This window comes from Phenylobacterium ferrooxidans (assembly GCF_042714595.1).
Taxonomy (GTDB): Bacteria; Pseudomonadota; Alphaproteobacteria; order Caulobacterales; family Caulobacteraceae; genus Phenylobacterium; species Phenylobacterium ferrooxidans.
The window spans coordinates 1-51,236 of record NZ_JAOTJD010000036.1 but is presented as its reverse complement, the minus strand read 5'-3'; the positions used below and the strand labels follow the sequence as shown (position 1 = coordinate 51,236).

The window sequence follows — 51,236 nt, the reverse complement described above, 5'->3', positions numbered from 1 at the left end:
CTGCGCCGCGGCCCTGGCGGTGCTGGACGCCATCGCCGAGGAGGGCCTGCTGGCCCGGGCCGAGGCGTTGGGAGACCGCACCCGCGCGCGGCTGGAGGCCTTCGAGGCGCGCAACGACCTGCGGCCCATCGCCGGGATCCGTGGGCCGGGCGCCATGATCGCCTTCGACCTGGTGACCTCCCGCGGCGGCCGCGAGCCCGATGGCGCGGCGGCCAAGCTGGTGACCGCCAGGGCCCTGGAGGAGGGGCTCATCCTGCTGTCCTGCGGAATCCACGGCGAGACCATCCGCCTGCTCTATCCGTTGACCATATCCGACGCCCTGCTGGACGAGGGCCTGGATCGACTTGAAGATGCTCTGAGGATTGTTTGATGACGACCGACACCAAGCCTGAACGGGACCGCCTGACCCTGACGCGACCGGACCTGTTGCGGGAAGCGGCCTATATTGGCGGGACCTGGGTGACGGCGGCGGAGACCATCGCCGTGACCAACCCGGCCACCGGCCGGCCGATCGCCGCCATCCCCAATCTTGGCCGCGCGGAGACCGAGCAGGCGGTGGCCGCCGCGGCGGACGCCCAGCCGGGCTGGGCCGCCAAGTCGGCCAAGGCTCGGGCCCAGGTGCTGCGCCGCTGGTTTGACCTGATGCTGGCCCACCAGGAGGACCTGGCCCGGCTGATGACCGCCGAGCAGGGCAAGCCGCTCTCGGAGTCGCGCGGCGAGATCGCCTATGCGGCGGCCTTCCTCGAGTGGTTCGGGGAGGAGGCCAAGCGCGCCTATGGCGAGGTGACCCCCGGCCACCAGGCCGACCGGCGCATCCTGACCTTGAAGCAGCCCGTGGGGGTGGTCGGCGCGGTGACCCCCTGGAACTTCCCCGCCGCCATGATCACCCGCAAGGTGGGCCCGGCGCTCGCCGCCGGGTGCACGGTGGTGCTCAAGCCCTCCGAGCTGACCCCGTTGTCCGCCCTGGCGCTCGCCGTGCTGGGGGCGGAGGCGGGCGTGCCCGACGGTGTGTTCAACATCGTCACCGGCCATGCCGGTCCCATCGGCGAGGTGCTGACCACCGATCCCCGCATCGCCAAGTTCACCTTCACCGGCTCCACCGCCGTGGGCAAGATGCTGGGCGCGCGGTGCATGGACACCGTCAAGCGGGTGTCTCTGGAGCTGGGGGGCAACGCCCCCTTCATCGTCTTCGACGACGCCGACCTCGACTCCGCCGTCGAGGGAGCGATGGCGTCCAAGTTCCGCAACACCGGCCAGACCTGCGTCTGCGCCAACCGCTTCTATGTCCAGGCCGGGATCGCCGAGGCCTTCGCCCAGCGCCTGGCCGCCAAGGTGGCCGCGATGCGGGTCGGCGACGGCCTGGAGGGCGAGACCGACCAGGGGCCGCTGATCGACGCCAAGGCCCTGGCCAAGGTCGAGAAGCACGTGGCCGACGCCGTCCAGGGAGGGGCCATCGTGCTCACCGGCGGCAAGCCTCTGGGCGAGGGGAATTTCTACGCGCCCACCGTCCTGAGTCACGTCTCGCCCTCGGCCCTGCTGACCCAGGAGGAGACCTTCGGCCCCGTGGCCGGCATCGTCGTCTTCGAGACCGAAGCCGAGGCGATCGCCCTGGCCAACGCCACCCGGGCGGGCCTGGCGTCCTATGTCTATACCCGCGACCTCAGCCGCTCCTGGCGGGTCAGCGAGGCGCTGGAATACGGCATGGTGGGGCTTAACACCGGCCTGATCTCCACCGAGATCGCCCCCTTCGGCGGGGTGAAGGAGTCGGGCCTGGGCCGCGAGGGCTCCCGCCACGGCCTGGACGAGTACCTATCCCTCAAGGCGGTCTGCCTGGCGGTGGATTGAGCAGATCGAGCCGGCCCGATACGCACGGCCACTGGACGAACAAGGTCCATGGTCGCGTGCGCCGTTGAGGGCGGCGGCTCGGGAGCAGCGAGGGCGGTTGGCGGGATCTGGCGTCGCTCGTGGAGAACCCGTGACCACCCCAACGTCAGTTCCGGACGTACGCGAAAAGGGATAAGGGCACTGGCCGGAAGAGCCGCGTTTTGGGCACCACCTCACATAGCGAGCCCGAGGCTCGGGCCCGTCAGCGTGCTGTCTGCTTCCGTCCATAGCCTTCCACATGCGTCGGCGTCAGCGCGCTCCTGCGAGCGATGGCGCTCGCCCGAGTGTGGGCGACCCAGCTGGAGAGCGGTGAGGTGAGTTCGGTGAAAGAACTCGCCCGCCAAAATGGCCTTTGTCACAACTATACGGCCCGACTTCTGCCCCTGGCTTATCTCGCGCCTGATCTCACCGAAGCGGTCTTGCAGGGCGCGCAACCTCGGTCCGTCTCGCTGGCTGGCCTGACCGCGCAGCCTCTTCCGTGGGACTGGTCCGAGCAGCGTCGGCGCTTCGCCGCGATCGGCTGACCCTTACAACAATTCTTAGTTGCGATCGCGACCGTCGGTGTTCACCGGCGGTCGCCGTCGTTTGGCCACCCCCTGTTCTTTCCCCTGTTCTCAGGGGCGGAAGGCGAAAGTCACACTTCTGGAATGGCTCCAGAGAGCGGCAGGCGAAATGGGCATATGAGGGCGGGTTGGTGGCTCTCGGAGAGCCAGGCGCGCGGGCCATTATCCGCCTAACCGACGGACTACTCGGGACGAATTGGGCGCGGGAAAATCCCCCGCGTCAGCGAGGGAAGAATTGGTCGGAGTGGCAGGATTCGAACCTGCGACCCCCGCGTCCCGAACGCGGTGCTCTACCAGACTGAGCCACACTCCGACTTGAGGAGGGCGCTTATAGAGGAGCGCTTTCCGCGCCGCAAGCGACCCTGAAGCCGTTGCATCCCAGGAAGGCTTGCGCTATCTCCACGCCCTCGCGCAGGCCTCGGCCCAGCGGCGTTCCTGCTGGGGAATGGTGTAATGGTAACACAGCGGTTTTTGGTACCGTCGTTCTAGGTTCGAGTCCTAGTTCCCCAGCCAATCTGTCCCGACATCGTGAAGGTCGCGCCACCAGCGCCAAAATTGTCGGCGCTCCGACGTTGCGGGGCGGAACCGAGCGCGCGCGGACCGGTTAGAGAGGCTCCTCCAACCTGTCACCCCAACGGCCATGCCCCATCGTCTCAGCCTTCGACTTTGGCTCGCCGCCGTTGCATCCGCCACCTGCGTCGGCGCCGCCAGTGGCGCGGCCCTGCGCCCCGGCCCGGACGAAACCACCGAGCCCCCGACACCCCAGCTCCTGAACCCCGGCCAGACCAACGTCATCGCCTTCGATCCGCGGGTCGCGGCCTCCCGGTCCTGAGGCCAGGGCGGTTGGATCAGGCGGCGCGCTCCACCCGGTCGGCCAGGATGCGGTCCACCGCCAGGGTGACGGTCTCGTAGCACTCGCAGGCGCGCGCCGTCAGGGCCTCGCGGTCCAGGATGCGGATCTTGCCGCGGCTGTAGCGGATGATCCTCTCGGCCTGCAGAGAGGCCGCCAGGGTCGTCACCGTGGTCCGCTGGACCCCCAGCATGATCGCCAGGTGCTCCTGGGTCAGCGGCACGACGGCGTCGCCCCCCAGCCAGTCCTGGGTCATCAGCAGCCAGCGCGCCAACCGCAGCGGCGTCGCATGCAGGGCGTTGCAGGCATTGGTCTGGGCGGTCTGGACGATGGTCGCCTGGGCGTGGCGGATGATGGCGTCGGTCAGCATCGGACTGGCGGCCGCCGCCCGGCGCAGGGTCTCGGTGCGGATTTTCCAGGCCTCGCCGCCCACCTGCACGATCACCCGCTCGAAGGCGTAGGGCGAGCCCAGGGCATGCAGCAGGCCAAACCCGCTCTCGCGCCCGATGGTGCGGCTCTCCACCTGGTCGCCGTTCGCCATCACCGCGATCACCGAGATGATCGAGTCGGTGGGCAGCAGCACCATCTCCACCGTGCGGCCCACCTCGGCCAGGGTGTCGTCACGCTTCAGGGTGACCCGTTCCAGGTCGGGTTCGATCAAGGCGCGGGCCTTGGCGGGCAGGGTGTCGAGGAAATGGTTGGTCTTTTGCATCCCATGGTAATGCTCAGGGCGCGAGAAGGCGCCATCCCGATCGTGCGCGGGGCGGCCCCAGCCACACCGGCCCGACCAACCTTATCGCCGTCGGTCCGCGGTCGCCGTCCCCCGGTCCTGAGGCCAGGAACGCCCATCCCGGTCTGTCCCTGGTCCCTGCCGCCGCCCCTGGCGCTTAGCTTGGAGGCCGGCCGCGGACGACGGGGCGTCAAATTGCAGCGCCTGGACCTTCTGGAAGGTGAAGCCTCGAAAAGAGATCAATATTTAATCTATGGAATCTACGGCATCGTACTTATCGCGCATAGCGAGAGTGTGGAGAGTCCGGGCGTGTTCAGTAATTTCAAGATCGGTACGCGCCTTACTTCTGGCTATGTCATTCTGCTTATTTTAATGATCGCCATGGCCGGTGTCAGTATAAACCGGGTCAAAACGATCAACAACCAATTGGCGACGATCAACGACGTCAATAGTGTCAAGCAACGCTACGCCATCAACTTCCGCGGCAGCGTCCACGACCGCGCGATTCGCCTGCGGGACGTCGTCCTGGTCTCCGATCCGGCCGAGTTGACGACAATCCTGGGCGACATCGACCGACTGGGCGCCAGCTATGCGGCCTCGGCCGGCCCCCTCGACGCGATCCTGACGTCAGGTGAGCAGGTCACCCCCGACGAGGTCGAGATTCTGGCCGCCATCAAGGCGACCGAGGCCCGGACCCTGCCCCTGATCGCCCAGGTGGCGGACCTGCGCCAGGCGGGCGACGAGGCCGGCGCCAAGGCTCTGCTGATGAGCGAGGCCCGACCGGCCTTCATCCAGTGGCTGAAGGAGATCAACCAGTTCATCGACCTTGAGGAAGCCAAGAACAAGGCTGTGGCCGGCGACGCGCGCGCCATCGCCCAGGGCTTCCAGGTCCTGACCCTGCTGCTCTGCGCCGGCGCCTTGGGGATCGGCGCCTTCATCACCGCCTGGGCCCTGGTGGCCATCCGGCCGCTGCGGAGTCTGACGGGGGTGATGGGCGCCCTGGCCCAGGACGACTACGCCGTGGAGGTCGACTTCGCCGAGCGCGGCGACGAGATCGGCGCCATGGCGCGCGCGGTCCAGGTCTTCAAGGACAGGGGCCTCCAGGCCAGGGACCTTGAGGCCGAGGCCGACCGCATGCGCACCGCCGCCGACACCGAGCGCGGGCGCACCGAAGCCGAGCGGCGGGCGGTGGAGATCGAGCAGCGCGCCGTGGTGGAGGCCTTGGCCGCCAGCCTCGGCCGCCTGGCGCAAGGCGACCTGACCACCCGGATCGAGGCCGATTTCCAGGGCCAGTATCTGCAGATCAAGACCGACTTCAACGCCGCGGTCGACAGCCTGAGGGAGGCGATCGGCGCCATCACCAATTCGGTCCGCGGGCTAAACGGCGGTTCCGATGAGATCTCGGCCGCCTCCGACGACCTCTCGCGCCGCACCGAGCAGCAGGCCGCCAGTCTGGAGGAGACCGCCGCGGCCCTGGACGAGGTGACCGTCACCATCAAGCGCAGCGCCGAAGGCGCCAAGCAGGCGGCCTCGGCGGCCAGCGAGGCCAAGGGGCAGGCCGAGCGTTCCGGCCTGGTCATGGGCGAGGCGGTCCAGGCCATGGGCGAGATCGCCGCCAGTTCCGGCAAGATCAGCAGCATCGTCGGGGTCATTGATGAGATCGCCTTCCAGACCAACCTGCTGGCCCTGAACGCGGGGGTCGAGGCCGCCCGCGCCGGTGAGGCCGGCCGTGGCTTTGCGGTCGTCGCCTCGGAGGTCCGCGCCCTGGCCCAGAGGTCGGCGAGCGCCGCCAAGGAAATCAAGGAGCTGATCGCCGCCAGCCGGCTGCAAGTGGATCGGGGCGTCAAGGTGGTGGGAGACACCGGCGAGGCGCTCGGCGGCATCGTCACCAAGTTCGCCGAGATCGACCTGCTGATCTCGGAGATCTCCAAGTCGTCCCAGGAGCAGGCGGTGGGCCTCAACCAGGTCAACGCCGCCGTCAACCAGATGGACCAGGTGACCCAGCAGAACGCCGCCATGGTGGAACAGACCACCGCGGCCGCCGCCAGCCTGAAGTCCGAGGCCGCCGACCTTGGCAAGCTGGTGGGCCGTTTCCAGATCGGCGCGGCCGCTCCCGTCGCGGGCCGACCCGAGCTGGCCCAGGCTCATCGACATCCTGCGGCGCGCAATCCGGTGGCCGCGCTCCGCTCAAGGCTGCAGCGGCTGTCCTGAGCCGGCCTGAACCCTTTCGACGCCAGAGCCCCGTGAGGCGGGGGCCTCGGCGCTACAGTCCCGCCCGGAACACCCAGTGGGGCCAGACCTGCTCGGAGTGCAGGCGGCGCGCCATGACCAGCTCCTCCACCGCCTCGGTGGCGCCGATGCAGGAGGGCGCGTCGGCGTCGTCATAGGCGACATAGCCGCCCTTGGTCATGAACGGCCAGACGGCGTCCTGAGCGTACTTCACGCCGGAATAGATATCGCAGTCGATGTGGGCCAGGCCGAAGCTGGGCTTCTTCCTGGCGATGCCGGGGAAGGTGTCCTCAAACAACCCCTTCACCACCACCAGGTTCTTCAGCTTCAGCTTGTCGCGCCGCTTGGACAGCGCCTCGAAGGAGGCCTCGGCGAAGTCGCCGGCCCCGTGCAGGTCCCGGGCGGCGTCGGTCACCGGCATGCCGGCATAGGTGTCGCAGGCATAGATCTTGGCCTTGGGGGCGACCGCCTTCAGCACGTGGGCCATGAACAGCGCGTTGCCGCCCCGGTACGAGCCGAACTCGATGACGTCCTTGCCCTCCAGCGTCTCGAAGAAGTTGGTGAGGATCAGGAACAGGTTCATCCGCTTGGCCTCGACCATCAGCGACCAGCCGCCGCTGGCCTCGGCCGCGGCCTGGTACAGCGGATCGGCGGCCACCTTCTGCGCCAGGTCGGTGTGCATCAGGCCCCAGCCCCGCTGATAGCCGTCCCGGGCCGAACGGCCGCCCGTGGCCACGCTATGCGCGCGGGTCTAGGATCGAGACGTGCAGGCTCTCAGATCCCATGCCGATTGATCCCCCCGCGGCGCGCGCCACGCCGGCCAGCCTCGTCCTGCGCCATGCCGCCGCCGTGGCCGGGGTGGCCGCCGCCGGCGTGGCGGGCCATCTGGCCGCCGGCCGCGTCAACAGCGCCGACATCGCCATGCTGTTCCTGCTCAGCGTCCTGCTGAGCGCCCTGGCCCTCGGCTTCGGCCCGGCCCTGCTGGCCGCCTGCGCCGCGGCGCTGAGCTACAACTTCTTCTTCCTCAGTCCCCGGCTGACCCTGGCCATCGAGCGCCCCGCCGACCTGCTCACCTTCCTGGTCTTCTTCGCCGTGGCCCTGTCCACCGGATGGCTGGCCGGCCGGGCCCGGGATCAGGCCCGCTGGGCCGCGCGGCGGGCCGGACACCTGGAGGCGCTGTTCGAGGCCAGCCGGCGGCTGTCGGCGGCCGCCACTCCGGCGGAGGCCGCGCGGGTGCTGGCCGACCAGGCCGCCGCCCTCGCGGGCCGGGCGGCCATCGTCCTGCTGCCGGAGGTCGGGTCCATGCGCCTGGCAGCCGGGCCCGAGGGGCTTTCCGACCTGTCGGAGGCGACCCTCGCCGCCGCCCGCCAGGTGTGGGACTCCGGTCTCGACGCCGAGGATGGAAGCTGGGCCATGCGGCCGCTGCAGGGGGTGGGCGGCCAGGTGGGGGTGATTGGCCTGCGCGGCCCACGCCTGCCCGCCGACGAGGAGGGCCTGCTCACCGCCGTGCTGCGCCAGGGGGCCGTGGCCCTGGAGCGCGCCAGCCTCGCCGCCGCCGCCGCCGAGCTGGACGGCCTGCGCCGCGCCGACCACCTGCGCTCGGCCCTGCTGAACTCCATCAGCCATGACTTCCGCACCCCCCTGGCCACCGTGCTGGGGTCCTCCACCACCCTGCTGGACTTCGAGGCCGAGCTGAAGCCCGCCGTCCGCCGCGACCTGCTGGAGAGCATCGCCCAGGCGGCGCGGCGGCTGAACCGCTATGTCGGCGACCTGTTGGACATGAGCCGGCTGGAGGGCGGCGCCCTGACCCCGCGCCGCGAGCTCACCGATGTCCGGGCGGTCCTGGCCTCGGCGGTGGACTGGCTGGAGGGCCGCCTGGACGGCCGCCCCATCCGCCGCGACTTCGCCGAGCGCCTCTCCCGCGTCAACGCCGATCCCACCCTGCTGGAACAGGCGGTGCTCAACATCATCGAGAACGCCGCGGCCTACAGCCCGCCGGGAGCCCCCATCGAGCTGGCGGTCCACGAGGACCTTGGCCATGTGCTGATCGCCATCGAGGACGCCGGTCCGGGCATCCCGCCTGAGGCCCTGGAGCAGGTGTTCGACCGCTTCCGCCGGCTGAACCAACCCACCGACCGGGGCCAGGGGCTGGGGCTCGGCCTGTCCATCGCCAAGGGCTTCGTGGAGGCCATGGGCGGGCGGATCGCGGCCTCCAGCCCGGTGGCCGACGGCCACGGGACCCGCATCCTGATCGCCTTGCCAAAGCCGCACCCGACCCCCAAGGACCTGATGTGAGCCTGCGCCCCCGCATCCTGGTCATCGACGACGAGCCGCAGATCCACCGGTTCCTGACGCCGGCCCTGGAGGCGGCCGGCTTCGAGCCGATCCGCGCCGACACCGCCGCCGACGGCCTGCGCGAGCTGGCCCGCCGCGCGCCGGACGCCGTGATCCTCGACCTCGGCCTGCCCGACATGGACGGCAAGGCGGCCCTGGCGCAGGCGCGCGCCTTCTATGCCGGGCCCATCCTGATCCTCTCGGCCCGTGACCGGGAGACCGAGAAGATCGATGCCCTGGACCTGGGCGCCGACGACTATGTGGAAAAGCCCTTCGGGGTAGGGGAGCTGCTGGCCCGGCTGCGGGTCGCCCTGCGCCGCGGCGCGCCCACGGACGCCGCCCCGCGCAGCGTCACGGCCGGAGCCCTGGAGATCGACCTGGCCATGCACGCGGTGCGTCGAGACGGGGCGGCGGTGCGGCTGTCGCCCAAGGAGTTCCAGCTGCTGGCCCAGCTGGTGGAGGGCGCGGGCAGGGTGGTCACCCACCGCCAGCTGCTCACCGCCGTCTGGGGCCCGGCCCATGTCCACGACACCCAGTACCTGCGGGTCTTCATCGGCCAACTACGCCACAAGCTCGAACCCGACCCCGCCCAGCCCCGCCACATCGTGACGGAGCCAGGCGTCGGCTACCGGTTCGTGACCGGCCCCTAGACGGTGACCTGGGCCCCCATCTCCACCACCCGGCCTGGTGGAATCTGGTAGAAGTCGGTGGGGTTGGCGGCGTTGCGCAGCAGGTAGATGAACAGCCTGTCCCGCCACAGCGCCATTCCCGGTTCCCGGCCCGGCAGCACCGAGCGGCGTCCCAGGAAGAACGAGGTGGCCATGATGTCGAACCTCAGCCCCTGGCGGCGGCCGGCGGCCAGGGCGGCGGGCACATTGGGCTGCTCCATGAAGCCGTAGGTCACGGTCACCCGGCTGAAGTCGGGCCCCAGGCTCTCCACCGCTGCGCGGGCGTCCTCGGCCACCCGCGGCCGGTCGCTGGTGGCCACGGTCAGGATCACGTTCTTCTCGTGCAGCACCTTGTTGTGCTTGAGGTTGTGCATCAGGGCCACGGGGGCCAGGTCCCCCTGGGAGGTCAGGAAGATGGCCGTGCCCGGCGCCCGGTGCGGCGGCCGCGCCCTCAGGCTCTCGATCAGGTCGGCCAGGGGCAGGGAGTCGCGCTGGGTCTTGTCCCCCAGGATCGCCACCCCCTTCATCCAGGTCAGCATGACCAGCACGATCAGCCCGCCGATGGCGATGGGGAACCAGCCGCCCTGGGCGATCCGCATCACGTTGGAGCCCAGGAACACCAGGTCGATGGCCAGCAGCGGGATCACCAGGGCCAGCACCGCGGCCAGGGGCCACTTCCACTGCCGCCGCGCCACCACGAACAGCAGCAGCACGGTCACCACCATGGTCGCCGTCACCGCGATGCCATAGGCGGTCGCCAGGTTGGAGGAGGAGCGGAACATCACCAGCAGCCACAGCACCCCCACCAGCAGGAAGGCGTTCACCGCCGGCACATAGATCTGGCCGGCGATGGTCTCGCTGGTCCGCTTGATGTCGATGCGCGGCAGCAGGCCCAGCTGCACCGCCTGCTGGGTCACCGAGAAGGCGCCGGTGATCACCGCCTGGCTGGCGATCACCGTGGCCGCCGTCGTCAGCAGCATGACCGGCCAGTAGGCCGCCTGCGGGATCATCAGGAAGAACGGATTGGCCGCCGCCTGGGGATCGGCCAGCACCAGGGCGCCCTGGCCCAGATAGTTCAGCATCAGGCAGGGGAAGGCCACCATCAGCCAGCCCGCCCGGATCGGCGCCCGGCCAAAGTGGCCCATGTCGGCGTAGAGCGCCTCGGCGCCGGTCACCACCAGGAACACGCTGCCCAGGATGGCCAAGCCCAGCAGGCCGTTGCTCACCAGCAGCTTGACCGCATAGACCGGGTTGAAGGCCGCCAGGATCGCCGGCTCCTGGACGATGTGGATCAGGCCCAGCCAGGCCAGCACCAGGAACCAGACCAGGGTGATCGGCCCGAAGAACCGCCCCACCGCCGCCGTGCCGCGCGACTGCACCAGGAACAGTCCGGCCAGGATCGCGGCGGCGGCCGGCAGCACATAGGGCTCGAACAGCTTGCCGATCCCCGGCGCCAGGGCCAGGCCCTCGGTGGCCGACAGCACCGAGATGGCCGGGGTGATCAGGCCGTCGCCATAGAACAGCGCCGCCCCGCAGATCCCCAGGATCAACACCAGCCGCGATCGCCGCCCCAGGGCGTGCTGGGCCAGCGCCATCAGGGCCAGGGTCCCGCCCTCGCCGCGGTTGTCGGCCCGCATCACCACCAGGGTGTACTTCACCGTCACGATCAGCAGCAGCGCCCAGAACACCAGGGACACCACCCCGAACACCGCCAGGTCGCCCGAGCCGCCCTTGGCGTGGGCCAGGGCCTCCTTCATGGCGTAGAGCGGGCTGGTGCCGATATCGCCGAACACCACCCCGATGGACCCGAGCGTCAGGGCCCAGAACCTGCGCCGCGCCACCTTGGGGTCGTCCTGCGCCGACCCGTCCTCAACCTGTACCGCCGCCATCTCGAACCTGCTGCTGACCCGTCCACATGGACAGGCCGGTGCTAGCCCGGCGCGGCGTTGCGGTTCGATGCGGGATCGCGGGCGCCTGCGTAAGGGCCGCGTAAAGATCGGGCCGGGGCGCGGTCCCGGGCGCCCGGCCTGGAACCCCTCGCCCCCGTCGCGCGCTCAGGACCTGCAGAAACCTGGAGGCTCCATGACCGAAGACAACACCTACGGCGTCAGCGAAATCGTCGGCACGTCCAAGACGTCCATCGACGACGCCATCCGCACCGCCGTCACCAAGGCGGCGGAAAACCGCCGCCACATCCGCTGGTTCGAGGTCACCCAGGTGCGCGGGCACGTGGAGGAGGGCCAGGTGGCCCACTTCCAGGTCAGCCTGAAGCTTGGCTACGCCCTCGAGGAGTGACCTCCCGCGTCAGCCCGCCGTCGTGGCGGGCTCACGCGCCGAGAGCGCTTGCGCGCGCCGGTATTCCAGCGCCGCCTCCGCCACCGCCGGCTCGACGTCGCGGGGCATCATCACCCCGGCCGCGACGGCGGCCCCCGCCGCCTGCCGGAACCGGGCCAGGTAACCCGCCTCGTCGCCATAGAGCGCGTCCAGGGTCGCGGCGTCGAAGGGCCGGTTCGATCCCCGCAGGCGGCCTGAGAAGTCGTCGCTCACCGGCGCAGAACTGTTCATCGCCACCGGCGCATCGGCCTGGGGCAGGCGCACGCCCCCCGTGGCGATGCCGTGGCGATCACGCACCACCTTGCCGTCGGCGTCGAAGTCGATCAGCGGCTGAGACGGCGGGGCTGCGCCCCCGTTCACCCAGCGGTTCATGTGATGCAGGGCCGCGTCATAGAAGGGCTGCAGGTAGATGCGGTTCATGTCCTCCGACGGCGCCGCCGGCGCCACGCCGAAGTCGCGCTGGTACTTCTCGTTGCGGGTCAACTGGGCCTGATAGGACACATGGGTCAGGGCCGCGGCCTCCCAGGTGCGGAACCGCTCGGTGTCGGGCTGGCGCACCTTCAGGCAGGCGATCGCCTCCAGCTCGGTGTTGACGATCATCGCCGGGACATCGAGATCCTCGCGGATCAGGTTCTGGGCGCGGGCCAGGGGACGCGCGGCGCCCGGCGCGCCTGGCGACACCCGCACCGGCGGATCGCTGCCCTCGATGGCCGTGCCGCCGCCGAAATAGATCTGCAGCATATAGCCGTCAAAGGCGTGGCCGCCCTGCTCGGGCGCCAGCGGATGGACCGCGTTGATATAGGTCGACAGCCGCCCCGCCGACTGCGAGGCGCCCAGGCCGATCACCTTCTTCACCGCCAGCCCGCCCATGGGATCGACGGCCCCGTTGCGGCCCGGCCCCACGGCCCGGGCGACCTGGGAAAAGATGTCATAGGAGGCGTCGTCGGTGGGAATGCTCAGGCTGCCGTAGCGCTCGGCGTCCCAGGCCGCCAGCCCCTGGGGGTTGGCCTCGAACCCGTGCACGCCGACGGCCTGCACCGTGGCGCAGACATAGGCGTAGCCTTCCTCCAGCACCTCGGGGCCCTCCCCGAAGAACAGCTCATAGCCGGCGGTGACATTGTTCCAGCACACCACCACCGTGCCGTTGAACTTGGCCGGGTCGGCGGGCCGATAGACCAGGAAACGGGTCTTGAAGGGAACCTTGCCCTTGGGCTCCACGGTCCACTTGCCGTCGCGCCCCAGTTCGGCGCCCGCGACGGGCCCGTAGGTGGTCGCCTGACCCTCCAGGAAGTACTCCGCCTCGACGAAGCCCTTGGCCGCCAGGTCGATGAGCGGCCGGTTGAACGCCCAGCCGTGCTGTCCGCCCGTGATGGGTCCCTGGATCATGTCTCACTCCTCACCGTGCAGTCTGTCGCTGCTGAGCGGTGATCCTAGCGGCTTGGCGCGGTCCCTGGAAAGCCGCTCGCGGCGGCGCGGGCCGGCTAGACCCGTATTATCCGATCAGGTTGATTCAACCTGATCGGGAAAGAGTCTCGCTGTCGCAGGTGAGAGCGACCCATCTCGGAAGGTGAGGTCGGTTGGGTCTAGGTGGCGTGCATCAAGGCATGAAGAACATCGGCGGAAACCTTGCCGATCACCCCCTGAGGGTTTTCGTAGATGGCGCTGTTCGCCCCATGTTCGAAACACTCCACGGCCAAGATCCAGCAGCGCCCTTTGGTCGCCGCTACGATCATCGGGTGGGTGACTGAAAACACATACTCGGCGACGCGCTCGCAACTCGTTCCCGGAACGATGCGGACCTCCGCCAAGCCCAGGTCTCTCAGCCTCAGGAATTCGGACCGCGCCGGGTCGTCCTCGGCGACGAGGACTGTGTGATCGAAAGTCTGATGCAGCCAGTCTCGGATAGGCCCAAAACCACCCTTTCCGAAATCGATAACCCAACCCCGATGGTCGAGCTGCTCTGCAGCGAAAGTGAATTTGAACCCAAGCGAATAGCCATGGATCAGGTTGCAATGGCTATCCGCGGCCCATTGCCTCAAGGCGCAACTCAAGCCGCGCTCAGCGCCATAGGTCTTGGTCGAAAGGTGCGCCATCTTTGGTCTCCAGCCGCAATTCGGTGACAGTGCACTCAAATCGTCTTCGGCTTGCGCCCGCGTTTGCCGGGCGCGAGCGACCGCCCTGACAGCGCTTCAAGCGTCTCCAGGAACGCCGCGTCCCCGACCGGGCGCCCGATGGTCTCGGCGCGCCGCAGGCTGAGTGAGGCGGCCTCGTCCTCACCCTGCGCGATCATCGCCGCGAAGTCGGGATAGCGCGACAACACCGGCTGCGTCCGCGTCAGGCCATCGTCGTGTCCAAGGTAGGCATGCAGGCTCGACCAACGCCAATCCTCCGCCCGCTTCACCAGCCGCGCGCGAACCGGGTTCAGCGCCACGTACCGCAAGGCCGCGCCCAGATGGGCCTCGTCCATGGCCACACAGCCGAACCGCCCCCGCCAGAAATGGCCGCTGCGCTTTTCCCGCGCATGGATGGTCCCGGCATAGCGCCGGTGCACGGGCGCCAGGCAGCGGCGTAGGCCGTCCGGGTCGGAGGGGACCAGGATCAGGTGCACGTGGTTGGGCATGAGCACCCATCCCCAAACCTCCACCCCGGCCTTGGCGGCGTTCTCGGCCAGCAGGTCGTGATAGAGCTGGTAGTCAGCCTCACCGAAGAAGGTCTGCCCCCCGCCGTTGCCGCGCTGGGTGACGTGGTGGGGAACCCCTTCGAAGACCGTACGAGCCATGCGCGCCATGACCAGGACGGTGGCATGGCGGGCGTTCAGGCGTCAATTCGTGCACTGTCACCGTAATACCCACCGCAATACCACTTCCTATCGTGCGACCTAAACTTGAAGTTGCGCCATTCAGGGAAGCTTGAGTAAAACTCGACGCCAGCTCGACTGTGGGGAAGAGTCATGAAGTGCCTGCTTCTGATCGCGGCGCTCACCTGTCTGGCGGGAGCTGCTCATGCCAAGGGTGAGCAGTTCCACAATCCGACAGCCCAGTTTGCACTCACCAAGCCGGAAGGGTGGGTCTATCTGAGCGCTGACCAGAACAGCGCCAACCTCAAGGCGGTCGAGTCGGGCGATGCCGAACTGCGCGATGCCGTGGCCAAGTACGCGACGGTGCCCATGGTCATTCTCGCCAAGCATCCTGAACCTTTCCCGGACCTCAATCCCACCTTCAAGGTCAATCTGCGTCTCTTGGGGCCATGGGCCGGCCAGACGCCGACGGCCGTCTTGGACGAAATTCTGCCCACCCTGCGGAAGATCGCCGCCGACGTGACCGTGGTGCAGCCGCCCACGCTGGTAAAGGTCGACGGTCTCGACGCCGGCTATCTGCGCGTCAACTACACGCTCCGTGCCGCCGGTGCTGAATTCCCCACCACCTCCGAAATCTGGATTGTACCGCGTGGCGAGGTCTTCTTCCTGATCGGCGCGGGCTCCCGGCAGGACGAAGCGACCGGCTCTCGCGCCGAAATCGCGGAAATCCTGCAGAGCATCCGTTTCGGCCCCTGACCCAGGGGACCACTTCCTACTCCGGGCGGTAGTCAATTACGGTGACGGTGCACTTAATCGGCCCCCCGCCGCCGTCCCCCTGAACGGGCGCGTCACACCGTCAGCCGCCGCGCACCTAGGCGTTGATCGCCCCCAGCAGCTCGGCCGAGCCCAGCTGCGATCCCGCCGCGTCGCCGGTCAGGGCGTACTCCGGCGGCACGACCTCCGGGCCCTCGCCGGGGGGCAGGGGCGGGGTGTAGTAGCCGAGGGCATAGGAGCCCATGGCGTAGCCGATCAGCTGCTGCAGTTCGGGCTCCAGGGTGCGCGCGATCTCCGGCGGGCAGGAGAGGTACTGGTTCTCCTCCTGGCGCAGCCAGCCGAGGGCATAGGTGATGTTCAGGCCCCAGCGGTCGGTCTCGCCGGTATTGGCCCCGCCGCCGTGGAACACCGTGCCCGTATAGACCAGCACCGAGCCGGCCTTCATGGTCGCCTGGCAGATCTCCTCCGGCGTCGCCTTGCGATTGTCTGGCCAATCGATGGAGCCGGGAACCACCTGGGTCGCCCCGTTCTCGGCGGTGAAGTCGGTCAGCGCCCAGATGGTGTTCAACTGCGGCTCGACCCCCTTCAGGTACTGGCCCCAGGCCCAGCGGTCGCGGTGGATCGGCTGCGCCGGCTGGCCGGGCATGATGCGGATCAGCTGGCCCAGGTGCAGCTGGTAGCGGGTGCAGTTGGGCAGCAGCACCCGGTCGCAGATAGCCCGGATGCGGGGATCGAGGATGGCTGTGCGGCACCCCGCAGAGCGGGCCGCCAGGGCCCCGGTCCGCGTGGTCTTGAACCCGGTGAAGGCGTCCTGTCCCGGCTGGGTCGCCTCCACATAGGGGCGTAGCTCTTCGGCCATGGCGAGGGCCGTCTGCGGGCTGATCACCCCCTCCAGGATCAAGGCTCCGTCCCGGTCCAGGACCGCCATGACCGCCTCGATGGGCGCATCGGCGGGCAGGCGTTGCAGGTCGGCCATGTCGCGGTCTCCGGGGGGGCTCCCCCGCAGCTTAGCCCCGGCGCGAGCGAACTCAATGGGCCCTCCGCCGCCACTCGCCCCCGACAGCGCCAGCACCCCGGCCAGATTAGAGCGACCGGCTGACGACCATGGCGTTCCCCCGCGAACCTCAGGCGCGCCAAGCATCGCGCTCCGCGCCGGCGAAATCCAGGCGGTCTGCGTCCTGGCGGTCGCCGGGCGCGGCGACCGATCGCGAACTGACCAACGCGCCCTAGGCGGCGCCGGCGAGGATCTGGGGCAGGGCGGCCTGCAGGGTCGAGTAGTGGGACAGGCCGGGGAACCGCCGCAGGGTGGCGGGTCGGACCGCGACGATGGCCTGGGCCATGGCGGGCGGGGTCCAGGTGTCGGCGTCGCCCTGCCACAGGGTGATGGGCGCGCGGAGGCCGGCCAGCCTTTGCGCGGGCTGGGCGACATAGCCGAGGATCTCGCGCTGGTAGGCCCGGGCGCCGCGCGCCAGGCTGTGGGCGATCATGCCGCGCACCGTGGTCTGGAACGCCGGGTCGCGGGCCAGCTGCGCGTCCGCCCCGGCCGCCCCGGCGAAGATCTGCGCAAACAGCAGGCCCGGCGCGACCCGCGACAGGCCTCCCTGGACCGAGGTCAGGGCGGAAAACAGCCGCGGCTGGTTGCGCGCCAGGGCGAACACCGCGCCTCCGGCCATGTCGGGCAGGAAGTCTCCGCAATCCAGCGGCGCGGCGGCCGAGACCAGGTCCAGGCTGAGGTCGCGGCCGCGACCCAGCGCCTCCAGCCTCAGGCCGACCTCCACCGCCACATAGCTCCCCAGCGAGAAGCCCACCAGGCGGATCTGGCCCTCGGGGCGGCGCTGCAGGACGTCGGCCGTCAGATGGTCGAGATAGGCGCTCAGCGACAGGTCGGGGCGATCGGTCGCCCGGTCGGGCGCATGGACCCGTTCCTGATGCTCGCGCCGATCTGGGAAGACCAGGTCCAGCTCGGCCGGCGATCCGGGCTGGCCGTGGAAGTAGACGACTGTCACGTCGGGGGCTCCGCCGCCGCGAGGGCTGGCCTTGAATCACGGGAACATGGTCAGGCGGTCTTCGCCCAACCCCACCCCACCTTCAACCGCAGAAACGCAATGCCCACCGCCGGCGCCCTCGGGGATCTGGGGCCAGGCGAGGGCGTGCAACTGAAGATTGCGCGCCTTTCTCCCACACGTTAACTTTCCCGCCTCTGGGGAGGGATGAAGATGGCCAAGCTCATCTACAACAACGCCGGAAAGATCCGGGACAAGCCGCTGCAGCCCAAGCTGGAGCAACTGCTGAAGGAGGCCGCCGCGGCGGTGGGCGTCGACGCAGTGTCGGTGACCTCGGGGGGGCAGGACCGCAAGGGCGCGCCGAACGCGCGGCGCACCGGCTCCACCCGCCATGACGACGGGGCGGCCGCCGACATCCAGCTGCTGGACGGCGGCGAGGTGCTGGACTTCGACGCGCAACGCAAGCGGTTCGAGGCCTTCGTCACCGCCGCCGCCAGCCTGGGCGCCACCGGCCTCGGCGCCGGCGTGGACTATATGGGGACCAAGACCATCCATGTGGGCTTCGGCTCCCGGCTGGTGTGGGGGGCCGGCGGCCGGGCCGTCAACGCCCCGGCCTGGCTGCGGGCCGCGGCCGCCAAGGGCTGGGGCCAGCCGCCGCCGGTCGCCGCCCCCCTGGCCCGGGCCGGGGTCGGGCGCGCCGTCGTGATCGCCCGCAACGGGGTCAAGCTGCGGGGCGGGCCGGGTCTGGGCTTCGACCACAGCACCGTGCTCAAGAGCGGAACGGAATTGACCATCCGGGGCTTCGACGGGCCAACCGAGGAATGGGCCCTGGTGGACCTGGACGACGATGGCCAGCTGGACGGGTTCGTGTTCGCCGCCTTCCTGTCGCCGCTGGCGGCCGAGGAGGCCTGACCCTCACCCCACCTTCGAGCGCACGATCCCCATGCCGGCCATGTCGTGGCCCGCATGGGGATCGGCGGGACCCTGACGGTCACTTGTCGGCGAATGTTGGCCGCCGTGCGCGGCGTGTCGGCCGTGGCTGTCCTGGGCGGGGGTTTGCCAGGCCAGCGCCGGGAGGGCGGCGGCGGGGAGGGCGGCCTTCATGGGGGAGGGGTGTCTTAACGGGTGCTGCGTTCCAGCAGGGTGATGAGTTCATTGGCCTTTTGGCGCTGCTCAGCGGCGTCGCCGCTGACGATGGCGCCCTCGATGCAATGGCCGAGGTGGTCGCGCAGCATCTCGGTCTCGACCTTGGCCAGGGCGGCGCGGGCCGCCTGCAGCTGGGTGAGGATGTCGATGCAATAACGGTCTTCGTCGACCATCCGCGCGATGCCGCGCACCTGGCCCTCGATCCGGCTCAACCGGCCCTGCAGCTTGGCTTTGTTCTCGCGCTTCATGCCGCCCGTATATACCCCCAGGGGGTAATTGCAATATGCCCCTGGGGGGTATAACTGCAGAGCACCCTTGTCCTCCATCCGTGGCGACCGACATGTCCGAGCAAGCCCCCCTGATCGATCCCGTCTGCGGCATGACGGTGAAGACCGACACCCACCGCCACGTCCACGACGGGGTGGAATTCGGCTTCTGCTCGGCCGGCTGCAAGACCAAGTTCGCCGCCGATCCGGGCAAGTACCTGGGCGAGCGGGAGCCCGAGCCGCCGCCCCCGCCGGGCACGATCTACACCTGCCCCATGCACCCGGAGATCCGCCAGGAGGGGCCGGGGTCCTGCCCGATCTGCGGCATGGCCCTGGAGCCCGACCTGGTCAGCCTGGACCACGGCCCCAACCCGGAGCTGGTGGACTTCACCCGCCGCTTCTGGGTCGGCGCGGCCCTGACCGCCCCGATCTTCATCCTCGAGATGGGGGGACACCTGATGGGCCTGGCCACCCCCTGGCCCATGGCCTGGAACGGCTGGATCCAGCTGCTGCTGGCGACCCCGGTGGTGCTCTGGGCCGGCTGGCCCTTCTTCCAGCGGGGCGCCGCCAGCCTGCGGTCGGGCCACCTCAACATGTTCACCCTGATCGCGCTCGGGGCCGGGACCGCCTGGCTCTACTCGACCTTCGCCACCCTGTTCCCGGGCCTCATTCCCAATGATTTCAAGGGCTCGATGGGGGAGCCGCCGCTCTATTTCGAGGCCGCCGCGGTCATCGTCGTCCTCGTCCTGCTGGGCCAGCTGCTGGAGCTGCGGGCCCGCGAGCAGACCTCGGACGCCATCAAGGCCCTGCTCACCCTGGCCCCCAAGACCGCGCGGCGCCTGCGCCCGGACGGGACCGACGAGGACGTGGCGGTCGACCAGATCGCGGTCGGCGACCGCCTCCGGGTGCGCCCCGGCGAGAAGGTCCCGGTGGACGGCGAGGTGCTGGAGGGCTCGGGCGCGGTGGACGAGGCCCTGGTCACCGGCGAGTCCCTGCCGGTGGACAAGGCGCCTGGCGACCGCCTGGTGGCCGGGGCCATCAATAAGACCGGCGCCTTCATCCTGCGGGCCGACAAGGTGGGCGCCGACACCCTGCTGTCGCAGATCGTGCAGATGGTCGCCCAGGCCCAGCGCAGCCGCGCCCCGATCCAGCGCCTGGCCGACCAGGTCTCGGCCTGGTTCGTGCCGGCCGTCATCGCCGCGGCCCTGGCCGCCTTCGCCGCCTGGTGGCTGCTGGGACCTGATCCCCGGCTCGCCCACGCCCTGGTGGCGGCGGTCTCGGTGCTGATCATCGCCTGCCCCTGCGCGCTCGGCCTGGCCACCCCGATGTCGATCATGGTGGGCGTCGGACGCGGGGCCCAGGGGGGCGTGCTGATCAAGAACGCCGAGGCCCTGGAGCGGCTGGAGAAGGTCGACACCCTGGTGGTGGACAAGACCGGCACCCTCACCGAGGGGCGCCCCGCCGTGACCGAGATCCATGTCGCGCAAGGCTTTGCGGAGGCCGACCTGCTGCGCCTGGCCGCCAGCCTGGAGCGGGGCAGCGAGCATCCCCTGGCCGAGGCCGTGGTCCGCGCGGCCGTCGACCGCGGCCTTTCCCTGGGCGAGGCGCAGGACTTCAACTCCCCCGTCGGCAAGGGTGTCACCGGCTCGGTGGAAGGCCGCAGCCTGGCCATCGGCAGCGACCGCTTCCTGGCCGAGTCGGGGATCGACACCGCTCCGCTGAGCGCAGCCGCCCAGGCCCTGCGGGGAACCGGCGCGACGGGGATCTTCGTGGCCGTGGACGGCGCCCTGGCCGGCCTGATCGGCATCTCCGACCCCATCAAGCCCAACGCCGCCGAGGTGGTGGCCCAGCTGCGCGAGCAGGGCGTGCGGGTGGTCATGCTCACCGGGGACAACCGGGTGACGGCTCAGGCGGTGGCGGACCGGCTGGGGATCTCCGAGGTCGAGGCCGAGGTCCTGCCCGGCCAGAAGGCCGAGGTGGTTCACCGCCTGCGGGCCGAAGGCCGGGTGGTGGCCATGGCCGGCGACGGGGTCAATGACGCCCCGGCGCTCGCCGCCGCCGACGTCGGCGTGGCCATGGGCGCGGGATCGGACGTGGCCATCGAGAGCGCCGGCATCACCCTGCTGCGCGGCGACCTCTCGGCCCTGCTGCGAGCGCGGCGGCTTTCGCGCGCGGTGATGAGCAACATCCGCCAGAACCTGGTGCTGGCCTTTGTCTACAACGCCCTGGGCGTGCCGATCGCGGCCGGGGTGCTCTATCCGGCGTTCGGTCTGCTGCTGACCCCGGCGATCGCCGCGGCGGCCATGTCGCTGTCCTCGGTGAGCGTGATCTCCAACGCCCTGCGCCTGAGGCTGACCAGGCTTTAGTGCCCGGTCAGGGCCAGGCCCTCGGCGGCCGGCGGACTGGTATCGCCGCCGTTGAGGGGCTTCTGCATCCAGACGGTGTCCACCCAGCGCCCGTGCTTGAAGCCGACGCTGCGACAGACCCCGGCAGGCTCGAAGCCGAGCGAGGTGTGCAGGCCGATGGACCCGGCGTTGCCGCTGTCGCCGATCACCGCCATCACCTGCCGCAGGCCCAGGGCCTCGCAAGCCGCCAGCACCTCCGTCAGCACGGCCTTGCCCACCCCACGGCCGTGAGCGTCGGGGGCGACATAGACGCTATCCTCCACCGTGAACCGGTAGGCCGCGCGCGGCCGGAACAGCCCGGCATAGGCGAAGCCCAGCACCCGGCCGCCTTCCTCCGCCACCACGTGCGGCAGGCCCCGCTCGACGATGGCCAGACGGCGCTGAGCCATCTCCTCGGGGCTTGGCGGGACCTCCTCGAAGGTGCCGAAGCCGTGCAGCACGTCGTGCCCGTAGATGGCCGCCAGGGCCTCCGCATCGGCCGCAGTCGATGGCCTGACGATCATTCCCAACCCCTGTCCACGGCCCAGATGGCGAAGGCGTAGTCGAGCGCGATCTCCTTGAGGAAGTCGAACCGTCCCGAGGCGCCGCCGTGGCCCGCGTCCATGTTGATCTTGAGCAGGATGGGGGCGTCGGAGGTCGAGACCTGACGCAGCCTGGCGACCCATTTCTGGGGCTCCCAGTAGGTGACGCGGGGATCCGACAGGCCGCCCGTCGCCAGCACCGGCGGATAGGGCCGGGGGGCCACCTGGTCGTAGGGGCTGTAGGCGGCGATGGTGTCGTAGGCCGCCTCGTCCTCCAGCGGGTTGCCCCACTCGGGCCACTCCGGCGGCGTCAGGGGCAGGGTGGTGTCGCTCATGGTGTTCAGCACGTCGACGAAGGGCACGGCGGCGATCACCCCGGCCCACAGGTCGGGCCGCAGGTTGGCGATGGCCCCCATCAGCATGCCGCCCGCCGAGCCGCCATAGGCCACCATCTTCCCGGCCTTGCCGTATCCCTCAGCAGACAGGTGCTCGGCGCAGGCGATGAAGTCGGTGAAGCTGTTGGGCTTCTTCTCCTTGCGCCCGTCCAGGAACCAGCCCCAGCCCTTGTCGGACCCGCCGCGCACATGGGCCGTGGCCCAGATCCAGCCGCGATCCACCAGGCTCAGATTGCGGATCGAGAAGCTGGGTTCCATGGCGTGGCCATAGGCGCCGTAGCCGTAGAGCAGCAGGGGCGCCGAGCCGTCGAGGGGCGTGTCTTGCAGCATCAGGACGGTGATCGGAACCTGGACGCCATCCGCCGCCGTGGCCGTCAGGCGGCGCGCGACGTACTTGGCCGGATCGTGGCCGGAGGGGATCTCCTGGGTCTTGCGCAGGGTCCGCTCGCGGCTGGCCATGTCGTAGTCGAACCACTGCCGGGGCGTGGTCGGGGACTGGTAGATGAAGCGGGTGACGGTGGTGTCGTACTCGTAGCCGCCGCTCAGCGAGAGCGCGCAGGCCTCCTCGTCGAAGACAATCTCATGCTCGCCGCCGCCGCGCGTCATGACCACGATGCGATCGTTGGCGTTCACCCGCTCCAGCCGCACCAGGTGGCCGGCATAGGCCGCGAAGCCGGTGACGTAGTGGCCCGGCTGGTGGGGGACGAAGTCGGTCCAGGTGGACTTTGCGGGGATCTCGGCGGTGCTGGTGACCAGCTTGAAGTCCACCGCCCCGTCGTCGTTGGTGCGGATCACCCAGCGGTCGGTCCAGTGGTCAAGTTCATACTTCACCCCCACCCGGCGCGGCTCGGCCACGAAGGGTGGGCGGGTCGGATCGCTGGCCGGGATCAGCCAGATTTCGGTGGTCTCCTGGTTGCCCACATGGACCACGACATGGCTGTCGTCCGAGGTGGTCCCGACCCCCAGGAACATGCCGTCGTCGGCCTCCTCATAGACCAGGACGTCCTCGCCGCCGCGGGCCGGACGGCGATAGACCTTGGAGGGCCGGGCGTTCTCGTCGCGCCAGATCCAGAACAGCCACTGGCTGTCGGGGGAGAAGGTGAAGTCGCCATAGGCGCTCTCGATCTCGAAGGCCAAGGTCTCGCCGGTGGCTAGGTCCTTGATGCGGATCGTGTAGTACTCCGACCCCTGCTCGTCGGCCGCCCAGGCGTAGAGGCGGTGGTCGGGGCTGTGGTGGGCCGCGCCGACCTGGAAGAAGGCCTTGCCCTTCGAGAGCGCCTCCTCGTCCAGCAGCACGACTTCGCCGTCGCTGCGGCCGCGCGGACGGCGGCCATGGACCGGATGCTCGGCCCCGATCTCGTAGCGGACATAGTAGTCCCAGGCGCCGTCCGAGGCAGGGACCGACGAATCATCCTCCTTGATCCGCCCCTTCATCTCGGCGAAGAGCGCCTCCTGCAGCGCCTTGGTTGGGTCGTCTAGCAGGGCCTTGGTATAGGCGTTCTCGGCGTCCAGGTGATCGCGGATGTCGGCCCGCAGGACCTTGGGGTCGCGCAGGACCTCTTTCCAGTTTTCGTCCTTCATCCAGGCGTAGTCGTCGACTCGCGTACGGCCGAGCTGGGTGATGGACTTCGGCTCGCGCCGGGCGACGGGGGGAGTGGGACGGGTCATCCCCGTTAGATGGCCCAGGCGCGGGACGCTCTCAAGGCGTAACCCTTGGGCCACGCGGCAACATGGCGCAGCGCCTAAACCTCAGATCGGCCTTTGCCTTAACGACGTTCTTAAGGAAGTATGCCGCCAGTTGGTTCCGCGAGTTGCAGGAATTTTTCGGGGACGTCGATGGTCTATGACCTATCCGTGGAACTGATCCACGCGACGGTGCAGTTGGAGCAGCCCCTCGGGGACGGCACCCGCACGGTCGGCACCGGCTTCCTGATCCAGTCGCTGAGCCCCGATGGCCAGCCCCGCACCGTTCTCGTCACCGCCAACCACGTCCTGGCCAAGATGCCCGGGGCCGAGGCCCGTATCGGCTACCGGATCGAGAATCCCGACGGCTCCTGGACCTATTCGCCCCAGACCCTGAAGATCCGCGACGCCGCGGGCCGTGAACTCTGGACCCACCATCCCTCCCGCGACGTCGCCGCGATCTCGATCACCGCGCCGGAGCAGTTCGCCAAGGCTGCGATTCCGCTGAGCTGGCTGGCCGACGATCAGACCTTCGCCTCGCTGAAGGTGGGCGCGGGCGACGAGATGATGGCGCTCGGCTTCCCGCGCGGCCTGGCGGCCAACCGGGCCGGCTTCCCGATTCTGCGGGCCGGCCGCGTGGCCTCCTATCCCATCGCGCCGGCCAAGGTCTTCCCGACCTTCCTGCTCGACTTCAGCGTCTTCCCGGGCAACTCCGGCGGCCCGGTGTTCATGGCCGACAATTCGCGCCGCCGTTCGGGCGCGACCGAGGCCCAGCCCGCCCAGTTCATCGCGGGCCTGCTGACCCAGCAGGTCGAACTGAACAATGAGCGCCTGGAGATCGGGATCGTGACCCAGGCCAAGTACATCCGCGAGACCATCGGTCTGGTGGAGAATCCCTATGCCCCGGTGACCACGGCTTCCAACGAGGTCTTCACGGGCGCCAAGGCGGCCTCGGCCGAAGAGGCTGTCTCGCCCGACTGGTAGCGGGCGGAACCTCCCCGCCCGAAGGCAGGGAGGGCCGTTGCAGCTCTTACGCCCCGTACAGCAGGGACAGGGTCTCGGCGATGCAGGCGGGCTTTTCCTCGCCTTCGATCTCGATGGTGCATTCCATGCGGATCTGGACGCCGCCGGCCTTGGCGTCGACGCCGATCAGCTTCTGGCGCAGGCGCACGCGCTTGCCGACCCGGACCATGTTCACGAAGCGCACCTTGTCGGAGCCGTAGTTGATCCCGCGGGTGACGCCCTTCACCGGCATCAGTCCACCGCCCAGGAAGGGCAGCAGCGACAGGGTCAGGTAGCCGTGGGCGATGGGGCCGCCCATTTCGCGGTTGGCCCGCTCCACGTCGACGTGGATCCACTGGTGGTCACCCGTGGCCTCGGCGAACTGGTTCACGCGCTCCTGGGTGATCTCCAGCCAGTCGGACACGCCGGTCTCCTGGCCCACCAGGCCGGGCAGATCCTTGAATTCCACGGGGTTCATATTTCTCGTCCTTGTCTTTGAAACAGGTGTTCGACCTCTAGAGGGTGACAGCCGCCAGTGGAAGCCACATCAGGCGACCGCCTCGGCCAGGAAGGTCGCATAGACCCCGTCATGGGTGCGGCTGAGCAGCCGGAAGCCGGCGTCGTCGATCATCCGGGCCAGGATCCAGCCGAAGGTCGAGTGCTCCTCCCGCACATGGCAGGCGACCTCCTCGCGGCTGTAGCCGGTCTCTCGCGTCATCCAGCCGATCCAGCTCTCCACCGTGCGCGGGATGGCGTCGGGGGTGCAGTTGAAGGCCACGTCGCGGATGTAGATCCGCCCGCCGTGCTTCAGGGCGTCGCGCATACGGGTCAGGGCCACGGACTTCCACATGTCGGGCAGGTGGTGCAGGGCGTTCTTGGTGATGATCAGGTCCAGGTCACCCGAGGCCGGGAAGGTCAGGAAGCCGCCGAGCTCGAAGGTGATGTTGGTCACGCCCATCTCGCGGGCCCGGGTCCGGGCGGCATTGAGCATGGTGTCGGAGACGTCGATGGCCCGGACCGAGCGGGCCATGCCGCCGGCCGCGCAGGCCAGGATGCCGGTGCCACAGCCGATGTCGGCCAGCGCGGTCTCACGGGTCACCCCCAGCCCGGAGAGCAGGGCGCGGTCGGCGGCCAGGTCGCCGCCCTGGCGGGCGTCATAGGTCGCGACCTGGACGTCGTCCTCGAAATCGAGGCCGACCTGCTTGAGGTCGTCGTACCACCAGTCGGGTTGAGTCATGTCTGTCTCCATCTTGGAACGCGGATGGAGAGGGGCTGACCGATCCATCCGCAGGCTTGCGGGGGATCGGTGAGCGAAGAGGTCTGTCTAGACTCGCGCGCGCCCAATCCCCGGAGAGGGATTGGCTACGTTCTGGGCGAGGCGGGTCCGGAGGCTCATGCTGCAGCCAGACTACACCTTATGCCGGGGCGGTCTAGATGATCTTGGAGCCTTCCTTGCCCCAGTAGGCGTCGCGGATCAGGCGCTTGTAGAGCTTGCCGGTGGGGTGGCGCGGCAGTTCCTGCATGAAGTCGAGGATGCGCGGCGACTTCACATGGGACAGGTTGGCGCGGCAGAAGGCCATCAGTTCGTCCTTCAGGGCGTCGCCGGCCTCGTCCCAGTTCATCGGTTGGATCACCGCGGCCACCTGTTCGCCCATCTCCTCGTGCGGCGCGCCCACCACGGCGGCGTCGGCCACCTTGGGGTGGGTGATCAGCAGGTTCTCGAGCTCCTGCGGATAGATGTTCACCCCGCCGGAGATGATCATGAAGCTCTTGCGGTCGGTGAGGTAGAGGAAGCCCTCCTCGTCCAGCCAGCCCACATCGCCCAGCGTCGTCCAGCCGAGCTTGTTGGTGTTCTCGGCGATCTTGTCGGGCGCGTTGTGATAGGTCAGCGGCGCGCCGCCGGCGAAATAGACCGTGCCCTCGCTGCGGGGCGGCAACTCCTCGCCCTCCTCGCCGACGATCTTGGCTTCGCCCAGGATCGCGCGGCCGACGGTGCCCTTGTGGGTCAGCCAGTCGTGCGGGCCGACATAGCAGAAGCCGTTGCCCTCTGACCCGGCGTAGTACTCGTGGATCACCGGGCCCCACCAGGCCAGCATCTGTTCCTTCACGGGGATGGGGCAGGGGGCGGCGGCGTGCACCGCCGAGCGCATGGAGGACACGTCGTACCGGGTGCGCACCTCTTCCGGCAGCTTCAGCATGCGCACGAAGTGGGTGGGGACGAACTGGCCGACGTCGACCTTGTACTTCTCGATCAGGGCCAGCATCGCCTCAGGATCGAACTTCTCCATCACGATCACCGTGCCGCCCAGCTGATGAACGGCCATGCACCAGCGCAGCGGGGCCGCGTGATAGAGCGGGGCGGGCGAGATGTAGACGCTGTCAGGCTTGAACCCGAACAGGCCGGCCGCGAGATTCGCCACGCCGCCCGCCTCGTCGATCGGTCCGCCGGTAAGGGGCGGCTTGATGCCCTTGGGGCGTCCGGTGGTGCCTGATGAGTAGAGCATGTCGCGGCCGGCGGTCTCGTCATCCACCGGCGTGGTCGGCATCTTGTCCCGCGCGGCCTCGAAGCTCTCGTAGGGCGCCCGCGCATCCCCCACCATGTAGAGCCGCACGCCCGGCAGCAGGGCCGGCAGTTCGTCGATCACCGGCCCAATCCCCGCCGAGGTCACCAGCAGCTTCGCGGCGCAGTCCTTCATGATGTAGTCGATCTCGCCCGCGGTCAGCTTGGACGAGATGCAGGCGTAGTAGAGCCCTGAACGCTGGGCGGCCCAGGCGATCTCGAAGAAGCGCGGGCTGTTGTCCATCAGGATGGCGATGACGTCGCCGGTCACCAGGCCAAGGGACCGGAAAAGCTGCGCGCCCTGGTTGGAGCGGTCGTCCAGCTGCCTGTAGGTCACCGTCTCCCCGGTTCCCGCCATGATGTAGGCGGCGCGGTCGGGATGGGTCTTGGCGTGGGTGGCCGGATGCATGGCGGGTCCTGAAAACTGGGGGCCGGACGCCTTTGCGGCGCTCCGGACCTCCTCCCAAACTATCGTTCTTGATCCGACGATGCGGTGCTTGACGGACCGTCCGTCAAGCGGTGCGAACTGAAGAAAATCAGGGAGGAAGAGACGATGGCCACGCAGACTTTCGAGACGCTCGCCTATGCCGTCGATGACGGGGTCGCGACCATCACGCTGAACCGGCCCGACAAGCTGAACGCCTTCAACACCCAGATGATGAAGGACATGATCGCGGCTTTCGACGTCACCGACGCCGACGATGCGGTGAAGGCGGTGATCGTCACCGGCGCCGGCCGCGGTTTCTGCGCCGGAGCCGATCTCTCCGGGGGCGCCCAGACCTTCGACTACGACGCGCGCGGCGGCGAGGACAAGGAAGCCCGCACCCGCGACGGCGTGCAGCGCGACGGTGGCGGCCTGCTGACCCTGCGCATCTATGAGAGCCTGAAGCCGGTGATCGCCGCGGTGAACGGCCCGGCGGTGGGGGTCGGGGTCACCATGCAGCTGCCGATGGATATCCGCCTGGCGTCCACCGAGGCGCGGTTCGGCCTGGTCTTCGCCCGGCGCGGCCTCAACCCGGAGGCGGCCTCCTCATGGTTCCTGCCCAAGGTGGTGGGCATCCAGACGGCCCTGGAGTGGTGCTATACCGGACGCATCTTCTCGGCCCAGGAGGCCCTGGACAAGGGCCTGGTCCGCTCGCTGCATGCGCCGGAGGACCTGTTGCCGGCCGCGCGCGCCCTGGCCCGCGAGATCGCCGACAACACCGCGCCGGTGTCCATCGCCATCACCCGCCAGCTCCTGTGGCGAATGGCGGGCGCCAACCACCCCATGGAGGCCCACCGCGCCGACAGCCGCGGCATCCAGACCCGCGGCGCCATGGCCGACGCTCGCGAAGGTGTGATGTCCTTCCTGGAGAAGCGGCCGCCGGCCTTCACCGACAAGGTCTCCACCGATCTTCCCGACATCTGGGAGCAGTGGAGCGCGCCCACGTTCAAGTGACGTGAAAACGTCCGGTTAAGGCCGCTATGGTGTGATCAGCACAGATCACCATGAACCCAGCCGCGACCCCTCCTGAAACCGGACAGCCGCCCATCTTCCGGGCGCGCGCCGCCCTACTCAAGCGGATGGCCGACGTCGTCTGCCTGCCATCGTCGCGGGTGAACGCCTTCGAGCGCGCCATGACCGCCGACCTGCTGGTGGACATGCTGCGGGAGGCCGAGCCGGAGGACCGGCTGAAGGTGGCCCGCCGCCTGGCGAACCTGTCGGAAATTCCCGCCAGTCTGGTGCGCCTGCTGCTGCGCGATCACGTGGAGATCGCCGAGGCTCTGCTCACCCACTGCGCCTCGTTGTCGGACTCCGACCTGCTGGACTGCGCCCGCTCGGCGGGACTGGAGCACCGCCGCCTGATCGCCATGCGGCGCGGGGTCAGCGAGGTGGTCTGCGAGGTGCTGATCGAGTTCGGTGAGGCCCTGGTCATCGAGTGCCTGCTGAAGAACGACCTCGCCAAGCTTTCCAACCCCTGCGTGGAGGCCATCGTGGCCTCCACGCGCGGCGACGCGCGGACCGCCCCGACCCTGCTGCGTCGCCCCGAGTTGCGGCCGGCGCACGCCTATGTGCTGTTCTGGTGGGCCGACGCTGACGCCAGGCGCACCATCCTCCAGCGGTTCGCGGTCTCCCGCGAAGTGCTGCAGGAAGCCACCGGCGACATCTTCCCAATGGCGGCCGCCGAGAACTGGCAAGATCCGCTGGCGAGAAAAGCTCTGCAGTTTATCGAGCGCCGGCAACGCAACCGGGCGGCGATTGAAAAATCGCCGTTCGACAGTCTCGAGGCGGCGGTTGCTGCGGCGCAAGGTGGAATGACCCGCGAGACGGCGGAGGAAATCTCCTACCTGTCAGGCCTGAAACCCATGACCGGCGCGAAGATCTTCACCGATCCGGGCGGAGAACCGCTGGCGATCCTGTGCAAGGCCACGGGCCTGCCCAAGCAGGCTGTGCGGGCCTTGTGGCGGGGCCTTCGGCGCCCCGAAACCGCGGCTGACGGGAGCCCCGATCCGAACCTGGATCGGGTGCTGACCACCTACGACATGATTGCGGTTGATCGTGCGCAAACCGTTCTGCGTTACTGGAATTGGTCCCTCTCCTCGGCCCTGACTCCGGCATTGCTCAAGGCGATTCGCGACGGCGACGAGGACGGGGCCGACGAATACTCAATTCCACAGCGCGCGGCCATGCTGGCGCTGTCCAAGGAATTCGGCCGCTAGGCTCGGCAGGAGCAAAAGTCTGGTCTAATGTTGCTCAGGACCAGCTGCTGATCAACGCTGGCTCTGCGGACTGTCGTGTTCGAGATTATCGCGCCTTCGCTACTGCGGTGCGGCGCCACCTTTCGGCGAGAAGCCGATGTTCGTCTTTGCAGCGAACGCGTTCGCCCAAGTTCATCCCGGTTCGCGCCACTTGTGCTTGGCTTGAGTCCCCTATAATGACCCCGTAACTGATGTCGTGAATCAGTCATCCCCCCCACTTGGGTAGTTTCCCAATACGGAATCGAGAATTATGGACGAGAAGTCGGAAGTCATTGAGATGACGGCGGATATTGTCTCCGCATACGTCGGCAACAATTCGGTCGCGGCCTCGGATTTGCCCGCGCTTATCCAGAGCATCCACCGCGCGCTTTCTGGTATTTCACAGGGTTCTGACGTTCAGGAAGCTGCGCCGAAGGAACCGGCGGTTCCCGTCCGCCGCTCAATCACGCCGGACCATCTGGTGTGCCTGGAGGATGGCCGCAAGTTCAAGTCTCTGAAGCGCCACCTGCGTACGAAATACAATATGAGCCCCGAGGAATACCGGGCCAAGTGGGGCCTGCCGAAGGATTACCCGATGGTCGCGCCGAACTACGCCAAGGCGCGCTCGGACCTCGCCAAGCAGATGGGCCTGGGCCAAGGCGGCCGTCAGGCCCCCCGCAAGCGCAAGTAAGACCTCTCGCTTCCTTCGCGATGAGAGACGGAACGCCCGCCCACACGGCGGGCGTTTTGCTGTCCGGAGCATGCCAAGCCTGGATCTGCCGCCTGCGGCAAATTCGGATTTCTTGGCCTGCGCCACGATTTCGCCTTGCCGCAGATTCGCGGCTCAGGCGATAAGTGATTCGTCGTGATTCCAAGGGGTTGTTAAGGAATCTGAATATGGCGGCACAGATCGGATCATCAGCAGCGGCCGCCCGCGCCCATGAGGAGCTCTATGCCTACTGGGCGGGACTCCGGAGTGGGCCCAGGTTGCCGGGCCGGGGGGACATCAAGCCCGAGGACTTCAAGCGCCTCCTGCCGACGGTCAGCCTGATCGACGTGCGTCGCGATCCCTTGGACTTCCGCCTGCGCCTGGCCGGCACCGGCCTCTACAGCGTCTATGGCCGGGAGATCACCGGGCGCGGCCTCGACGACGTCTACAACAGCGCCGCCGCCGACTACTGGCGGGTCGAATTGGGCAAGATCGTTGAAGAGCGGCGGCCAGCGGTGGGGGTCCACAGCCTTTCCTGGCGGGGCGCCTCGCACATGTCGATCCTCTGGTTACGCCTGCCGCTGGCGACCAACGGCGTCGATGTCGACATGATCCTGGGCTACGACGCGGTGGTCGGCATCCAGGGCCAGACCAGCTCCAGCAGCGGCATCCGCGCGGCTTAAGCCGCCAGCGCCTCGGCGTCGCGCCGGATACGACCCACCATCGAGGCCAAGCCATTCGATCTCTGCGCCGACAGGTGGCCGCTCAGGCCGAGCTGGTCGAAGGCTGACTTGGCGTCGAAATCGCGAATCGCGGCGGCCGCCTTTTCCGAATAGAGCCGCAGCACCACGGCGATCAGGCCCCGCACGATATGGGCGTCGGAATCACCCCGGAAGGTCACCGTGCCGTCGGCGTGAGGCTCGGTCACCAGCCAGACCTGGCTGGCGCAGCCCCGCACCTTGTTGGCCTCGCTGCGTTCGCTGTCGGTCAGCGGCGCAAGGTCTTTCCCCAGGTCGATCACGTAGCGGTAGCGTTCCTCCCAATCCTCCAGGAGGTCGAACTCCGAGACCAGGTCGGCGAGATCGTCTTCGATGGTACGCATGCTGTCGGCGACTTAAGGGGCCGCACGCCCGCGCGCAACCGCGGCCTCAGCCGGCGGGCAGGCGAACATTGGCCAGCAGGCCACCCTCGGGGCCGGGGATCAGCTTCAGCCGACCACCCATGGCCTGGCACAGCAGGTTGACGATGGGCAGGCCCAGGCCCGCCCCCTCGCTGCGGCGGGTCAAGGCGCTGTCGCCCTGCTCGAAGGGGCGCAGCAGGCGGGCGATATCGGCCGGGTCGATGCCGGGGCCCTGGTCGAGGACGCGGATGTCGATCTCGTCGCCGTCTCGCGTGGCGGTGATCTCGATGGCCGAGCCCTCCGGCGAGAACACCACGGCGTTGTGGATCAGGTTGGTGAGCAGGGTGCGCAGGCCGCGCGGATCGGCCTTCACCGACGGCAGGGATCCCTCCTCGCGCACGATGACCACCGTTTTGCGGTTGGCGATCTCCTCGCGCAGGCCGTCCAGGGCGTCATCCATGGCGTGGTCCAGGGCCTCGACCCGCAGGTCCAGGTCCATGGCCCGGCCTTCAAGGCGCGCGATTTCCAGAATCTGGTTCACCAGGTTCAGCAGGCGCTGGCCGCTGGCGCGGATGATGCCGGCATATTCCTTGTACTGCGGCGCGCCGAGCGGGCCATAGAGCTCCTGGGAGATGATTTCCGAGAAGCCGAGGATGGAGTTCAGGGGGGTCCGCAGCTCGTGGCTGACCATCCGCAGGAAGGAGCGCTGCTGATCGTCCAGGGCGGCCTGACGGCGCGCGCGGGCGTTCGACCGCGGCGCAGCCGCGAGCGGCGAGTGGTCGTCATTGTCGGGAAGGGCCGCCGGGTGGGCCATGAAGACGTTCGCGCCTTTGACTGGTGGTCCCCAATGTGGGGCGCAGGCGCTTACGATTTCGTTTCTTCCTGAAAGATCATGGGCTTGGACTTCATCCCCCAGGACGCGAGGAGCCTCGCAGGGACTCACCTGCCAGCGTAATGTTCCGCACTGGCGCCGTGTGTGCGCCGATGGGCGGAGGTCCCGAGACTAGACGTGGTCGAGAACGTGTCCACCCGACCCATGGGGACCCCCGGCGGACAACCGCCGCAGGAGCTCATATGGTGGCACGCGACCTGGCTCGCCGTGCTGGGTCTCGGGGTAGGCGTCATGCTGTTCGCCCCGATCCTCCAGACCGCCTCGGCCATGAGCGCCCTGGCGCTGGGCGCTGCGCCCGCCCTGGCCGGCCTCGTGCTCGCCCGGTCACGGCACGTGGCTGCCCACAGCCTGATCCTGTTCAACTGGGGCGCGGGGGGCGTCCTGGCCGCCCTGCTCACCGGCGGCGTCGCCGGTCCCCTGGCCGTATGGCACCTGGCGCCTCTGGCCGCCGCCGCCGCCATGGGGCGGATTGATCGCCTGGCCATGGGGGCGGCGATCAGCCTGGCGGCGATCTGTGTCTCCCTGCTGGCCGGCCTGACCCTCAGCCTGCCGCCCGCGCCGGCCCATGACCTCGCCTCGGGCCTGGGAGCGGTGGCGATCATCACCACCTCGGTGGGGCTTGGCCTGGCGCTTATCGTCCTGCAGCGGCGGGTGATCCTGGACACACGCCGCCGCGCCCTCATGGAGGTCCGCCTGCGGGAGGCGCTGGGCGATCAGCCGCATCTGCTGGTGATCGTCCAGCCCGGCGGCAAGCTGGTCACCGCGTGGGGGAACGCGCCGCGCGGCCTGAAGGGCCAGGTTCTGGCGGGCCGCCCCCTGGCGCAGCTCGCCACCCCCGCCGACCGTCCCCGCCTGGAGGCGGCCTTGCGCGAGGCGATCCTGGAGGGGCGTTCGGAGGTCGGGTTCGCGCCGGCCGGCGCGCCGGCCCTCTGGCACGAACTTTCCCTGCGGCGGGTGAACCCGCAGCGGCTGACCGGTTCGATCCGCGACGCCGGCGCTCAGCGCGCGCGCGAACAGGCCCTCGATCAGGCCCGCATCGACGCCGAGACGGCCAATGCCGGCAAGTCGCGCTTTCTGGCCAATATGAGCCACGAGCTGCGCACGCCCCTGAACGCCATCATGGGCTTCTCGGATATCATGCGGCAGTCGCTGTTCGGGCCGATGCCCGAGAAGTACGGCGAGTACTCGGCCCTGATCCACGAGTCCGGCGAGCACCTGCTGGAGCTCATCAACGACGTCCTGGACATGTCCAAGATCGAGGCCGAGCGGTTCGAGCTCTATCGCGAGGAATTCGACGCCCGCGACGCCATCTCCGCCGTCATGCGCCTGATGCGAGGCCAGGCCGACCGCGCGGGCGTCAGCCTGCGGGGCCTGATGCCCAAGGAGCCGCTGGAGGTCAACGCCGACCGCCGGGCCATGAAGCAAATCGCCCTGAACCTGATTTCCAACGCGCTCAAGTTCACCCCCAGGGGCGGGACGGTGACGGTGACCGCCCACGCGGAGGGCCCCATGCTGGAGCTCATCGTCGCCGACAGCGGCGTGGGCATCAGCGCGGCCGACCTGCAGCGCCTGGGCAGGCCCTTCGAACAGGCGGGCGGCGCCGACCAACGCGCGGCGGGGACGGGGCTGGGCCTCTCCCTGGTCCGCGCCTTCGCCGAACTGCACGGCGGCGACATGGCCATCGAAAGCCAGCTGGGGGAGGGCGCCACGGTGACGGTGCGCCTGCCGGTGATGGAGCTTGCCGAGATCGAGCCTGCGCCCCAGCCTGAAGAGACCGCGACCTAGGCGGTCCCCCTTCCCCGTAGGCGGGGCGGGAAAGGTGGGACCTAGCGGCTGGCTGTCTGCAAAAACGCCCGCCCGGCCGCGAAGTCACCGACCTCGACATAGGCTCGGCGCGCGGCGTCCCCCGCGAACAGGAACTCCACCATAACCGCCTCGCGCGGATCGAGGCCCGACAACGTGCGTGCGGCCTCCGCCGGAAAGCGGAAGGCCCAGCCGTTCTTCACGTCTTTCGGCAGCAGATCGAGGCCAGCCCGGCTGCGCGCCTCCGCCGGATAGGCGGTCTGGGCGGCGGGTGGCGGCAGGCGGCGAGTCAGGGGAAGGCGGTCGAGGGGCTCGCCCCGGGTGTCGAGATAGGGGCCCAGTGTCAGCGCCGCATCGCGCAGGACCAGACGCGCGGCGTAGGGCTCGGCGCCGTCGGTGAAGGTGGCGACCGCCATCAGCCGGTTGGCGCCGGCCCGGCCGGCCAGGCCGAAAGCCATGCGGCCCCCATCGAAGGCGCCGTCCTGGATGAGGCGCCACCGTGCGCCGGTGGACGAAGAGCTGCGGTCGGCGCGCCAGGCCGAGACATCGCCCGGATAGTCCATCTTGATGAGTTTGGCGTACCCCTCGAAGGCGGTGCGCACCCGGCTGGCGGCCGAGTCGATGTCGGCGGAGTCGCAGGGCACGGCGCTGGCCTTCTGCGCCGCGCGGCGTTCCACGGCGTTGAGGGTCGCACGGTCGGTCCCGGCGCGCAGGGCCGCGCCGCGGGCCTGGGCCTGGGCGGCCGCCAGGGCCGAGCCCACGGGCCCTGAGAACAGGCCGCATCGCGCGTCGGCCGCGGTCATCACCGTGCGCTCGTAGAAGAGGTCGACGCTGCTCGCGCTCGCCAGTCCGGGCGCGGCGCTGAGCGCCACGGCCAGGGCAGTCCCCATCCACCAACACGCCGGGCGCCGCACTTTGTTGTGCGTTGGGCTCGTCATGCTCTCTCATTGTCCCTTATGGTCGGGACGTTGAGCCCACCCTAGACGCTCGCCCTTTCCGGTCCGTTACGAGAGACCTTGCTGCGACATGATGCTGTCCACGGACATCTGGGTGGCCGCCCTGATCCGCCGCGCCGAACTGGCGGGTGGTTTCGGCATCGTGGCGCGCAAGGGTGACGCTCGGGCCGGCAGCGTGCTGGTCAAGGTGCTGAACCTGGATGACAAGACCACCCGGCTCTATTCCGAGGCCACCCGCGGTGATGGCGAGCGCATCTGGATGCGGCCCGCCTTGTTCGACAACGAGACTGACCTCGACCGCTATATCCAGAAGTCCCTGCGGATCGACCCCGATCTCTGGGTTGTGGACATTGAGGACAAGAAGGGCCGCCATTTCCTGACCGAGCCGGTAGAGGACGCCTGAGGCAGGGTGAACCCGCGATTCACCGCCTTTGTGCACAGGCCCTAAAGTCAGCCATGCGACATTGGCGCTGTGCTCCCCCAAGCCCAGCCCATCGCGTAGTCGCCCATGCTTTTCCTGATGAACGACGTGGTTCTGAACCTCAACGGCCTGAAGATGACGCCGAAGATCACGAACCGGCGGTTTCGTGACCTGCCCTTCAACGCGGTCAGCCGGCTCGGGCAGGAACTCTACGCCGAGAGCCCTCTGTTGCATCACCGCCGGCCCGAGCGGGCCAAGCGCCTGGGTCTGCTGATCATGGCCAAGGCCCCGGCCATCAACGCGGCGCTGTTCGTCGCGCCCCATTTCGGCTGCAACCCCGAAGAGGTGACGATGCGCTACGTCAATGTCGACTTCGAGATCATGGCCCGTCTGGCCAAGCGCCAGGACGCGGGCGAGATGGACAAGATCTGGACCGACAGGCAGGTCTGGAAGCGGCTGGCGGCGTAGCCGGAACGACTCGGCGGCCGAGCGGTTTGCGGAGTCTTCCGATCGGAGCCTTGCGTGACCCTCAAAGTCCCCCTCGACCTGCGGCCCATGGAGGCCAAGCTGGTGGCCGCCCTGCCTGACGAGCCGGGCTGGCGATTCGAGCCCAAATGGGACGGCTTCCGCTGCCTGGCCTTCAAGGACGGAAGCGACGTCCAGCTGCAGTCCAAGTCCGGTAAGCCCCTGACCCGGTACTTCCCCGAAATGGCGGCGGCCCTGGCCGAGCTGCCGATCACGTGTTTCGTGCTGGATGGCGAACTCACCATCTCGGTGGACGGCAAGCTCTCCTTCGACGCCCTGCAGGCCCGCCTGCACCCCGCCGCCAGCCGGGTGGAGAAGCTCAGCCGCGAGACGCCCGCCCAGTTCATCGTCTTCGACTGCCTGGCGGGCGAGGACGGTAAATCCCTGGTCGGCCAACCGCTCAGCGCGCGGCGCATGGCGCTCAAGACCATCGCCCTCCGCTTCAAGGGCGCCGACGCCATCAGTCTCTCTCCGGGGACGGAGGACCGCAAGGCCGCGGAGGACTGGCTGGCCCAATCCGGCGGCGCCCTCGACGGCGTCGTCGCCAAGCGTCTGGACGAGGCCTACCAACCCGGCGAGCGCGCCATGCTGAAGGTCAAACAGCTGCGCAGCGCCGACTGCGTGGTCGGCGGCTTCCGCTATGAGAAGGACTCCGAATTCGTCGCGTCATTGCTGTTGGGCCTCTATGACGACGCCGGCCTGCTGAACCACGTCGGCTTTACCTCGATGATCAGCGACGCTGAGCGGCCCAACCTGACCCGGAGGCTCGAGGCCCTGGCCGGACCCCCAGGCTTCACCGGCAAGGCGCCGGGCGGCCCCAGCCGCTGGACCACCGACCGCAGCGCGCAGTGGTCGCCGCTGCGACCCGAGCTGGTGGTGGAGGTCCGCTACGACCAGGTCACCGGCACCCGATTCCGCCACGGGACCCGCCTGCTGCGCTGGCGGCCCGACAAGGCGCCGGCCCAGTGCACCATGGAACAGTTGCAGCCGGAGGCCGCGCCGGCCGAGGTGATCGCCGCGATCGGCTAGCTTCGCGGCGCTTGCTGCGCTAGTCCCCGCCCATGAGCAATTCTCCCGCCGCCGAGGCCGCGCGCCGGCGCACCTTCGCCATCATCTCCCACCCGGACGCCGGCAAGACGACCCTGACCGAGAACTTGCTGCTGGCGGGCGGCGCGATCCGCGCGGCCGGCGCGGTGCGGGCCCGTGGCGAGAACCGACGGACTCGGTCCGACTGGATGAAGATCGAGCGCGAGCGCGGCATCTCCGTCTCGGCCAGCGTCATGACCTTCGACCACGACGGCCTGATGTTCAACCTGCTGGACACCCCGGGCCACGAGGACTTCTCGGAAGACACCTACCGGACACTGACGGCCGCCGACGCCGCGGTCATGGTGCTGGACGCCGCCAAGGGGATCGAGCCCCAGACCCTGAAGCTGTTCGAGGTCTGCCGCCTGCGCGATATCCCCATCGTCACCTTCATCAACAAGATGGACCGCGAGGCCCAGGATCCCATCGAGCTGCTCGACGAGATCGCGTCCAAGCTCGCCCTCGATCCGGCGCCGCTGTACTGGCCGGCCGGTTCGGGCGGGCGGTTCAAGGGCATGCTGGACCTGCGCAACCAGCAGTTCCTGCCCTTCGCCAAGAAGACCGCCGACAACAAGGACGAGGGCCACCCCGCCGCCATCGGCTTCGCCGGCAATGCGGTGTCCAGCTATCTCAACCCCGATGAGCGCGCCGAGCTGGAAGAGACCGCCATGCTGGTGGGAGAGGCCTCCAAGCCCTTCGACCCGCAGGCCTTCCTCGAGGGCCACATGACCCCGGTGTTCTTCGGCTCGGCCCTGCGCCACTTCGGCATCGACCAGCTGCTGGCCGGCCTCGGCGCCTACGCCCCGCCGCCCAAGGCGGTGGCCGCGGCCAAGGGCGGCGCCGCCACCCACATCGTCCCGGGCGACCCTGAAGTCACCGGCTTTGTCTTCAAGGTCCAGGCCAACATGGACCCCAACCACCGCGACCGCATCGCCTTCCTGCGCCTGTGCTCGGGCAAGTTCGCCCGCGGCATGAAGCTGAAGGTGCAGAACACTGGCCGCCAGCTGTCGGTCAACGCGCCGATCATGTTCTTCGCCTCGGACCGTGAACTGGCCGAGGAGGCCTTCGCCGGCGACGTCATCGGCATCCCCAACCACGGGGTCCTGCGGGTGGGCGACAGCCTGTCGGAGACCGGGACCATCCGCTTCGCGGGCCTGCCCAACTTCGCCCCGGAAATCCTGCAGCGGGTGCGCGTGAAGGACCCCCTGAAGGCCAAGCACCTGAAGAAGGCCCTGGAAGGCCTGGCCGAGGAGGGGGTGACCCAGCTGTTCCGGCCCCAGTTCGGCGCGGACTTCATCGTCGGCGCCGTGGGCCAGCTGCAGTTCGAGGTCATGGCCGACCGCCTGGCCAACGAATACCAGCTGGACGTCCAGTTCGAGGCCAGCCCCTTCGCCGAGGCCCGTTGGGTCACGGGGACCAAGGCCGAGATCGAGGACTTCACCGCCAAGCACAAGACCGCCATGGCCACCGACATCGACGAACAACCGGTGTTCCTGGCCAAGTCGGCCTGGGAGCTGGGCTATGTGGTCGAGCGCTATCCGACGGTGGCCTTCCACCGCACCCGGGAGCGGGGCTAGGGCCGTGGCCGCCGCGATCGTCTACGGGACCCCGCCCCACAACCTGGTCGATGTGCCGACCGGCGCGCTCCAGGTTTCCCCCATCCTGCCGGGCTCCATGGCCCTGGAAAGCCTGGCCGAGGCCAGCCTGGACGAGGCGGTGGTCTCCGCCCCGCCCGGCACGGCCGAGCGTGACTACGTCCTGGCCCAGGCCCTGCGCGTCCTCAAGCCCGGCGGGCGGCTGACCGCCTTCGCGGCGAAGGACAAGGGCGGTTCGCGCCTGAAGAAGAGTCTCGAGGCCTTCGGCTGCGAGGTCTTCGAGGAGTCCCGCAAGCACAACCGCATCTGCACGGTCGAGCGGCCGGAGACCGTCGCCGGTCTCGACGCGGTCCTGGCCAAGGGCGCGCCCCAGCAGATGGGCCAACTCTGGAGCCAGCCCGGTGTCTTCAGCTGGGATCGGGTCGATCCAGGCAGCGCCCTGTTGCTCGCCAGCCTTCCGCCGCTGAAGGGCAGGGGCGCCGACTTCGGCGCCGGAATCGGCATCCTGGCCCTCACGGTCCTCGCCAGCCCGGACGTCAAGAGCCTGGTCCTGGTGGACGTCGATCGTCGCGCCGTCGAGGCCGCCACCAGGAACGTCACCGACCCCCGGGCCACCATCCTCTGGGCCGACGTGCGTCAGGCCGGTCTGACCGATCTGGACTTCGTGGTGATGAACCCGCCCTTCCATGACGGCGGGGCGGAAGACCGGGCCCTGGGCGTGGCCTTCATCGAGACCGCGGCCAAGGCCCTGCGCAAGGGCGGGTCCTGCTGGCTCACCGCCAACCGCCACCTGCCCTATGAACGGCCCCTGGCGGCCGCCTTCTCCAAGGTGGAGCTGCGGGCCGAGGCGGGCGGCTACAAGATCTACGAGGCCCGGAAGTGAGCAAGGCCCCGATGGCCCGGCTCGATCGCCTGCTGGCCAATCTCGGCTACGGCTCCCGGCGCGAGGTCAATGCGCTCGTCCGGGCCGGCGGGGTGGTGCTGGACGGCGTGACCCTGAAAGACGCCGGCGCCAAGGTCCCTATCGTCCGCGAGCTGCCGGCGCGCATGACCATCTCCGGCGTCGCGGTCGATCCCCCCGCGCCGCTCACCCTGATCATGCACAAGCCGCTCGGCGTGGTCTGTTCCCATCGCGAGGCTGGCCGCAGCGTCTATGAACTGCTGCCCACCCGCTGGCGCGCCCGCATGCCGGGGCTCTCTACCATCGGGCGCCTGGACAAGGACACCTCGGGCCTGCTGCTGATCACCGACGACGGGGATCTGCTGCACCGGGTGATCTCGCCCCGCGCCCACGTGGCCAAGCGCTACCTGGCCACCCTCGACCGGCCCCTGAGCGGGGAGGAGGGGACGATCTTCGCCGCCGGCGACCTGATGCTCGACAGCGAGGAGACGCCCCTGGCGCCCGCCGAGCTGCGGGTGATCTCGCCCACGCAAGCCGCGCTCACCATCACCGAGGGCCGCTACCATCAGGTCCGCCGCATGTTCGCCGCCGTCGGCAACCACGTAAACGCCCTGCACCGCGACCGCATAGGCGGCCTGGAATTGCCCGCGGACCTGGCGGCCGGCGAGTGGCGTGTCCTGGACGAGGCCGGCGAGGCGTCGATCTTCGCCTAGCGCCGCAATTCGCCCAAAACGCGAAAATTCGTACTCCGTTAACCATAACGCACTGATTAACCACTTGTTTACGATCTCGGACCCGGCTTTGCTCCTCCCGGTCTGAACCCAAGACAGGCGTCCCGTGTTGAGACGCTAGGGTGATCGGAGCCGCGTCATGTTCGAGTTCGGTCGTGAACTTAAGCGCTTGTTCGGCGCTGAAGGCCTGAACACCCCGCGGGACGGCCTGACCGGCGGCGACTCCTCGCTGCTGGAATTGCTGGACCTGGAACTGCTGAAGACCGAGGCCAAGGCCGCCGATGTCGCCGCCGGCCGTGTCGGCGCCACCGACCGCGCCCAGCGCCGCCTGGAGGCCGCCATCGTCTGGCGCGAGGTCGCCCGTCGCTCCGGCGACGCGGTCGCCCTGCGCAAGGCCGCCGCCACCGCCGAGACCGCCGCCGATCTCTTCGACCGCAATCGCCGTCCCGACGGCTGGGCGCGCGCCCGCTGCGAACAGGCCTTCTGCGCCATGCTGGGCGCCGAACTGTTCGGCGACGACGGCCTCAACGCCGCCGCCGATCTCGCCTTCCGCGAAGCCCGCGCCGCCGCCCGGGGCGGTCTCGCCCTGCCGCTGGCCGATGTCGGCATCGCCGCCCTTGAGGGCCGCTCCAGGATGGCCGCCGGCGACGCCCAGGCCGCCCGTGTCGTGGCCGCCCGTTTCACCATTCCTATTCAGGGCCTCCAGGTCCTCACCAAGCGCTGCCGCGCCGCCCGCCTGCTGGCCGTCGAGGCCCGCCTGGTCCGCGCCGACCTGCTGCTGGGTTGGGGCGCGCGCCTGAAGGACCGCGACCTGCTGCAACAGGCCCTGGACGACGCCGAGACCGCCGTCGACGGCCTGGACGCCGCCTTCGAACCCTTGAGCTGGGCCCGCGCCGCGGCCCTGCGCGGCCAGGCTCTGGCCTTGCTGGGCGACGCCGCCGGTCAGATCGAGAGCGTGGCCGAGGCGGTCAACGCCCTGGCCGACGTGCTGGGCGAACTCAACCGCGACCACAGCCCCATGGACTGGGCCCGCGTCCAGACCGCCCTGGCCGAAAGCCTCCAGGCGCTCGGCGAGGCCGGCGCCAGCGAGCGGGCCTACGAACAGGCCGTCACTTGCTACGACCGCGCCGCCATGGTGCTGAAGGAGATTCCGGCCCTCGCCCTGAGCGCCGTCAGCGCCTCCAACCGCGCGCTGTGCCTGGCCCGTTCAGCCGAACTGACCGGCGACCTCAATGTGCTGGACGCCGCCGAGACCGCCTTCCGCATCGAGCTCACCACCATGTCGCCGGGCCGCGATCCCACCGCCTGGGCCCTGCTGCAGGTGAACCTGGCCAGGCTCTATGAGGCGCGCCTGGACATCACCGGCCGCGACCGGGGCGAACGGGCCGCCGCCGCCCACGCCCTGAACGCGGCCCTCGACGTCTTCGCCGAGCAGGGGCTGCGCTCACTGAGCGTCATCGCGTCGGATGCCCTGGACCGTCTGACCCACACCAGCCCGCGCGCGGCCTACTAGGGCGTCAGGGTCAGGCGGCGGCGACGTCGCCGGTCTGGCGGCGCATGCGCCAGAAGCGGATGGTCCGCTGGGCGGCCTCCCGGGGCAGGTTCTCGTAGAGTTCGCCATATTCGCGAGCCCGGCCCATGGCGTTGGAGTCGCGGTCCAGGATCAGGACGGCGAAGGTGAGGTACAGCGAGCGGTCGAAGCCCGCCGCCTTGCAGACGATGGAGAGCGCGTCCAGTTCGCGGCGCTCCAGGATTCGCCGGGCGGTGTGGAAATCGATGTCGGCCAGTTCGCAGAGCGCCACCAGGAACTTGGTGGTCTCGCGGTTGCGCAGGAAGCCCGCCAGCACCGGCGGGGTGATGGCCCCACGCAGGCGCAGGATGCGCACGGCCTTCTCGGCCTCCACATAGTCGGCGGGCAGGGCGCCGTCGCGGGCGGCCAGCGTCTTGCGGCCGGCGGCGAGGGCCGCGTCCAGCTCGTCGGGATCGATCTCGCGGTTGCGCTCCAGGATCTGGTCGCGCAGGCGGGCCTCCACCACGAAATACATCTCGTTCAGGAGGTCGGCGGGCATCGACTTGCGGGCGACGACAGCGGCGTGCAGGGCCGGGTTCTCGGCGGCGCGGTCCACAACCATCTCGTGGGTCTCGCGCGACATCTCTGCGCCCTGGTTGGCCAGCAGGGTTCCCAGGGTCTCGTCGTCGCCACGTTCCACGATGGCCTCGGAGACAGCTTCCGAAACAACGGGCCGCTGGCTGATGGCGCGCAGGTGATCCTGGCCCCGCGTGCGGGCCACCGACAGCAGGTCGTCCTCGGTCAGCGCCGTGGAGCCCTCCAGCAGGGGACGGGCCACCTCGATGGAGGGGTCACGGGCCAGGCTGCGGATCAGGCCGGCCGGCGCCGGATTGACGCCCGACATGCGCTGGGCCAGCTCCACGCGGACAGCTTCCTCCATCTCGCCCGCGAGCTGGGTCAGGACGTCGTCGAACAGGGACAGTTCGCCAGGCGCGCGGGGCTCGTCGGTGGTGAAGAACAGGTCGGTGACGCCGCGCAGCAATTCTCGCCGCCGGGAGCTGGAGGGCTCCTGGGCCAGTTCGATCAGGTCGTGAAGCTTTGTGCGCGTCATCAGGGTCTCAGAACGGGCGACCGTCGCCGGCCTTGTCGGAACTGTCGTCGTCGCCGTCGTCGGTCTTCTTGGGGGCGGGCGCATCGGGGGGGCCGATGAAGACGTAGCGGTCGCCGCCTTCGACGGCGGGGATCACGTCAGGCTCCAGGCCATAGGCCCGGTGCATGGAATAGAGCTTTGAAGAGCCGCCCACGTGGCGGGCCGTCGCCGAGGCGTCGACCACCTTCTGGCTGGCGGCGACCGCGGCCTGCTCGGGCAGGGGCGGCGGGCCGCCATAGAGGCTGGAGGGCGGCGGCGCATAGATCGGCGGCGAGGACGAGGTCTGTTGGTCCACGGAAGGCGCCGGCGCGCTCGGGCGCGGGGCCTGATAGGGGGTCTGGGGGACGAAGGGGGTGTAGGCTGGCGGCTCATAGGTCACGCGGTTGCTCTCGCCGGGGGGCGGGGGCAGGTCGCGATCCTGGGGCGCCGCCTGACGTCCGCGCGTGAACTGACCGGCCAGGGCCATGGGCTCGGGGCGCTGCATCATCCCGGGCTGGCCGCCGGTGGTCGGATAGGCGCGCTTGTTGGACCATCCCAGCATCGGGCCGGTGGGCGCGGGGGCCCGCTGCTCATAGGCCGGACGCTCATAGGACCGGTCCCGGTCATCCTCCTGGGAGCCGGGCGTGATCGCACGGACGACGGCGGCGATAGCGTGGCCGAGGTTCATCATGCGACAACGCTAGCCGCGGTCGCTTAACCCTGAGCTAACGGGCGTCTTTAACGGCCACGCCACCAGGCCAGGCCCGTGCGCTCGGCGCGCTCCAGCAGGGCGTGCAGTACCACCCCCATCAGACCCAGCACCACCAGGGCGGCGATCATGCGCGCGGTCTGCAATTTGTTGCCGGCGTCGAGGATGCGCCAGGCCAGGCCGCGCACCCCGCCTGACCCCGCGCCGAACTCGGCCACCACCGCCCCGATCACCGCCAGGCCCGCGCCAACCTTATGACCTTCCAGCAGAAATGGGACGGCCGACGGCAGGCGCAGGCGCAGGACGCGCTGCAGGCGGCTCGCGCCATAGAGATCAAACAGCCGCTCCAGGTCGGGATCGGCGGCCTTCAGCCCCGTGACCGCGCCGGAGAAGATCGGGAAGAACGCCACCAGCACGGCCAGGGCCACGATGGCGCGTTCGGGGTGATCAATGCCCGCCCAGATCAGCACCAGGGGCGCGATGGCCACCACCGGCGTCACCTGGAGAACCGAGGCCAATGGCCGCACCGCGCGGTCGATGAGCGGGCTCAGGCCCACCAGCAAGGCGATCGCCTGGGCCAGGATACTGGCGATCATCAGCGAGATCAGCGCCACCGACAGGGTGTTCCAGGCCGCCTGCATCAGGCTGGCGGTGTCTGTGGCCAGGGCCACGGCGACGTCGGAGGGCGCGGGCAGGAAATAGGCCGGCACGCCGGTGACCCGGCAGGCGATCTCCCACCCGGCCAGCAGCAGACCGATGAGAGCGAACGGCGCCAGGACGTCGAGGACGCGGTTCACGCCGACTTCTCCGAGCCCTTGAGCAGCAGGTCCGACACCGCCTCCGCGGCTTCGCGGAACTCCGGCGTGGCGCGGAAGCCGATCAGGCGGGGTAGGTGGCCGGGCACGCTCACCTCGCCGGCGATGCGGCCGGGCCCCCGGGTCAGCACCGCCACGCGCGCGGCCATATAGGCGGCTTCCTCGACGTTGTGGGTGACGAAGACGATGGCGGGCCCTGTCTCGCGCCACAGCTTCAGCACGTCGTCGGCTAGGGACCGCCGGGTGATTTCGTCCAGGGCGGCGAAGGGTTCGTCCAGCAGCAGCAGGCGCGGCTCGGTCACCAGGGCGCGCGCGAGCGAGGCGCGCATGGCCATGCCGCCGGAGAGCTGGGCCGGGCGGGCCTGCTCGGCGCCCGCCAGGCCGACCCGGGCCAGGGCCTGGGCGGCGCGCTCACGAGCGGCCTTCTTCGGCACGCCCGCCAGTTCCAGGGGCAGGGCGACATTGGCCTGCGCCGTCATCCAGGGCGCCAGGGTCGGCGCCTGGAACACCACCGAGGTCTCGCCGCGCCCGGCGGTGCGGGTGACCGTTCCCCGGGTCGGCTGTTCCAGGCCCGCCAGCAGTCTCAGGGCCGTGGACTTGCCGCAGCCGGACGGACCCACCAGGGCGACGATCTCTCCCGCCGCGATGCTCAGGCTGAAGGGGCCCAGCGCGCGGCCGCGCTTGGCGTAGTCGACCTCCACGGCCTCAAGGGCGACGACGGGCGGCGGCACGCTACTTCGCGGCCGGGGCCACGAACTGCAGGGTGTAGGCCTTCTTGTAGTCGAGGGTCTTGGGATAGACGCCCTGTTCGGTGGCCATCCTGAAGAATTCGGCCCAGCGGGCGTCGCTCATCGTGCCGATGCCGGCTGTCTTGGCGTCGCCGCCGTCGACGATGCCATAGGACTTCATCTTCGCCCGCGCCTGGTCCAGCACGTCCTGCGCCATCTCCGGATTGTCGTTGCGGATCAGGGCGTCGGCGGGCGCCGCGTCGCCGTTGAGATAGTCGTTCCAACCCTTGGCCGAGGCCTCCACGAAGGCCTTCACCGCGGCTGGGTTCTGATCGATCAGGCTCTGGGGAACCAGGATCATGGTGGCGTAGCTGGGATAGCCGTCGTCGGCCAGCAGGAAGACCTTGGCCTTCAGCTTGGCCTCCTTCTCCAGGGTGTAGGGCTCGCTGGTGACGTAGCCCTGCTGGGCCACGCGCTTGTCGGCCAGGAAGGGGGCGGAGTTGAAGGTGTACTTGCGGATCTGGTCGTCGCTGAACCCGTACTTGGACTTCAGCCACACCCAGAAGGCGGTGACCGAGGCGTCCGACAGCAGGATCGGGTGGCCCTTCAGGTCACTGATGCTCTCGATCCCCTGGTCGGGGTGGGCGATCAGGACCTGGGGGTCCTTCTGCATCATGGCGGCGACGGCCCTGACCGGCACGCCCTCCTGGGCCATGTTGAGCGCGATGAAGCTGTTGGAGCCCATGCCGGCCTGGACCGCGCCGGAGGCCAGCAGCTGCGGCACGTTCACGCCCGGGCCGCCCTGGACGATCTGCACGTCCAGGCCGCGCTTGGCGTACTCCCCGGTGGCCAGCGCCTGATAGAACCCGCCGTGCTCGGCCTGGGCGCGCCAGTCGGTGGCGAACCTGATGACGGTGGGCTGGCCGGCGGCCGGCGCGGTCTCGGCCTTCTTGGCCGGCGAGCAGGCGACGGCGAGAACCGCGAGGGCGGCGAGCGCAAGGCTGCGAAGGGCGTGCATGATCTGTCCCCAACTTCGATCATGGGGAACCTAGGGCGTGACGGCCCCGCTTCCAAGATGGGGGCGTGAACTTAGAGCATGTCAGGCGCAAGTGGGTGCCGGTTCGCCGCCCGGACATGCTCTAGATTCAAGGTCTAAGGTCGAGATGGCCCCCAATTCCGCTCAGGCAGCCGCCTCCCGCGCGTGTTCCAGCCATTTGGCCAGAACCTCATGCAGGGCTTCGATCTGGATCGGCTTGCCGACGGCGTCCACCATGCCGGCCTTCAGGCAGCGCTCCACCATCTCGGGCATGACGTCGGCGCTCATGGCGATGATCGGCACGGCGGCGCAGGGGCCGCCCAGGGCACGGATCAGGCGGGTGGCTTCCAGCCCGTCCATGCGGGGCATGTGGACGTCCATCAGGATCAGGTCGCAGGTTCCGTCCCGGGCGGCGGCCACGGCCTCCTCGCCGTTCTCGGCCAGCGCCACCTCGCAGCCCAGCAGGGTCAGGACCGTGGCGCCCAGTTCGCGGTTCACCGGATGGTCGTCCACCAGCAGCACCTTGGCGCCCAGCTCGCCGATCTTGCGCATGCCGCCCGTGGCGGGCGGAGCCTCGGCGTCGGCCAGGGGGGCGTCGATCTCGAACCAGAAGACCGAGCCGTAGCCGGAGGCGCTGTCCAGGCCGATGCGGCCGCCCATCAGCTCGGTCAGTCCCTTGCAGATGGCCAGGCCCAGGCCGGTGCCGCCGTGACTGCGGCTGACCGTGGAGTCCGCCTGGCTGAAGCGCTTGAACAGCTTTGTCGCCTGCTCGGTGGGGATGCCGATCCCGGTGTCGGTGACCACGAAGCGCAGGGTGGAGATCGTGCCCTCGACCGTGACCTCCAGGTCCAGGCGGACCCGGCCCCGCTCGGTGAACTTGATGGCGTTGGACAGCAGGTTCAGCAGGATCTGGCGCACCCGCAGGTCGTCGATCATCACCGCGCGCTCGACCTCGCCGCTGGTGTTGAACTGCAGGTCCAGACCCTTGCGGCGGGCCACCTCGGCGACGATGGCCAGGGTGTCCTGGGCCACGGCGCGGGGCTCGACGGGGCGGGGCGACAGGTCCACTTCGCCGGCCTCCATCTTGGAGAAGTCGAGGATGTCGTTGACCACGGTCAGCAGGGAGGAGCCGGCCCGGTCGATCAGGGTCAGCTGCCGGTTCGCCCCCTCGGGCAGGTCGCTGCGCTTCATCAGCACCTCAGTGAAGCCGATGATGCTGTTCATGGGGGTGCGAATCTCGTGGCTCATGGTGGCCAGGAATTCCGACTTGGCCTTGCCGGCGGCGACCGCGCGCGCCTGGGCGGCGCGGGCCACCCGCGTGCGGCTGGCCCACAGGCGCTTCAGGCGCTTCTGGTCGGCGATGGCGAGCGCCGTGGCCAGGCTGGTGAAGAAGTTGATCCCGATCAGGAACTGAATGCCCCGGGTCTTCTCCAGCATGGTCCAGGTGGCGCCGGTGTGGGTCTCCTGCGAACCCAGCACCAGGCTGGAGGAGATCGAAGCCAGCATCATCGCCGCCACCGCCGCGCCGCGCGGACCCAGGCGGAAGGCGATCAGGGCCATCATCGGGAAGATGATCACCGGGGTCGGAAACCGCACAGGCGCGAAGGCCAGCACGCACACGGCGGCCATCATGCAATAGAGGCCGAACTGCTCGGGCCACTCGCGATGAAAGTCGCGCACCGTGTCCGAGCGCGCGATCAGCAGGACGGCGGGGAGGGCGATCGCCATGCCCAGGCCGTGCGCGTAGAACCAGGTGCTGAGCACCACATTGAAGCTGCGGTCGAAGAGGGTCAGGACGTCGGCCGCCACCACCGAACTGGCCGCCGTGGCCGGGACGATAGCGAACAGCAGCAGCTGGGCGACCCGCTTGAGGCTGGTGAGGCGCATGGTCTGGCCGCAGGCCTTGCGCGCCAGCCAGGCGGTCGCGAAGGCCTCGGCGAAGTTCAGCATCGGGAAGACCAGGCCGACCCCCAGCGGATTGCCGAGCCACAGGCCCGCCAGCCAGTTGATCAGGAAACAGACGGCGGCGGCCGGGAGGCTCAGGCGCCACGGCAGCAGCAGGAACATGGCCGCCAGGATTCCGTTCGACAGCCAGATGGCGGCGACCCCGGCCTCGCCCTTGGTCAGGGCGAGACTGAACAACGTGGCCGCCACGAAAGTAACGGTCAGGCTGAGGGTCAGAATCAGGTCGCGCGAAGGCTTGGCCAGCATCGAGGATCCCTACGAAGCCGCAGGATTATGCCCCATCCGGATGGCGAAATGTTTAAGCTGTGCCAAGTCGGGACAGAATGCCGCACCAAAAAGGGTAATCCCCATGGCAAGAGGGCGGCGCGGCGGTTTCCCGCTGCGTCGCCCTCTCATCCAGATCCGTTGGGGGATCTGTGCCCAAAGGTCGGTTTGCGACTTCGAACGCGGGGTTACCCGCAGGTTTCCGTCGCCGACCGGTGTCCCGCGGAGATGAAGGTCCCGGCTTGCGCCGCTTCCTATCCTCCGAGAACCTTCTGCTCGCTTGGTCGAACCCGTTTCCGTGTCCGTCTGCGCCGCAGTCCCTCTCGACCCCTTGACCTTCCTCCCGAACCCTCTATGAAGCAAGCGCCGCGACTCGCCCCTATGTGAGCGGAGCGCTAGATCTCCGGGGATAACCTGTGGATGGTTTGGGGATTTCGCGGCGTTTTCCCTTAAGATTCAGCGCCAAGATCTATCCACAGCTAACCTGTGGTCGCGGCGAATCAGGCCCTAGCGCCCGGCCTCCAGCGCCTCGCGCATCTCTTCCAGGGTCATCCAGTCTTCCTCGGCCTTAACCAGTTCGGCCTGGGCGGCGGCGTGAGCCTTGGTCAGCTTGTCGAAGCCGGTGGGGTCGCGGGCGTAGAGCGCCGGGTCGGCCATGTCGGCCTCCAGCTTGGCGATCTTGGCCGGCAGGCTGGCCATCAGGCCCTCGGCCTCCTTCAGCCGGTGCTGATCCTTGAAGGACAGCTTGGTGGTCTTCTTCGGCTCAGGCGCCTTCGGCGCGGCTTTCGGCGCTGACGGCGCTGGGGCCGGGCTGGCGATGGCGCCGAAATAGCCGGGGTTCTGGCGCAGGAAGTCCTGCCAACCGCCCGGGGTCTCCACCACGTCGCCGCGGCCGTTCAGGGCGATGGTGGAGGTCGCCAGCCGGTCGATGAAATCTCGGTCGTGGCTCACCAGGATCAGGGTGCCCTCGAAGTCGGCCAGCAGGTCCTCGAGCAGATCCAGCGTGTCCATGTCCAGGTCGTTGGTGGGTTCGTCCAGGATCAGCAGGTTGGCGGGCGTGGCCAGGGCGCGGGCCAGCAGCAGACGGTTGCGCTCGCCGCCGGACAGGCTGCGCACCGGCTGGCGGATCTGGGCGTCGGTGAACAGGAAGTCTTTGGCGTAGGCGTTCACGTGCTTGGGCAGGCCGCGCACCATCACCTGGTCGCCCCCCAGCGGGGTCAGCACGTCGCGCAACATCATGTCGGGCTTCAGGTCGGCCCGGGCCTGGTCGATATAGGCGGTCTCCAGATTGGCCCCCAGCTTCACAGAGCCCTCGTCCGGCGCGATTTCCCCGAGCAGCATCTTCACCAGGGTGGTCTTGCCCGCCCCGTTGGGGCCGACGATGGCCACCCGGTCGCCGCGCAGGATGCGGGTGGAGAAGCTCTTCAGCAGGGTGCGGTCGCCGAAGCCCTTGGCGATCCCGCGGGCCTCGATCACCCGCTGGCCCGACAGGCCGGAGGAGGCGATGCCCATGTTCATCTCGCCGCGCACCTCGCGCAGGCGTTCGACCTTCACCTGCCGCAGGTCCATCAGGGCGCGGCGGCGGCCCTCGTTGCGGGCCCGCCTGCCGGTGACCCCGCGCTGCAGCCAGTGCTCTTCCTGCTCCAGCTTCTTGTCGATCTTGCGCCCTTCCTCGGCCTCGGCGGCCAGGACCTGCTCCACCCACGCGTCGAAGGCGGCGAACCCCTTGTCCAGGCGGCGCACCTTGCGGTGCTCCAGCCAGAAGCAGCGCTGGGTGGTGCGCTCCAGGAAGGCGCGATCGTGGCTGACGATGACCATGGCCGCCCGGCTGGAGGATAACTCCTGTTCCAGGGTCTCGATGGCCAGGATGTCCAGGTGGTTGGTGGGCTCGTCCAGCAGCAGCAGGTCCGGGTCCTCGGCGAAGGCGCGGGCCAGGGCCACGCGGCGGATTTCCCCGCCCGAGAGGCCCGAGCTCGACTTCTCAGGATCGATGCCAAAGACGGCCAGGGCCGCCTGCGCCCGGTGCTCGGCCGCGCCGCCGGCGGTGCAGTGATCCAGCAGGGTGGCGCCGACGATCTCCGGCTCCTGCGGCACATAGGCGATGCGCGTGGCCGGCTGCACGGCGCGCTCGCCGTCGTCGGGCTGGATCTGGCCGGCCAGCATCTTCAGCAGGGTGGTCTTGCCTGCCCCGTTGCGCCCTACCAGGCAGGCGCGCGACCGCGGCTCCACCGACAGGTCGACGCCGTCGAACAGCATTTTCGGTCCGTCGGCGAGGCGGACGGCCTTCAGGGCGAGAATGGGCGGCTTCATGCGGCGTTCGACATAGCGAGGCGCGGGCGCGAAGCAAGCTCTAGAGCGGCATTGAGCCGCGACATCCGCAATCTTATCCCAAGCCCGCTCATCCCGGCGAAGGCCGGGATGTGGATTCTCGTTCGAAGTGCAACACCCTGGAGAAGGCCTCGGCTGGGGTGTGGAAGTC

The 51,236-nt window shown here is 69.2% G+C and carries 49 protein-coding genes and 2 tRNA genes; 25 read left to right on the top strand and 26 right to left on the bottom strand.

From position 1 onward, the window contains the following. The 3 genes from OCL97_RS16945 to OCL97_RS16935 all read left to right on the top strand — a co-directional run. Positions 1–370 (top strand): aminotransferase class III-fold pyridoxal phosphate-dependent enzyme (locus OCL97_RS16945; protein WP_377371028.1); only part of this gene is annotated, 370 nt, incomplete at its 5' end. Beyond that, complete coding sequence (locus tag OCL97_RS16940; RefSeq protein WP_377371027.1) at positions 370–1,845, top strand: NAD-dependent succinate-semialdehyde dehydrogenase; 1,476 nt, start codon at positions 370–372, stop codon at positions 1,843–1,845. The genes OCL97_RS16945 and OCL97_RS16940, both read left to right, overlap by 1 nt. Positions 1,846–2,153: 308 nt before the next feature. After that, on the top strand, positions 2,154–2,408 hold the full coding sequence (locus OCL97_RS16935; RefSeq protein ID WP_377371025.1) for a hypothetical protein: 255 nt from the start codon (positions 2,154–2,156) through the stop codon (positions 2,406–2,408). 275 nt (positions 2,409–2,683) lie between these two features. Here OCL97_RS16935 and OCL97_RS16930 read toward each other — a convergent pair. Next, a tRNA-Pro gene (locus OCL97_RS16930) sits at positions 2,684–2,760 on the bottom strand. 126 nt (positions 2,761–2,886) lie between these two features. On the opposite strand from OCL97_RS16930, the gene OCL97_RS16925 reads away from it, so the two are divergent. Both OCL97_RS16925 and OCL97_RS16920 read left to right on the top strand, forming a co-directional pair. Then, positions 2,887–2,960 (top strand) — tRNA-Gln (locus tag OCL97_RS16925). A gap of 127 nt (positions 2,961–3,087) precedes the next feature. Beyond that, positions 3,088–3,279, top strand: a complete 192-nt coding sequence (locus tag OCL97_RS16920) for a hypothetical protein (protein WP_377371024.1) — start codon at positions 3,088–3,090, stop codon at positions 3,277–3,279. Positions 3,280–3,295: 16 nt separating this feature from the next. On the opposite strand, the gene OCL97_RS16915 is transcribed toward OCL97_RS16920, so the two are convergent. Next, entirely contained in the window at positions 3,296–4,009 is a 714-nt protein-coding gene (locus tag OCL97_RS16915) for a Crp/Fnr family transcriptional regulator (RefSeq protein WP_377371022.1), read from the bottom strand. A 327-nt stretch (positions 4,010–4,336) separates the two neighbouring features. Between OCL97_RS16915 and OCL97_RS16910 the strand changes: the two genes are divergently transcribed. Beyond that, a complete protein-coding gene (locus OCL97_RS16910) occupies positions 4,337–6,238 on the top strand; it encodes a HAMP domain-containing methyl-accepting chemotaxis protein (protein WP_377371021.1) in 1,902 nt (633 codons plus the stop codon). A gap of 52 nt (positions 6,239–6,290) precedes the next feature. On the opposite strand, the gene OCL97_RS16905 is transcribed toward OCL97_RS16910, so the two are convergent. Then, positions 6,291–6,992 (bottom strand): TylF/MycF/NovP-related O-methyltransferase, encoded by a 702-nt coding sequence (locus tag OCL97_RS16905; RefSeq protein WP_377371019.1) that lies wholly within the window; start codon positions 6,990–6,992, stop codon positions 6,291–6,293. Positions 6,993–7,039: 47 nt separating this feature from the next. On the opposite strand from OCL97_RS16905, the gene OCL97_RS16900 reads away from it, so the two are divergent. Together OCL97_RS16900 and OCL97_RS16895 are read left to right on the top strand one after the other, a co-directional pair. After that, positions 7,040–8,551 carry a sensor histidine kinase gene (locus OCL97_RS16900; RefSeq protein WP_377371018.1) on the top strand — a complete coding sequence of 504 codons (1,512 nt, stop codon included), beginning with the start codon at positions 7,040–7,042 and terminating at the stop codon, positions 8,549–8,551. Further along, a complete protein-coding gene (locus tag OCL97_RS16895) occupies positions 8,548–9,240 on the top strand; it encodes a winged helix-turn-helix domain-containing protein (protein ID WP_377371017.1) in 693 nt (230 codons plus the stop codon). The genes OCL97_RS16900 and OCL97_RS16895 overlap by 4 nt, the downstream gene beginning before the upstream one ends. Here OCL97_RS16895 and OCL97_RS16890 read toward each other — a convergent pair. Next, the gene (locus OCL97_RS16890; RefSeq protein ID WP_377371016.1) at positions 9,237–11,147 is read right to left on the bottom strand and encodes a potassium transporter Kup; all 1,911 of its coding nucleotides are present in this window, start codon (positions 11,145–11,147) and stop codon (positions 9,237–9,239) included. The genes OCL97_RS16895 and OCL97_RS16890 overlap by 4 nt on opposite strands. A gap of 193 nt (positions 11,148–11,340) precedes the next feature. Here OCL97_RS16890 and OCL97_RS16885 point away from each other — a divergent pair, with 193 nt between their 5' ends. Continuing rightward, positions 11,341–11,553, top strand: a complete 213-nt coding sequence (locus OCL97_RS16885; protein ID WP_304779163.1) for a dodecin — start codon at positions 11,341–11,343, stop codon at positions 11,551–11,553. Positions 11,554–11,562: 9 nt separating this feature from the next. On the opposite strand, the gene OCL97_RS16880 is transcribed toward OCL97_RS16885, so the two are convergent. From OCL97_RS16880 to OCL97_RS16870, 3 genes are all read right to left on the bottom strand, one after another. After that, entirely contained in the window at positions 11,563–12,978 is a 1,416-nt protein-coding gene (locus OCL97_RS16880) for an alpha/beta hydrolase domain-containing protein (protein WP_377371015.1), read from the bottom strand. Positions 12,979–13,175: 197 nt separating this feature from the next. Further along, on the bottom strand, positions 13,176–13,685 hold the full coding sequence (locus tag OCL97_RS16875; protein ID WP_304779158.1) for a 6-pyruvoyl trahydropterin synthase family protein: 510 nt from the start codon (positions 13,683–13,685) through the stop codon (positions 13,176–13,178). A gap of 35 nt (positions 13,686–13,720) precedes the next feature. Further along, positions 13,721–14,380 (bottom strand): transposase, encoded by a 660-nt coding sequence (locus OCL97_RS16870; protein ID WP_377371014.1) that lies wholly within the window; start codon positions 14,378–14,380, stop codon positions 13,721–13,723. 162 nt (positions 14,381–14,542) lie between these two features. Here OCL97_RS16870 and OCL97_RS16865 point away from each other — a divergent pair, with 162 nt between their 5' ends. Beyond that, positions 14,543–15,145 carry a hypothetical protein gene (locus tag OCL97_RS16865; protein WP_377371013.1) on the top strand — a complete coding sequence of 201 codons (603 nt, stop codon included), beginning with the start codon at positions 14,543–14,545 and terminating at the stop codon, positions 15,143–15,145. 115 nt (positions 15,146–15,260) lie between these two features. On the opposite strand, the gene OCL97_RS16860 is transcribed toward OCL97_RS16865, so the two are convergent. Together OCL97_RS16860 and OCL97_RS16855 are read right to left on the bottom strand one after the other, a co-directional pair. After that, the gene (locus tag OCL97_RS16860; protein WP_377371012.1) at positions 15,261–16,139 is read right to left on the bottom strand and encodes a phytanoyl-CoA dioxygenase family protein; all 879 of its coding nucleotides are present in this window, start codon (positions 16,137–16,139) and stop codon (positions 15,261–15,263) included. Between the two features lie 250 nt (positions 16,140–16,389). Then, on the bottom strand, positions 16,390–17,169 hold the full coding sequence (locus OCL97_RS16855) for an alpha/beta fold hydrolase (protein ID WP_377371011.1): 780 nt from the start codon (positions 17,167–17,169) through the stop codon (positions 16,390–16,392). Positions 17,170–17,379: 210 nt separating this feature from the next. Between OCL97_RS16855 and OCL97_RS16850 the strand changes: the two genes are divergently transcribed. Continuing rightward, on the top strand, positions 17,380–18,078 hold the full coding sequence (locus tag OCL97_RS16850; protein WP_377371010.1) for a hypothetical protein: 699 nt from the start codon (positions 17,380–17,382) through the stop codon (positions 18,076–18,078). A 3-nt stretch (positions 18,079–18,081) separates the two neighbouring features. On the opposite strand, the gene OCL97_RS16845 is transcribed toward OCL97_RS16850, so the two are convergent. Then, complete coding sequence (locus tag OCL97_RS16845) at positions 18,082–18,270, bottom strand: hypothetical protein (protein WP_377371009.1); 189 nt, start codon at positions 18,268–18,270, stop codon at positions 18,082–18,084. 14 nt (positions 18,271–18,284) lie between these two features. Then, on the bottom strand, positions 18,285–18,560 hold the full coding sequence (locus OCL97_RS16840; RefSeq protein WP_304779142.1) for a metal-sensitive transcriptional regulator: 276 nt from the start codon (positions 18,558–18,560) through the stop codon (positions 18,285–18,287). A gap of 92 nt (positions 18,561–18,652) precedes the next feature. Between OCL97_RS16840 and OCL97_RS16835 the strand changes: the two genes are divergently transcribed. Next, the gene (locus OCL97_RS16835; RefSeq protein ID WP_377371008.1) at positions 18,653–20,944 is read left to right on the top strand and encodes a heavy metal translocating P-type ATPase; all 2,292 of its coding nucleotides are present in this window, start codon (positions 18,653–18,655) and stop codon (positions 20,942–20,944) included. Here the strand turns inward: OCL97_RS16835 and OCL97_RS16830 are convergent. After that, the gene (locus tag OCL97_RS16830; RefSeq protein ID WP_305761451.1) at positions 20,941–21,486 is read right to left on the bottom strand and encodes a GNAT family N-acetyltransferase; all 546 of its coding nucleotides are present in this window, start codon (positions 21,484–21,486) and stop codon (positions 20,941–20,943) included. The two genes, OCL97_RS16835 and OCL97_RS16830, sit on opposite strands and share 4 nt — an antisense overlap. After that, on the bottom strand, positions 21,483–23,567 hold the full coding sequence (locus tag OCL97_RS16825) for a S9 family peptidase (protein ID WP_377371007.1): 2,085 nt from the start codon (positions 23,565–23,567) through the stop codon (positions 21,483–21,485). Before OCL97_RS16825 ends, OCL97_RS16830 begins: the two co-directional genes overlap by 4 nt. A gap of 186 nt (positions 23,568–23,753) precedes the next feature. Here OCL97_RS16825 and OCL97_RS16820 point away from each other — a divergent pair, with 186 nt between their 5' ends. After that, positions 23,754–24,566: a trypsin-like serine peptidase gene (locus OCL97_RS16820; protein ID WP_377371006.1), complete on the top strand. Its 813-nt coding sequence runs from the start codon at positions 23,754–23,756 to the stop codon at positions 24,564–24,566. 46 nt (positions 24,567–24,612) lie between these two features. On the opposite strand, the gene OCL97_RS16815 is transcribed toward OCL97_RS16820, so the two are convergent. From OCL97_RS16815 to OCL97_RS16805, 3 genes are all read right to left on the bottom strand, one after another. Beyond that, positions 24,613–25,062, bottom strand: coding sequence for a MaoC family dehydratase (locus OCL97_RS16815; RefSeq protein ID WP_304779130.1), 450 nt, complete (start codon positions 25,060–25,062; stop codon positions 24,613–24,615). Positions 25,063–25,131: 69 nt separating this feature from the next. Then, positions 25,132–25,821, bottom strand: a complete 690-nt coding sequence (locus OCL97_RS16810; RefSeq protein WP_377371005.1) for a class I SAM-dependent methyltransferase — start codon at positions 25,819–25,821, stop codon at positions 25,132–25,134. Between the two features lie 193 nt (positions 25,822–26,014). Continuing rightward, complete coding sequence (locus OCL97_RS16805) at positions 26,015–27,553, bottom strand: acyl-CoA synthetase (protein ID WP_377371004.1); 1,539 nt, start codon at positions 27,551–27,553, stop codon at positions 26,015–26,017. Positions 27,554–27,697: 144 nt separating this feature from the next. Between OCL97_RS16805 and OCL97_RS16800 the strand changes: the two genes are divergently transcribed. The 4 genes from OCL97_RS16800 to mopJ all read left to right on the top strand — a co-directional run bounded on the left by OCL97_RS16800 (position 27,698) and on the right by mopJ (position 31,254). Then, the gene (locus OCL97_RS16800) at positions 27,698–28,582 is read left to right on the top strand and encodes a crotonase/enoyl-CoA hydratase family protein (RefSeq protein WP_377371003.1); all 885 of its coding nucleotides are present in this window, start codon (positions 27,698–27,700) and stop codon (positions 28,580–28,582) included. Positions 28,583–28,632: 50 nt separating this feature from the next. Then, entirely contained in the window at positions 28,633–29,844 is a 1,212-nt protein-coding gene (locus OCL97_RS16795; RefSeq protein ID WP_377371002.1) for a DUF2336 domain-containing protein, read from the top strand. A 289-nt stretch (positions 29,845–30,133) separates the two neighbouring features. Then, entirely contained in the window at positions 30,134–30,553 is a 420-nt protein-coding gene (locus OCL97_RS16790; RefSeq protein WP_215341617.1) for a Ros/MucR family transcriptional regulator, read from the top strand. A gap of 206 nt (positions 30,554–30,759) precedes the next feature. Next, the gene (gene mopJ / locus OCL97_RS16785; RefSeq protein WP_377371001.1) at positions 30,760–31,254 is read left to right on the top strand and encodes a motility/cell cycle regulatory protein MopJ; all 495 of its coding nucleotides are present in this window, start codon (positions 30,760–30,762) and stop codon (positions 31,252–31,254) included. Here mopJ and OCL97_RS16780 read toward each other — a convergent pair. Then, on the bottom strand, positions 31,251–31,673 hold the full coding sequence (locus OCL97_RS16780; protein WP_304779114.1) for a SufE family protein: 423 nt from the start codon (positions 31,671–31,673) through the stop codon (positions 31,251–31,253). The two genes, mopJ and OCL97_RS16780, sit on opposite strands and share 4 nt — an antisense overlap. A gap of 46 nt (positions 31,674–31,719) precedes the next feature. Then, a complete protein-coding gene (locus OCL97_RS16775) occupies positions 31,720–32,505 on the bottom strand; it encodes a sensor histidine kinase (RefSeq protein ID WP_377371000.1) in 786 nt (261 codons plus the stop codon). 195 nt (positions 32,506–32,700) lie between these two features. On the opposite strand from OCL97_RS16775, the gene OCL97_RS16770 reads away from it, so the two are divergent. After that, complete coding sequence (locus tag OCL97_RS16770) at positions 32,701–34,368, top strand: sensor histidine kinase (RefSeq protein WP_377370999.1); 1,668 nt, start codon at positions 32,701–32,703, stop codon at positions 34,366–34,368. 41 nt (positions 34,369–34,409) lie between these two features. Here OCL97_RS16770 and OCL97_RS16765 read toward each other — a convergent pair whose 3' ends face one another. Next, complete coding sequence (locus OCL97_RS16765) at positions 34,410–35,276, bottom strand: hypothetical protein (RefSeq protein WP_377370998.1); 867 nt, start codon at positions 35,274–35,276, stop codon at positions 34,410–34,412. 136 nt (positions 35,277–35,412) lie between these two features. Between OCL97_RS16765 and OCL97_RS16760 the strand changes: the two genes are divergently transcribed. From OCL97_RS16760 to OCL97_RS16730, 7 genes are all read left to right on the top strand, one after another. Beyond that, positions 35,413–35,745, top strand: coding sequence for a DUF1491 family protein (locus tag OCL97_RS16760; RefSeq protein ID WP_304779104.1), 333 nt, complete (start codon positions 35,413–35,415; stop codon positions 35,743–35,745). 105 nt (positions 35,746–35,850) lie between these two features. Further along, a complete protein-coding gene (locus tag OCL97_RS16755) occupies positions 35,851–36,231 on the top strand; it encodes a hypothetical protein (RefSeq protein WP_377370997.1) in 381 nt (126 codons plus the stop codon). A 54-nt stretch (positions 36,232–36,285) separates the two neighbouring features. Beyond that, positions 36,286–37,317, top strand: a complete 1,032-nt coding sequence (locus tag OCL97_RS16750; RefSeq protein ID WP_377370996.1) for an ATP-dependent DNA ligase — start codon at positions 36,286–36,288, stop codon at positions 37,315–37,317. 32 nt (positions 37,318–37,349) lie between these two features. After that, positions 37,350–38,951, top strand: a complete 1,602-nt coding sequence (locus OCL97_RS16745) for a peptide chain release factor 3 (protein WP_377370995.1) — start codon at positions 37,350–37,352, stop codon at positions 38,949–38,951. A gap of 4 nt (positions 38,952–38,955) precedes the next feature. After that, positions 38,956–39,852: a class I SAM-dependent methyltransferase gene (locus OCL97_RS16740; RefSeq protein WP_377370994.1), complete on the top strand. Its 897-nt coding sequence runs from the start codon at positions 38,956–38,958 to the stop codon at positions 39,850–39,852. After that, positions 39,849–40,583, top strand: a complete 735-nt coding sequence (locus OCL97_RS16735; RefSeq protein ID WP_377370993.1) for a pseudouridine synthase — start codon at positions 39,849–39,851, stop codon at positions 40,581–40,583. Before OCL97_RS16740 ends, OCL97_RS16735 begins: the two co-directional genes overlap by 4 nt. A gap of 157 nt (positions 40,584–40,740) precedes the next feature. After that, entirely contained in the window at positions 40,741–42,114 is a 1,374-nt protein-coding gene (locus tag OCL97_RS16730) for a hypothetical protein (RefSeq protein WP_377370992.1), read from the top strand. Between the two features lie 10 nt (positions 42,115–42,124). On the opposite strand, the gene OCL97_RS16725 is transcribed toward OCL97_RS16730, so the two are convergent. The 7 genes from OCL97_RS16725 to OCL97_RS16695 form a co-directional block, all read right to left on the bottom strand. Beyond that, positions 42,125–43,222, bottom strand: a complete 1,098-nt coding sequence (locus OCL97_RS16725; protein WP_377370991.1) for a DUF2336 domain-containing protein — start codon at positions 43,220–43,222, stop codon at positions 42,125–42,127. A 7-nt stretch (positions 43,223–43,229) separates the two neighbouring features. Next, positions 43,230–43,931, bottom strand: coding sequence for a hypothetical protein (locus tag OCL97_RS16720; protein WP_377370990.1), 702 nt, complete (start codon positions 43,929–43,931; stop codon positions 43,230–43,232). Positions 43,932–43,978: 47 nt separating this feature from the next. After that, on the bottom strand, positions 43,979–44,746 hold the full coding sequence (locus OCL97_RS16715) for an ABC transporter permease (protein ID WP_304779078.1): 768 nt from the start codon (positions 44,744–44,746) through the stop codon (positions 43,979–43,981). Then, the gene (locus OCL97_RS16710; protein WP_377370989.1) at positions 44,743–45,495 is read right to left on the bottom strand and encodes an ABC transporter ATP-binding protein; all 753 of its coding nucleotides are present in this window, start codon (positions 45,493–45,495) and stop codon (positions 44,743–44,745) included. The genes OCL97_RS16715 and OCL97_RS16710 overlap by 4 nt, the downstream gene beginning before the upstream one ends. Before the next feature lies 1 nt (position 45,496). Next, on the bottom strand, positions 45,497–46,510 hold the full coding sequence (locus OCL97_RS16705) for an ABC transporter substrate-binding protein (RefSeq protein ID WP_377370988.1): 1,014 nt from the start codon (positions 46,508–46,510) through the stop codon (positions 45,497–45,499). A 162-nt stretch (positions 46,511–46,672) separates the two neighbouring features. Next, the gene (locus OCL97_RS16700) at positions 46,673–48,739 is read right to left on the bottom strand and encodes a hybrid sensor histidine kinase/response regulator (protein ID WP_377370987.1); all 2,067 of its coding nucleotides are present in this window, start codon (positions 48,737–48,739) and stop codon (positions 46,673–46,675) included. Between the two features lie 525 nt (positions 48,740–49,264). Further along, positions 49,265–51,067 (bottom strand): ABC-F family ATP-binding cassette domain-containing protein, encoded by a 1,803-nt coding sequence (locus tag OCL97_RS16695; RefSeq protein WP_377370986.1) that lies wholly within the window; start codon positions 51,065–51,067, stop codon positions 49,265–49,267. Positions 51,068–51,236 lie beyond the last annotated feature (169 nt).

What these genes read in the sequence shown, in the direction of transcription:
- OCL97_RS16725 (WP_377370991.1), bottom strand. Translation starts at nt 43,222, where the DNA reads ATGACGCGCACAAAGCTTCACGACCTGATCGAACTGGCCCAGGAGCCC.
- OCL97_RS16890 (WP_377371016.1), bottom strand. Translation starts at nt 11,147, where the DNA reads ATGGCGGCGGTACAGGTTGAGGACGGGTCGGCGCAGGACGACCCCAAG.
- OCL97_RS16860 (WP_377371012.1), bottom strand. Translation starts at nt 16,139, where the DNA reads ATGGCCGACCTGCAACGCCTGCCCGCCGATGCGCCCATCGAGGCGGTC.
- OCL97_RS16815 (WP_304779130.1), bottom strand. Translation starts at nt 25,062, where the DNA reads ATGAACCCCGTGGAATTCAAGGATCTGCCCGGCCTGGTGGGCCAGGAG.
- OCL97_RS16765 (WP_377370998.1), bottom strand. Translation starts at nt 35,276, where the DNA reads ATGGGGACTGCCCTGGCCGTGGCGCTCAGCGCCGCGCCCGGACTGGCG.
- OCL97_RS16850 (WP_377371010.1), top strand. Translation starts at nt 17,380, where the DNA reads ATGGCCAAGCTCATCTACAACAACGCCGGAAAGATCCGGGACAAGCCG.
- OCL97_RS16695 (WP_377370986.1), bottom strand. Translation starts at nt 51,067, where the DNA reads ATGAAGCCGCCCATTCTCGCCCTGAAGGCCGTCCGCCTCGCCGACGGA.
- OCL97_RS16720 (WP_377370990.1), bottom strand. Translation starts at nt 43,931, where the DNA reads ATGATGAACCTCGGCCACGCTATCGCCGCCGTCGTCCGTGCGATCACG.
- OCL97_RS16870 (WP_377371014.1), bottom strand. Translation starts at nt 14,380, where the DNA reads ATGGCGCGCATGGCTCGTACGGTCTTCGAAGGGGTTCCCCACCACGTC.
- OCL97_RS16865 (WP_377371013.1), top strand. Translation starts at nt 14,543, where the DNA reads ATGAAGTGCCTGCTTCTGATCGCGGCGCTCACCTGTCTGGCGGGAGCT.
- OCL97_RS16705 (WP_377370988.1), bottom strand. Translation starts at nt 46,510, where the DNA reads ATGCACGCCCTTCGCAGCCTTGCGCTCGCCGCCCTCGCGGTTCTCGCC.
- OCL97_RS16800 (WP_377371003.1), top strand. Translation starts at nt 27,698, where the DNA reads ATGGCCACGCAGACTTTCGAGACGCTCGCCTATGCCGTCGATGACGGG.
- OCL97_RS16845 (WP_377371009.1), bottom strand. Translation starts at nt 18,270, where the DNA reads ATGAAGGCCGCCCTCCCCGCCGCCGCCCTCCCGGCGCTGGCCTGGCAA.
- OCL97_RS16835 (WP_377371008.1), top strand. Translation starts at nt 18,653, where the DNA reads ATGTCCGAGCAAGCCCCCCTGATCGATCCCGTCTGCGGCATGACGGTG.
- OCL97_RS16775 (WP_377371000.1), bottom strand. Translation starts at nt 32,505, where the DNA reads ATGGCCCACCCGGCGGCCCTTCCCGACAATGACGACCACTCGCCGCTC.
- OCL97_RS16790 (WP_215341617.1), top strand. Translation starts at nt 30,134, where the DNA reads ATGGACGAGAAGTCGGAAGTCATTGAGATGACGGCGGATATTGTCTCC.
- OCL97_RS16885 (WP_304779163.1), top strand. Translation starts at nt 11,341, where the DNA reads ATGACCGAAGACAACACCTACGGCGTCAGCGAAATCGTCGGCACGTCC.
- OCL97_RS16935 (WP_377371025.1), top strand. Translation starts at nt 2,154, where the DNA reads ATGGCGCTCGCCCGAGTGTGGGCGACCCAGCTGGAGAGCGGTGAGGTG.
- OCL97_RS16840 (WP_304779142.1), bottom strand. Translation starts at nt 18,560, where the DNA reads ATGAAGCGCGAGAACAAAGCCAAGCTGCAGGGCCGGTTGAGCCGGATC.
- OCL97_RS16805 (WP_377371004.1), bottom strand. Translation starts at nt 27,553, where the DNA reads ATGCATCCGGCCACCCACGCCAAGACCCATCCCGACCGCGCCGCCTAC.
- OCL97_RS16760 (WP_304779104.1), top strand. Translation starts at nt 35,413, where the DNA reads ATGATGCTGTCCACGGACATCTGGGTGGCCGCCCTGATCCGCCGCGCC.
- OCL97_RS16920 (WP_377371024.1), top strand. Translation starts at nt 3,088, where the DNA reads ATGCCCCATCGTCTCAGCCTTCGACTTTGGCTCGCCGCCGTTGCATCC.
- OCL97_RS16755 (WP_377370997.1), top strand. Translation starts at nt 35,851, where the DNA reads ATGCTTTTCCTGATGAACGACGTGGTTCTGAACCTCAACGGCCTGAAG.
- OCL97_RS16880 (WP_377371015.1), bottom strand. Translation starts at nt 12,978, where the DNA reads ATGATCCAGGGACCCATCACGGGCGGACAGCACGGCTGGGCGTTCAAC.
- OCL97_RS16940 (WP_377371027.1), top strand. Translation starts at nt 370, where the DNA reads ATGACGACCGACACCAAGCCTGAACGGGACCGCCTGACCCTGACGCGA.
- OCL97_RS16900 (WP_377371018.1), top strand. Translation starts at nt 7,040, where the DNA reads ATGCCGATTGATCCCCCCGCGGCGCGCGCCACGCCGGCCAGCCTCGTC.
- OCL97_RS16825 (WP_377371007.1), bottom strand. Translation starts at nt 23,567, where the DNA reads ATGACCCGTCCCACTCCCCCCGTCGCCCGGCGCGAGCCGAAGTCCATC.
- OCL97_RS16915 (WP_377371022.1), bottom strand. Translation starts at nt 4,009, where the DNA reads ATGCAAAAGACCAACCATTTCCTCGACACCCTGCCCGCCAAGGCCCGC.
- OCL97_RS16700 (WP_377370987.1), bottom strand. Translation starts at nt 48,739, where the DNA reads ATGCTGGCCAAGCCTTCGCGCGACCTGATTCTGACCCTCAGCCTGACC.
- OCL97_RS16830 (WP_305761451.1), bottom strand. Translation starts at nt 21,486, where the DNA reads ATGATCGTCAGGCCATCGACTGCGGCCGATGCGGAGGCCCTGGCGGCC.
- OCL97_RS16730 (WP_377370992.1), top strand. Translation starts at nt 40,741, where the DNA reads ATGTTCGAGTTCGGTCGTGAACTTAAGCGCTTGTTCGGCGCTGAAGGC.
- OCL97_RS16810 (WP_377371005.1), bottom strand. Translation starts at nt 25,821, where the DNA reads ATGACTCAACCCGACTGGTGGTACGACGACCTCAAGCAGGTCGGCCTC.
- OCL97_RS16745 (WP_377370995.1), top strand. Translation starts at nt 37,350, where the DNA reads ATGAGCAATTCTCCCGCCGCCGAGGCCGCGCGCCGGCGCACCTTCGCC.
- OCL97_RS16875 (WP_304779158.1), bottom strand. Translation starts at nt 13,685, where the DNA reads ATGGCGCACCTTTCGACCAAGACCTATGGCGCTGAGCGCGGCTTGAGT.
- mopJ (WP_377371001.1), top strand. Translation starts at nt 30,760, where the DNA reads ATGGCGGCACAGATCGGATCATCAGCAGCGGCCGCCCGCGCCCATGAG.
- OCL97_RS16780 (WP_304779114.1), bottom strand. Translation starts at nt 31,673, where the DNA reads ATGCGTACCATCGAAGACGATCTCGCCGACCTGGTCTCGGAGTTCGAC.
- OCL97_RS16795 (WP_377371002.1), top strand. Translation starts at nt 28,633, where the DNA reads ATGAACCCAGCCGCGACCCCTCCTGAAACCGGACAGCCGCCCATCTTC.